This window comes from Streptomyces sp. NPDC048255 (assembly GCF_040652415.1).
Classification (GTDB): domain Bacteria; phylum Actinomycetota; class Actinomycetes; order Streptomycetales; family Streptomycetaceae; genus Streptomyces.
The window spans coordinates 281669-339339 of record NZ_JBEZMA010000002.1; the positions used below are offsets into that span (position 1 = coordinate 281669).

Sequence of the window (57671 nt, forward strand, 5' to 3'; positions counted from 1 at the left end):
GACCGTGCTCTTCACCGCTCCCACCGCCTACCGGGCCATCATGGCGGCGGGGGCGACGGACAGGCTGGCGGGCCTCCGGCGCTGCGTATCGGCCGGTGAGGCGCTTCCCGCCCAGGTGTGGGAGGAGTTCAAGGCCGCCACCGGACACCGCATCATCGACGGCATCGGCGCCACCGAGATGCTCCACGTCTTCATCTCCGCCGCCGACGAGGACATCCGGCCCGGTTCCACCGGCAGGCCCGTCCCCGGCTACCGCGCCAGGATCGTGGACGAGGACGGCGGACCCGTCCCGGACGGACTGCCCGGGCTGCTCGCCGTCACCGGCCCCACCGGCTGCCGGTACATGGAGGACCCGCGCCAGAGCGCGTACGTGCGCAACGGCTGGAACGTCACCGGCGACACCTATGTCCGCGACCGGGAGGGCTACTTCTGGTACGTGGCCCGCAGCGACGACATGATCGTCTCCTCCGGTTACAACATCGCCGGCCCCGAGGTCGAGAAGGCCCTGGCGACCCACCCCGATGTCGAGGAGTGCGGCGTCGTCGGCGTCCCCGACAGCAAGCGCGGCATGCTGGTGAAGGCGTACGTGGTCCTGCGCCCCGGAGTCGCGGCGGACGAGGTGACCGCCAAGGACCTCCAGAACCACGTCAAGCGGACCATCGCGCCCTACAAGTACCCGCGCGCCATCGAGTTCGTCACCGAACTGCCGCGCACCAGCAACGGAAAGCTCCGGCGCGGCGAACTGCGCCGGGCGCACCGCACCGACCCCCGATGAAAGGCATCGCCATGACCGCTTCCCACCCGCGGCAGGACATCGGCGCGGACAGCTGCGCCGCCGGTTGCCCCGAGGCGCTCGTACCGCGTCCGCCCAGCATCGTCATCGAGCGGCGCGTGGAATGGCAGGACACCGACGCGGCCGGCCACTACCACCATTCCACGGTGGTGCGCTGGGTCGAGGCCGCCGAGGCCGCCCTGTTGAGGCGTCTGGGGCTCGCCCACCTCTTCGGCAGTACGCCCAGGGTCCACTTCGAGGCCGACTACCGCGCCCGGCTGTGGTTCGGCGAGACGGTCCGCACCGAACTGCTGGTCACCGAGGTCGGGACGAGCTCGCTCCACTATGCCTTCACCGTCCGGGGCGCGGGCCAGGAGGTGGCGGCCACCGGACGCATGGTCATCGCCCACTCGGCCGCCCGCGCCACCGGCTCCACGGCCTGGCCCGACGAGGTGCGCGAGGTCCTGACCGGGGCGGGGCCCCAGGCCCCGGAGCTCTTCGCGTGAGCAGGGCAACATCCCATCGATATGATGAGTTCTTGACGAGCGTCAGATTCGCAGCATATTTTGATGCTCGGAACCACTAGGAGGAGCGCCGTGCGCGTAGCAGTTATCGGAGGAGGGCCCGGCGGGCTGTACTTCGCGGCCCTGGCCAAACAGCTGTCCCCGAGTTGGGAGATCACCGTCTGGGAGCGCAACGCACCCGATGACACCTTCGGGTTCGGGGTGGTGTTCTCCGACGAGACGCTCGACGGGATCGCCCAGGCGGACGCCCGCATCTTCGAGGCCATGTCCGCGGACTTCGCCCGCTGGAGCGACATCGACGTCCGCTACAAGGGCAGCGTCCTCACGTCGGGCGGCCACGGCTTCGCGGCGCTGGGACGCAAGCGCCTGCTGCAGATCCTCCAGCAGCGCTGCGCCGCCCTGGAGGTCGACGTCCGCTACCGCACGCAGGCCCCGCCGGTCGAAGAGCTCTCCGCGCGGTACGACCTGGTCGTCGCCGGGGACGGGGTCCGCTCGGCGACCCGCGCCGCCTACGCCGACACCTTCGGGCCCGACCTCGACGAGCGCAACTGCCGGTACATGTGGCTCGGCACCGACAAGGTCTTCGAAGCCTTCACGTTCATCGTCGCGGAGGGGGACTTCGGGACCCTTCAGGTCCACGCCTACCCCTTCGACGGCACCCGCTCCACCTTCATCGTCGAGATCGACGAACAGGCCTGGCGGCGAGCGGGCTTCGACAGGTTCGCGGCCCGCGACCACCCGCCGGGGACCAGCGACGAGGAGAGCATCCGGCTCTGCGAGGAGATACTCGCCGAGCACCTCGACGGCCACCGCCTGCTGCCCAACAACTCCAAGTGGATCCGCTTCACCACCGTCCGCAACAGGACGTGGCGGCACGGCAACGTCGTCCTGCTCGGGGACGCGGCCCACACCGCGCACTTCTCCATCGGCAGCGGCACCAAGCTCGCCATGGAGGACTCGCTCGCGCTGGCCGCCTGCCTCCACGAGCACGCGGACGTCACCACCGCACTCGCCGCCTACGAGGCCGAACGCAAGCCGGTCGTCGAGTCCACCCAGCGCGCCGCCCAGGCCAGCCTCGAATGGTTCGAGAACGTCGGACGCTACACCGGCCAGGACCCGCACCAGTTCGCCTTCAACCTCCTCACGCGCAGCCGGCGCGTCACGTACGACAACCTCCGGGTGCGCGACCAGGAGTTCACCGACGTCGTCGACACCTGGCACGCCGACGACACCGCCCGGGCACTGCCCCAGGCCGGCCGGCCGGGCCTGCCCCCCATGCTCCGTCCGTTCCGTCTCGGCGGCCTGCACCTGCGCAACCGGGTGGTCGCGCCCCCCACCGCGCTCTACACCGCGCGGGACGGCGTGCCCGGCGACTTCGACCTCGTACACCTGGCCACCCAGGCCATCGGCGGCTCCGGTCTGGTCCTCGCCGGGATGACCGCCGTCAGTCCCGAGGGCCGCGCCACCACCGGCTGCCCCGGCCTGTACACCGACGAGCAGGAGGCCGCCTGGAGGGGGATCGCCGCGTTCGTCCACCAGCAGTCGGACACCTGCCTGGGCATCCAGCTCACCCACGCCGGCCGCCGGGCGGCGACCGGCATTCCCCGTCCGGACGGCAGCGCCACCCCCCTCGGCGCCGGCGGCTGGCCCCTGGTGGCCGCCTCCGCGCTGGGCTGGGACGAGCACAGCACCGTGCCCCGCGCGGCCACCCGGCAGGACATGGACACCATCACCCGCGACTTCGTCGCGGCGGCCGGACGCGCGGACCGGGCGGGCTTCGACGTACTGGAACTCCAGTACGGGCACGGCCACCTGATGTCCGGATTCCTCTCACCGCTCACCAACCTCCGCACCGACGCCTACGGCGGCACCCTGGAGGGGCGCATGCGCTTCCCCCTGGAGGTGCTCCGCGCGGTCCGCGACGTCTGGCCGACGGGCAAGGCACTCGTCGTCCGCATCTCCGCCGCCGACTGGGCCGAGGGCGGCACCACCGAAGCCGAAGCCGTCGAGATCGCCCGCGCTCTCGGAGAGGCCGGAGCCGACGCGATCGACGTCTCCACCGGAGAGGTCGTCGCCCACCAGCGTCCCCGCTACGGCCGCAGCTACCAGACCCCGTACGCCGATCTGATCCGCAACGCCACCGGCCTGCCCACCATCGCGGTCGGCGCCATCTCCACGTACGACGACGTGAACTCGATCATCCTGGCCGGCCGGGCGGATCTGTGCGCCGTCGGACGGGCCCAGCTGCACGACCCGCTGTGGACCCTGCACGCCGCGGCCGCCCAGGGGTACAGCGGCCCCGCCGCCCCCTGGCCAACCGCCTGGAAGGCGGGCAGCGGCCGGCCCCCGGCCGCGCGCACCGACCGCGTACCGCCGCGCCTCCAGCTGCTACGGGAGCCCACCGCCCCCGTACACCAGCGCTGGCTTCCCCCCGCCCCCGCCGCCGCCTGCACCGCGGCCCACTGATCCGGAGGGACTCGATGGAGAACCTGCCCCGCTTCACCGCGGCGGCCGTCCAAGCGGCCCCCGTCTACCTCGACCCCGACGCCACCGTCGCCAAGGCGGTCGCCCTCATCGCCGAGGCAGCCGCGAACGGCGCCGAACTCGTCGTGTTTCCAGAGGTGTTCGTCCCCGGATACCCGTACTGGAACTGGACGATGAACCCCGTCCAGGGCTCGCCCTGGTTCGAACGCCTCTACCGCAGCTCCGTCGACGTCCCCGGGCCGCAGGTGGACGTCCTGCGCGCCGCGGCCCGCCAGTACGGCGTGGTCCTCGTCATAGGCGTCAACGAACGGGGACCCCACAGCCTCGGCGTCCTCCACAACACGCTGCTGACCATCGGCCCGGACGGCGCACTGCTCGGCGTACACCGCAAACTGGTGCCGACCTGGGCCGAGAAGCTCACCTGGACCGGTGGCGACGGAAGCTCCCTGAAGGTCCATTCCACGCCCGTCGGACCGCTGGGAGCCCTCGCCTGCGGCGAGAACACCAACACGCTGGCCCGCTTCGCCCTCCTCGCCCAGGGCGAACTCGTCCACGCGTCCTGCTACATCTCCCTCCCCGTGGCCCCCGCCGACTACGACATGGCGGACGCCATCGCCGTGCGCACCGCCGCGCACAGCTTCGAGGGCAAGGTCTTCTCCGTCGTGGCCTGCTCGACGATCTCCCCGGAGATCGTCGACACCCTGGCCGGGGACGACGAGGAACTGCGCGCCCTGTTCAGCCGCCCCCGCAGCGCCCTGTCCGGGATCTTCGGCCCCGACGGGCGGCCCGTCACCGAGCCCCTCGTCGACGACGAGGGCATCGTCTACGCCGAGATCGACCTGGCCCGGTGCATCCAGCCCAAGCAGATGCACGACATCGTCGGCCACTACAACCGCTTCGACGTCTTCCAGCTCCACGTCGACAACCGGCCCCGCACCCCGGTGACCTTCGCGACCGGTCCGGCGCACGCGACGGCACCCGCCGCACCACCTGCCGCACCGCCCGTCACCCCGGGCACCATCCCCGTCACCACCCCCGTCCCCACGCCCCTCACCGCCGACAGCACCGGCGTCACGAAGGAGGAAGTATGACCACCGGACAGGACGACAGCATGCTGGGCCGCGCCAGGGTCAGCGACACCCCCGAACTCACCGCCTACTACGGGGAACTGGCCGAACTGGAGGCCGGCGCGCTGTGGACCGTCGCCAACGACATCGAGCCCTGGTACCCGCAGCCCAGGTCCGTCCCCGTCCTCTGGCGCTACGACGAACTGCGGCCCCTGGTCCGCAAGGCCCTCGACCTGGTCAAGGCCGACGACGCGGGCCGTCGCGTGGTCATGCTCGTCAACCCCGGACGCAAGGACGTCAGCGCCGCGGCCGGCCTCCTCTACACCGGCCTGCAGATCATGGGCCCCGGAGAGGCCATGACCGCCCACCGCCACCAGGCGGCCGCGCTGAGGTTCGTCCACGAGGGCACCGGAGCGTGGACCGTCGTCGACGGACAGAAGCTACGCGTGGCCCCGGGCGACTTCGCCATCACCCCCAACGGAACCTGGCACGAGCACGGGAACGAGTCCGACGACGCCCCCGTCATCTGGCAGGACGGCCTCGACATCCCGCTCGTCAACGCCATGGACGCCGGGTTCTACGAGGTGCACCCCGACCTCCACCAGATCCCGGGGAAGGTCGTCAACTCCTCCGTGCTCACGTACAGCGCGAACCTGCTGCCCTACGGTGCGGAGAAGTGGACCCGCCCCTACTCCCCGCTGCTCGCCTTCCCGTGGGAGCCGACCTACGAGGCACTCCTCGGCCTCGCCGAGGCGACCGAGGGGTCCCCGTACGACGGTGTGATCGCCGAGTACACCAACCCCCTCACCGGCGGCCCGGTCATGCCCACCATGGGCGCCCACATGCAGCTGCTGCGGCCCGGCCAGTCCACCCTGGCCCACCGCCACACCGGCTCCGTCATCTACACGGCGGCCAAGGGGCACGGCTACTCGGTGATCGCGGGACAGCGCTTCGACTGGAAGAAGGGCGACATCTTCTGCGTGCCGTCCTGGGCCTGGCACGAGCACCACAACCTCGACCAGGGCGAGGACGCCTGCCTGTTCTCCTTCAACGACTTCCCGGTGATGAACTCCCTCGGCTTCCACCGCGAAGAGGCCTACCCCGACAACGGCGGGCACCAGCCCACCGCCTGAACCGCGGCGCCGTACCGCACGCCGCCGGCCCTGACACCGGCAGCGGTACGGCGCCGCACCCCACGGGGCCCCGCGGCCGCCACCCACCCGAGAGCACCTCCGCCCCACCCCTTCCCGCCTCACCCCTTCACCCCTTCACCCCTCACCACCTGGAGCACCGATGCGACTGGTCACCTACACCCTCGATGACGGATCGCCCGTCCTCGGCGCCCAGGTCGACGCCGACCACCTCGTCGACCTCGCCGTCCTCGCGGAACGCGCCGGCGTCGAACTGCCAGCCGACCTGCTGTCGTTCATCCGGGCGGGCGCCCCGGCCCGGGAGGCCGCGGACCGCCTGCTGGCCGCCGGCCCCGCCGGATGGCCGGCCGAGGCCGTCCGCCGGATGGCCGAGGTGTCGCTGCGGGCCCCGCTGCGCCCCGGAAAGATCATCGGAGTCGGCCTCAACTACGTGGAGCACGTGGCCGAGTCCAGCCGCAGCCTCGACACCGACAAGGAACTTCCCCCGCGGCCGGTGCTCTTCAGCAAGCCCGCCACCGCCGTCACCGGCCCCGGGCAGCCGATCCTCCACAACGCGGACCTGACCACCCAGCTCGACTGGGAGTGCGAACTCGCCGTCGTCATCGGGCGCACCGCCTTCCGCGTGAGCGAGGAGGAGGCGTACGGCCACATCTTCGGCTACAGCATCGTCAACGACATCAGCGCCCGCGACCAGCGCCGCTCCGGCCAGTGGTTCTTCTCCAAGGGCCAGGACTCCTACGCCCCCTTCGGCCCGGCCGTCGTCACCGCGGACGACGTGCCCGACCCGATGAACCTCGACCTCTCCCTGCGGGTCAACGGGGTGACCAAGCAGAAGTCGAACACGCAGCACATGCTCTTCCCCATCGCGCGCCTGATCGCCGACATCTCCTCCGGCGTCACCCTCGAACCGGGGGACGTCATCGCCACCGGCTCGCCCTCCGGCGTCGGAGCCGGCATGGTCCCCCCGGAGTTCCTCACCCCCGGCGACACGGTCGAAGCCACGGTCGAGGGCATCGGCACCCTGAGCAATCCCGTGGTCGACGCCCGCTGACCAGCATCCCCCTACCCAGAGGACCGTTCGTGTCGCACCGTACCTACCGCATCGGCCAGATCGTCCCGAGCTCCAACGTGACCATGGAAACCGAGGTACCGGCCATCCTCCGGGCCCGCGAGAGCATCGCGCCGGAACGCTTCACCTTCCACTCCAGCCGCATGCGCATGACCCACGTGACCCCGGAACAGCTCAAGGCGATGGACGCCGACTCCGACCGCTGCGCCGTCGAGCTCTCCGACGCGCACGTGGACGTACTCGGCTACGCCTGCCTCGTCGCCATCATGAGCATGGGACTCGGCTACCACCGCACCTCCGAGCAGCGCCTTCACCTGCGCACGGCGGAGAACGGCGCGCCCGCCCCCGTCGTCACGAGCGCCGGCGCCCTGGTGCACGGCCTGGGCACCCTCGGCGCGAAGAAGATCGCCCTGATCGCCCCCTACATGCGCCCGCTCACCCGGACCGTCGTGGACTACCTCACCCACGAAGGCATCGAGGTCATCGACTACACCGCACTGGAGATCCCCAACAACCTCGACGTGGCCGCCCACGACCCGGCCCGGCTCCCCGGCCTCGCCCGGGCCCTGGACCACAGTGACGCCGACGCCGTCGTCCTCTCCGCCTGCGTGCAGATGCCCTCCCTGGGGGCCATCGAGGAGGCCGAACAGCTCCTGGGCAAGCCCGTCGTCTCGGCGGCGGTCTGCACCGCCCACCAGATGCTCCGGGCCCTGGGCCTGCCCGCGGTCGCCCCCGGCGCCGGCCACCTCCTGTCCGGTGCCTACGCGGAAGCACCGCCCGTGGCCCCGTGACGCCGGGTCGGGCGGTGGCGCCGTGTCGGCGGGTCAAGGTCAGCCCGTGGTCAGCACGGCGCGGCGGGCGCCCCTGGGCGGGTCGGGGGGCCCGGCCCCGGGGCTCAGCTCCGGCCCGGGGCCAGCACCACGAAGTCTGCCTTCGACGGGTCGAGGCAGACGGCCAGCCGGCCGATGCCCTCGGCGTCCTCCGGCCCCATCTGCACGCTGCCGCCGTTCCCGGTGACCTCGGCGACCGCGGCGTCGCAGTCGGTGACGGCGAAGACCGGGTGCCAGTACGGCCGGCCGCTCGTCAGGGCGAGGTTCTCTTCGGACATCTCCATGAGGCCGCCGTGCATGCGCTCCTCGGGCAGTCCGGCGGGGGTGATGAGGGAGTACGTGCCCCCGCCGCCCGGCAGCTCCATCTCGCTGAACTGCCAGCCGAAGACGCCGCCGTAGAAGTCCTTCGCGGCCGCCGCGTCGCTCGTGTACAGCTCGGTCCAGGACAGCGAGCCGGGTTCGTCCACCAGCTCGACACCGGTGTCCTTCCCCGGCTGCCACACGGCGAACTGGCCCCCCAGCGGGTCGCTGTACTGCGCCATCCGGCCGTACTCCTCGAAGTCCCTGGGCGGGACCCGTACCGTGCCGCCCGCGCGCTCGACGGCCTGGGTCGTGGCGTCCGCGTCGGTGACGCGGTAGTAGATCATCCAGGCGGAGCGTGCCCCCTCCTCGGTGAGCTTGCCGAGCCCGGCGACGACCTTGCCGTCCTTGCGGAACATGCCGCCTTCCATGTCCTCGCCCGCATCCATGGACTCGTAGTCCCAACCGAGCACGGCGCCGTAGAAGGCCGCTGCGGCGGGGACGTCGGGAGAACCGAGGTCGAGCCAGCAGGGGGAGCCGGGGACGAAGTCAGTGGTGATCATGGTCATTCCCTTTCGCGCGTCCTGTGGGTGGCGGGCCGGCCACGCGCCGGTGTCGATCAGCGGCCTCCCCGCGCGGTGCCCGTGCTACCGGAGCTGGGACAGGTCGACCGAGTCGGCGGGGGCGGGGGGCTTGGCCACGACGGGCTCGTCGAAGGCGGAGAAGGAGGCCTCCGACCGCTCGCCGGACGCGTCGGTGCCCTGGACCCGCAGGAGGTACGGCTCGTCCTCGGTGGAGACCTGGTAGGAGTCCGTCTCGCCGTCGTGCCGGCTGCTGACCGTGATGGCCGGACGGCCGTCGACGGTGGTCCGCGCGCCCTTCTCCAACTGCTCGTTCACCGGTTTCGAGGAGAACTCCTCCTTGTAGAAGTCCATATCGCAGAACTCGGCGAAGTCGCGCAGCAGAAGGCTGTCCGTGGTGCCGTGCAGATAGCGGCCGTTGATGAGCGCGATCGCGTCGTCGGCCGCGGCGTCCGGTACTTGGGCCCGCAGCAGCTCGTCGTCGAGCCTCATCCACACGTCGTCGCCGCGTTTGATGACGTCGGCCATGCCCGAGTCGCCGGGAGGCGTGACGGTGCCGACGCAGTTGCCCCGCTCGTCGAACCGGAGGTCCAGAGCGGTGGTGCCCGAGCCGTCGGTGGCCTTGGCCACCATGCGCATGGACGTGACCCCGGTCATCGCCTCGCGGGCGGCGTCCGCGATGGCCTGGGCACTCTTGCCGGCGATCCCGTTGTCATCGGCCCTGGCAGCACCCGCGCCTACGCCCGCGACCATGAACAAGCAAGCCGTGCCGGCGACGGCGCACCGGACCGCGGCTCCCCAAGGTGCGGACATCGGCCATCACCTCCCTCTGGCCGCCTCCGTACGGCACCAGGCCTCACCCGAGCCTCCGGCGCGGCCGCTCACCCGATCAGCCTAGTTCCGCTCCCCGCCACCCGCAGTCCGGGTGACCGCCGGGTACGGGGCGACCGGCACCCGCCCTTGCCGCTCCCGGGGAGCCCGGCGGCCGCCGGCGGGCCCGCGTGAGGGCCGTGGTCTCGTGTTGGCCGGGCCGTTGCTGCAGAGTGGGCGTTCGCACCTTGTGCGTGTCCGAGAGCAGCACTGGACCTACCCGTGGAGTTCCGCTGTGGCCATGACCTCTGAGGCATCGGGGACGACGCCCGCCGACCCGGCTGCCGTCCGGACCGAGCGCGATGGCGCGGTACTTACGGTGATCCTGAGCCGTCCCGGGGTGCGCAATGCGGTCGATGGTCCGACGGCCGCCCGACTCGCCGATGCCTTCCGTGCGTTCGAGGAGGACGAGGAGGCTTCCGTCGCCGTGCTGTGGGGCGAGGGTGGTACGTTCTGCGCGGGCGCGGACCTCAAGGCCGTCGGCACCGAACGCGGCAACCAGGTGCTGGCCGAGGGCGACGGGCCGATGGGCCCCACGCGGCTGCGCCTGACCAAACCGGTGATCGCCGCGGTCAGCGGCCACGCGGTGGCCGGCGGACTCGAACTGGCCCTGTGGTGCGATCTGAGGGTGGCCGAGGAGGACGCGACGTTCGGCGTGTTCTGCCGCCGCTGGGGCGTGCCGCTCATTGACGGCGGTACGGTGCGGCTGCCGCGCCTGATCGGTGAGAGCCGCGCGATGGACCTGATCCTCACCGGCCGCCCCGTGACCGCCGCCGAGGCGTACGGGATCGGCCTCGTCAACCGTCTCGTGCCGCCCGGGGAGGCCCGCCGGGCGGCGGAGCGGCTCGCCCACGAGATCGCCGGGTTCCCGCAGCTGTGCCTGCGGCACGACCGGCTCTCCGTACGGGAGCAGCACGGTCTGGGTGAGCGGGAAGCCCTGGCCGCCGAGTACCGGCACGGCCTCGTCCCGCTCGCCGCGGGGGAGACCCAGGCCGGCGCCGACCGGTTCGCGGGTGGCGCCGGCCGCCACGGCTCCTTCACCGGCTGAGCCGCTTCGCGCGGAAGCCGCCGCGCCAAGGCGGCCCGGCCCGGCCGCCCGACAGGAGTCCAGAGGCATCATGGCCATGTGAACGCGTCCCCGACCACCGGCGGCGGAGCCGGTGTCCCAGGCTTCCCCGGGGTGGCTCCCACGCCGCGGACCGCCGTCGTATGGCTTCCTCCGCCCGGACTGTGGCCTCCCATCCAGAGCATCCGTGCCGAGCACGACCCCCAGATCCGCCGCTGGCCTCCGCACGTCAACCTGATCTTCGGCTTCGTCCCGGAGGCCGACTTCCCCGGCGCGGCCCCGCTGCTGGCCGCCGCTGCCGCCGAGATCGAGCCCTTCGCCATCCGCCTCAGCGGAGTGCACACGTTCCGGCACCGCAGCTACGCCACCGTGTGGCTGGACCCCGCCGCGGCCGGCCTGACCCCCTGGACGGCGCTCCAGGGGGCCCTGGCGGAGCCCTTCCCCTTGTGCCGCGGCCGATTCCCGTCCTTCACGCCGCACCTCTCGCTCGGACGCACCCACCATCCGCGGCGCCTGGCCGCGGAGTGCGCCGCCCGCCTGGGCAGCATGTCGGCGCAGGTCGACGACATCGTGCTGCTCTCCCGCAGCGGCGACGAGCCCATGCGACCCCGTGCCACGATCCGCCTGGGCACGGGCGAGCTGCACTGGCACGACGACTCCGCCACTCCACCGGGACCCTGAGGACTTGTCTCGTCCGTGTCGTCAGAGCCGCGTCCGGCCGGCGGGGGCCCCGCCGGCGCTTGCGGGCTACACCGGACAGGGGCGGTACTCGAGGCTGAGTTCGCGGTCCACGGCGTAACTGGTGCGCATCGACGCGTCGATGACCTGCTGCCAGGAGCCGTACTTGACGTAGAGCTGGTCGGCTGTCGGCCCGAGCGGGTTGCCGTACTTGGCCATGTTCCGCTCCTCCAGGATCCGGACCTCCTCCGGGCTCATGCCGGCACGGGTGATCTCCTTGGCCTGGTTGCGCATGTCGACCAGCTCCCATGACCCCGGACCTGTTCCGCCAGTACGCCGAACTGTGCGGCACGGCCCTGGCCCGTGCCCACGCCCGCTCCGGCGACCGCATCGCGATCGCCGGCTACCTGGGCAACGGCGACACCTTCGACCGCGCCGTCGCCGACTTCGCACTCCGCTACGCGGACCAGACCCTCCAGGACCACGCCCTGCTCACCGCCGCCATCTCCGACGGCGCCATCACCGCCACCCACGGCATCTGAGCGGAGGGGAAGGCGCGCGCCGCCGGCCCGTTCCTCCTGAACCCGGCGGGGCGCCCCGGCTGTTGTCACAGCGGGGGCGGCCCTCCGGGTCGTGGCGTCGTCATCGGGAGGAGTCCACGAGGTGGGGCTCGCGTCCCCGGTGGACGGCAGGTGCTCGGGCGTCCAGCTTCGCGCCCTCCACGTCCACGTCCGGCAGGATCCGGTCCAGCCACTTCGGCAGCCACCAGGCCGACTTGCCGAGCAGGGCGAACAGGGCCGGGACGATGGCCATGCGGACGACGAAGGCGTCGAAGAGGACGGCCGTGGCCAGGGCGAAACCGATCATCTTGATGAGGTCGTTCTGTTCGGTGATGAAGCCGGAGAACACGCTGATCATGATGATCGCGGCCGCGCTGACGACGCGTCCGCCGTAGCGGAAGCCGGTGACGACGGCCTCGCCGGGCCGCGCCCCGTGGACGTAGGCCTCCCGCATCCGGCTGACCAGGAACACCTCGTAGTCCATCGCGAGGCCGAACACCACACCGATCATGAAGATCGGCATCGTGCTCATGACGGGGCCGGCCTCCTTGACGCCGAAGACGTCGGCGAGCCAGCCCCACTGGAAGACCGCCACCACGGCTCCGAGGGCCGCGCTGACCGACAGCAGGAAGCCGAGGGCCGCCTTGAGCGGGACGAGGACCGAGCGGAAGACGAGGACCAGGAGGAGGAAGGCGAGGCCGACCACGAGTGCGAGGTACGGCAGCAGGGCGTCGTCGAGGGTCTGGGAGAAGTCGATGAACATCGCGGTCTGGCCGGTCACCAGGATCTCGTCGGCCCCCGTGGCGGTCTCGATGGCGCCCACGCCGTCGCGGATGGCGCGTACCTGTTCCTCGGTGGCGTGGTCGGCGGGTCCGGTGCTCGGTACGAGGTTCAGGATCGCGGTGTCGTTCGCCACGTTGGGTACGGCCGGCGAGACGGAGGCGACCCCGTCCAGCTCGGCCAGGGCCTTGCCGACGCCGCCGGCCGCGGTCGAGGCGTCCCCGGCGCTCACGGTGATCGTCAGCGGTCCGTTGAAGCCGGGGCCGAAGGACTCCGACAGCATGTCGTACGCCTTGCGCTGGGTGGTGTCGGCGGCCATGGTGCCCTCGCCGGGCAGCCCCAGCTCCAGGCTGGCGGCGGGCAGCGCCATCGCACCCAGTCCGAGCACCCCGACGAGCAGGACGGCCACCGGGTGGCGCAGGACGTAACTCGCCCAGCGCATCCCCAGGTTGGGCTTCTTCCGCGCAACCATCTTGGCGGCCTTGCGCTGCTGGCGGGCCGAGAGCGGCTTGCCGGTGACCGCCTTGCGGTCGGCGCGGCGCAGCACCTTGACCGGTGCGAAGCCGAGCAGTGCGGGGACGAGGGTGACGGCGATGAGGACGGCGACGGCGACGGTGCCCGCGGCGGCGGTGCCCATCTTGGTGAGCATGGGGATGTTCACCACGGCGAGGCCGGCCAGCGCGATGATGACGGTGAGCCCCGCGAAGACGACCGCCGAACCGGCGGTGCCCACGGCCCGGCCGGCGGCCTCCTGGGGCTCACGGCCCTCGGTGATCTCGGAGCGGTAGCGGGAGATGATGAACAGCGCGTAGTCGATGCCGACGGCGAGGCCGATCATCATGGCCAGCGTGGACGTGGTCGCGGACAGACCGAGGGTGCTGCCGAGCGCGGTGATGCCGCTGATGCCGACGCCGATGCCGATCAGGGCGGTGAGCAGGGGCATGCCGGCGGCGATCATCGAGCCGAACGTGATCAGCAGGACTATGGCGGAGACGAGGATGCCGATGCCCTCGGCGCCGCCCATCGCAGCGTCGATCTTGATGGCGTCACCGCCGGCTTCGACGGTCAGGCCCGTGTCGCGGGCCTTGTCGAACGCCTGCGTGAGCGCCTCGTGTTCCTTGTCGGTCAGCTCGGTGGCGGCCACCTTGTACTTCACGACCGCGTAAGCGGTGGTGGAGTCCTTGCTGATGGCTCCGGCCTGATACGGATCGGTGACCGAGACCACCTCCGGGGCCTTCGTCAGGTCGGAGACGAGCCCTGAGACCGCCGCCTTGCGCTCGGGGCCGGAGATGTCCTGGCCGCCAGGCGTACGGATGACGACCCGGGCGCTCGCGCCGTCGGCGCCGGCGGCCGGGAACTTCTCCTTGAGCAGGTCGAAGGCCTTCTGGGACTCGGTCCCCGGCATCGAGAACGTGTCGGCCGGCGGCGCCGGAGCGGAGGCGGCGGCGGCGATCACCCCGCCGAGGACCAGCACCCACAGCAGTGCGATCAAGCCCCGCCGCCGAAAGGCGAAGCGGCCCAGCTTGCAGAGGAAAGTAGCCACGACGAAACAGGCTCCTGTCGGATCAGCGGTGAAGGGGCGGACCGCCCGGCACACGGCGCACGGCGCACGGTTCAAGCGGTCGCGAAGCAGAGACAGGTCCGGGAGGCTTCCCGCCTCGGACCGTGTGGCACCACGATGGCACCATCATGGCTCCAATGCAACCGTGTGGTGCCACGGTCTCCCGACGGAGCGTCCAGGCCTGGGTGGAGGGTGGGTCGGCCGGTGCCGGAACGGCCTCGGTGGCAGTCGTCGCGCCGTCACGCGACGAGATGTACGGGGCTGGGCCACGCCGCCGTGGCCGCTACCGGCTCGGCTTTTCCGGCCGCGGCGCCATGACGACGCATGCGGGTTCGTAATTGGCTCGCGATGGCGCTAGTGCTGTGCCATTATGGCGTCACGGGGGAGCGGGTCTCTCGGCCTCACAGGCCGAGAGACCCGTTCGCGAGTGAGCCAGCAAGGGGGCCGGGTCATGGACACAGCACAGAGTCAGGAGCAGGCGGAGCCGGGCGCCGTCACCGCCTTCGCCCGCTTCGTCCTCTGCGGCGGCGGGGTGGGGCTCGCCTCCAGCTTCGGCGTCGTGGCCCTCGCCTCCTGGATTCCCTGGGTCCTGGCCAACGCCCTGATCACCGTGGTGTCCACGCTCCTCGCCACCGAGCTGCACGCGCGCTTCACCTTCGGCGCGGGCGGGCGCGCGACCTGGCGCCAGCATGCGCAGTCGGCCGGCTCCGCGGCGGCCGCGTACGCGGTGACCTGCCTGGCGATGCTCGTCCTCCACCAACTGGTGGCGGCGCCCGGTGCGGTGCTCGAGCAGGTCGTCTACCTGTCCGCCTCCGCGCTCGCCGGCGCCGCACGGTTCGCGGTGCTGCGCCTCGTCGTCTTTGCGCGGAACCGCTCGCAGGCCACGGGCACCGTCCGCCCCGCCCGCCCCGTACACGTGACCGTGGCCCGCGCCTCGGCCCCGGCCGGCCCCGCGGAACTCTGCCACGCGGCCTGACCGTTCCGCCGCGCGGCCCAGACCGGTGCGGCGACGGGGCCGGAGGGCTCCGTCAGGTGAGCGCCGATGTCGGGAGCTCCGCCGTGACGGGTGGAGTGCCGCCCGCCATGGGGAGGGTGAGGACCATGGTGAGCCCGCCGCCGGGGGTGTCCTCGGCGGTGAGGGTCCCGCCGACGGCCTCCGTGAAGCCCCGGGCGACGGCCAGGCCGAGGCCCACGCCGGCGCCTCGCGGTGCGTCGCCATGGCGCTGGAAGGGTTCGAAGATGCGGTCCTTGGCTTCGTCCGGGACGCCGGGCCCGCCGTCGACCACCCGGAGCTCCACCCGGCTCCCCAGCGCGCTGGCGGAGACGTGTACGGGCCGGCCGCCGGGGCTGTACTTGACGGCGTTCTCCACGATGTTGGCGACGGCCCGTTCCAGCAGGCCCCGGTCCACGGCGACCATCGGCAGCGTCTCGGGGATGTCGAGGTCCACGCTGTCCTCGGGTACGCCGCCCAGCGCCATCGGGACGACCTCGTCGAGGTCCGTCTCCCGGATGAGCGGGACGACGGTGCCGGTGTTGAGGCGGGACATGTCCAGCAGGTTGCCGATCAGGGCGGCGAGGCGGTCTGCTCCGTCCTCGATGCCTTCGAGGAGTTCGGCCTTGTCGTCCTCGGACCATTCGACGTCGTCGGAGCGCAAGGAGGTGACGGACGCCTTGATTCCGGCGAGCGGGGTGCGCAGGTCGTGGCTGACGGCGGCGAGCAGGGCGGTGCGGATGCGGTTGCCCTCGGCGAGTTCCTTCGCCTTCCCTGCCTCGTCGACCAGGCGCTGGCGGTCGAGTACGACGGCCGCCTGGGCGGCGAACGCGCCGAGTACCCGGCGGTCTTCGGCCGGCAGCACCCGCCCGGTCAGGGCCAGCGCCATGTTGTCGCCTATGGGCAGGTCGACGTCGGCGTCCTCGGGGCGGCCTACGGGGCCGGTGCCCACGGATGCCGCCGTGGTCCACGAGTCGACTTCGCTGGTGCGCTCCAGCAGGACCACCGACTGCATGGCGAAGGTCTCCCGGAGGCGTTCGAGGAGGGCGTCGAGGGAGTCCTCGCCCCGCAGGACGCTGCCCGCGAGGAAGGAGAGGATCTCGGACTCGGCGCGCAGCCGGGCGGCCTGGTGTGTGCGCCGGGCGGCCAGGTCGACCACGGAAGCCACCGAGACGGCCACTCCGACGAAGATCGCGATGGCGACGATGTTCTTGGGGTCGGAGATCGTGAACCGGTACAGCGGCGGCGTGTAGAAGTAGTTCAGGAGCAGGGACCCGACGGCCGCCGAGGCAAGGGCGGGCAGGAGCCCCCCGAGCATGGCCGCCGCCACCGTGCAGGCGAGGAACAGCAGCATGTCGTTCGCGAGCCCCAGGTCGGGGACGACCTCGCTCAGCAGGACGGTGAGCAGCGCGGGACCGGCGATGCCGGTCAGCCAGCCCCAGATGAGGCGGGAGCGCCCCAGACGTGTGCCGCGGGTGACCGGGAGGCGCCGGCGGCCCTTGGCGGCCTCGTCATGGGTGACGATGTGCACGTCGAGGTCGGGTCCCGATTCGCGGGCGACGGTGGCGCTGACACCGGGCCGGAAGACGGACTGCCAGGAGCGGCGTCGGCTGACGCCGAGCACGATCTGCGTGGCGTTGACGCCGCGGGCGAACTCCAGCAGCGCGTCGGGGACGTTGTCGCCTATGACGTGGTGGAAGGTGCCGCCGAGGTCCTCGACCAGGGTGCGCTGGACGGCCAGCTCCTTGGGGGAGGCGGAGGTCAGCCCGTCGCTGGCGGCGATGTAGACGGCCAGGACCTCGCCGCCCGCGCCCTTCTCGGCGAGGCGGGCCGCCCGGCGGATGAGAGTACGGCCTTCCGGGCCGCCGGTGAGGCCGACGACGATCCGCTCGCGCGCCTGCCAGGTGGAGCGGATGTTGTGCTCGCCCCGGTACTCCTGGAGGTACTCGTCGACCCGGTCGGCGACCCACAGCAGCGCCAGCTCGCGCAGGGCGGTGAGGTTGCCGGGCCTGAAGTAGTTCGAGAGGGCGGCGTCGACCTTGTCGGGCTTGTAGACGTTGCCGTGGGCCATGCGACGGCGCAACGCCTGCGGGGACATGTCGACGAGCTCGATCTGGTCCGCCCGGCGGGCGACCTCGTCGGGGACCGTCTCGCGCTGGCGCACCCCGGTGATCGTCTCGACCACGTCGCCGAGGGACTCCAGGTGCTGGATGTTGACGGTGGACACGACGTCGATGCCGGCCTGGAGGAGTTCCTCGACGTCCTGCCAGCGCTTGGCGTGGCGCGAGCCCGGGACATTGGTGTGCGCGAGCTCGTCCACCAGCGCTACGGCCGGGCGGCGCGCGAGGATCGCGTCCACGTCCATCTCGGTGAAGGTGGAGCCCCGGTACTCCAGCTCGCGCCGCTCGATGAGCTCCAGGCCGTGCAGCATCACCTCCGTGCGCGGACGGCCGTGGTGCTCGACGAAGCCGACGACGCAGTCGGTGCCCCGCTCGATCCGGCGGTGCGCCTCGGAGAGCATCGCGTACGTCTTGCCGACGCCCGGCGCTGCGCCGAGGTAGATGCGGAGCTTGCCGCGTCCCATGTTCCGACTCTTCTTCTCTGCTGATTCTCTGCTGACGACGGGGTATCTGCTGGCGATCGGGCGGTGATCAGGCTGCTCGGACGGGTGATCAGGGTCCTTTGACGGGTGATCAGGGTTCGAAGCGGTAGCCCATGCCCGGTTCGGTGATCAGGTACCGGGGGTGGGAGGGGTCCGGTTCCAGCTTGCGGCGCAGCTGGGCCATGTAGACCCGCAGGTAGTTGGTGTTCTCCCCGTAGGTCGGTCCCCAGACCTCCAGCAGGAGCCGCCCCTGTGTGATCAGTCGGCCCGGGTGGGTGATGAGGATTTCCAGCAGGTGCCACTCGGTCGGGGTCAGCCGTACGGTGCGGTCGCCCCGCCGTACCTTCTTCGCGATCAGGTCGATGGTGAACTCGTCGGTCGTGACGACCGCGACCTCGTCGGGCCGGGATGCCGCCGGGGCTTCCTGTCTCCGGGTGGCTGCCCGCAGGCGGGCGAGGAGCTCGTCCATGCTGAACGGTTTCGTCACGTAGTCGTCCGCGCCGGCGTCCAAGGCCCGGATCTTGTCCTCGGAGGTGTGGCGGGCGGAGAGGACCAGGATCGGGATCCGGCTCCAGCCGCGGACGCTCCTGATGACTTCGATGCCGTCCATGTCGGGGAGCCCGAGGTCCAGCACTATGACGTCAGGTTTGTGGGCGGCCGCGAGCCGCAGGGCCGAGCCGCCGTCGGGCGCCTCCTGGACCTCGAACTTGCGCGCCTGGAGATTGATCTTCAGTGCGCGGACGAGCTGAGGGTCGTCCTCCACCACCAGCACCCGGGTCATCGGTGTGCAGCCTTTCCCTTGTTGCGGGCACGGTACGAAGCCGGCGGGGCGCTGGGGGCCCCTCCCAGCGGTAGCTGGGGGAGCTGCGCGCCCCGCCGGTTCCTGCGCCGTGCGATGTGGACCGTCAGCTCTTGGCCAGTGCCTTGAGGGCGGTGTTGAGTTCGAGGACGTTGACGCGCGGTTCGCCCATGAAGCCGAGGGTGCGGCCGGTGGTGTGCTCCGCGACGAGCTTCTCGACCTGCTTGACGTCGAGCTTGTTCTGCTCGGCGACCCGGTGCACCTGGAGCTTGGCGTACGCGGTGGAGATGTCCGGGTCGAGGCCGGAGCCGGAGGAGGTGACGGCGTCGGCCGGCACGTCCTCGGGCTTGACGGCGTAGGAGGCCGTGGAGTTGTCCGCGACGACCGCCTCCTTGGCGGCGATCACCTGGGCACAGAGGGTGCCGTCCTCGGCGCCTGCGGTGCACTTGCCGTTGACGGCGCCGTTGTCGGCGGACCGGTTGGTGGCGCCGGAGAGGAGCAGGGAGTACCGGGTGTTGACGCTGTTGCTGCCCAGGCCGTTGGAGGGGCGCGGCTGGAACCACTTCAGGTCCGGCCGGGGCGCCTCCTCGGCGTCGTCCGGGTCGTTCTTCGGCACGTTGTAGCTCTGCCCGATGAGGGAGGAGCCGACGACCTGGCCGCTCTTGTCCTTGATCTCCGAGCCGTTGGCCTTGTCGTGGAACAGGGCCTGGGCGATGCCGGTGACGGCGAGCGGGTAGATGATCCCGCAGATGACCGTGAGGACCAGCAGGGCGCGGAGGCCTGCCCCGATCAACCGTGCGGTGTTGCCTACAGAGTTGTTCATGGGAGTCAGCACGTTCCTAGTTCAGGCGAGCCCGGGGATGAGGGAGATGAGCATGTCGATGACCTTGATGCCGATGAACGGGGCGATGAGGCCGCCCACGCCGTACAGCCCGAGGTTGCGGCGGAGCATCTTGTCGGCGCTGGTCGGCCGGTACCGGACGCCCTTCAGGGCCAGCGGGACCAGGGCGATGATGATCAGCGCGTTGAAGATGACGGCGGAGAGGATCGCGGACTCGGGTGAGCTCAGGCCCATGACGTTGAGCTTGTCCAGGCCCGGGTAGACCACGGCGAACATCGCAGGGATGATCGCGAAGTACTTCGCGACGTCGTTGGCGATGGAGAACGTCGTGAGCGCGCCGCGGGTGATGAGGAGTTGCTTGCCGATCTCCACGATCTCGATGAGCTTGGTGGGGTTGGAGTCCAGGTCCACCATGTTCCCGGCCTCCTTGGCGGCCGAGGTACCGGTGTTCATCGCGACGCCCACGTCGGCCTGGGCCAGGGCGGGGGCGTCGTTGGTGCCGTCGCCGGTCATCGCGACCAGCTTGCCACCCGCCTGCTCCCGCTTGATGAGGGCCATCTTGTCCTCGGGAGTGGCCTCCGCGAGGAAGTCGTCGACGCCGGCCTCCTCCGCGATGGCCTTGGCCGTCAGCGGGTTGTCACCCGTGATCATGATCGTCTTGATGCCCATGCGGCGCAGTTCGTCGAACCGTTCGCGCATGCCTTCCTTGACGACGTCCTTCAGGTGGATGACACCCAGGACGCGCGCGCCCTTCTCGTCCTCGACGGCGACCAGCAGCGGCGTGCCGCCGGCCTCGGAGATCTTGTTGGCGAGGAGGTCGGCGTCGTCGGAGACCTGCCCGCCCTGCTCCTTGACCCAGGTGATCACCGAACCGGCCGCGCCCTTACGGGTCTTCCTCCCGTCGACGTCGACACCGGACATACGGGTCTGGGCGGTGAAGGCGATCCAGTCGGCGTGGGCGAGCTCGCCCTGGTGGCGTTCGCGCAGCCCGTACTTCTCCTTCGCCAGGACCACGATCGAACGGCCCTCGGGGGTCTCGTCGGCCAGCGAGGACAGCTGGGCGGCGTCCGCCAGCTCGGCCTCCGCCGTTCCCCTGACCGGGACGAACTCCGATGCCTGGCGGTTGCCGAGGGTGATGGTGCCCGTCTTGTCGAGCAGCAGCGTCGACACGTCACCGGCCGCCTCGACGGCACGCCCGGACATGGCCAGGACGTTGCGCTGGACGAGCCGGTCCATGCCGGCGATGCCGATGGCGGAGAGCAGCGCGCCGATGGTGGTGGGGATCAGGCAGACCAGCAGGGCCGTCAGCACGATCATCGACTGCTCGGCGCCCGCGTAGATCGCGAACGGCTGGAGCGTGACCACAGCCAGCAGGAAGACGATGGTGAGGGACGCCAGCAGGATGTTCAGCGCGATCTCGTTCGGCGTCTTCTGCCGGGCCGCGCCCTCGACCAGGGCGATCATGCGGTCGATGAACGTCTCGCCGGGCTTCGTCGTGATCTTGACGACGATCCGGTCCGAGAGGACCTTCGTACCGCCGGTGACCGCCGAGCGGTCACCGCCCGACTCGCGGATGACCGGCGCGGACTCACCCGTGATCGCCGACTCGTCCACCGAGGCCACGCCTTCGACGACGTCGCCGTCACCCGGGATGACGTCCCCCGCCTCGCAGACCACCAGGTCGCCGATACGGAGCTCCGTGCCGGGCACCTGCTCCTCACCGGTGCCGTCCTTGGCCAGTCGGCGGGCGACGGAGTCGGTCTTGGCCTTGCGCAGGGTGTCGGCCTGGGCCTTGCCGCGGCCCTCGGCGACGGCCTCGGCGAGGTTGGCGAAGATCGTGGTCAGCCACAGCCAGACGGTGATGGCCCAGCCGAACCAGTCGGTCGGGTCCAGACACGCGAGGACGGTCGTGACCACGGAGCCGATCAGGACGACGAACATCACCGGCGACTTGATCATCACGCGCGGGTCGAGCTTGCGTACCGCGTCCGGGAGGGACTTCAGCAGCTGCTTGGGGTCGAAGAGGCCGCCGCCCACGCGCCCGCCGCCCGGCTTGTGGCCGGTGGGCACGTCCTGGTGCGGAGCCCTTGTGGGTGTGGCGGTGCTCATGATGCGAGCCCTTCGGCGAGCGGACCCAGCGCCAGGGCCGGGAAGTAGGTCAGACCGGTGATGATGAGGATCGTTCCGACGAGCAGGCCCGCGTAGAGCGGCTTGTCGGTGCGCAGCGTGCCCGCCGTCTCGGGGACGGGCTTCTGCTCGGCGAGGGAGCCGGCCAGCGCCAGGACGAACACCATGGGCAGGAAGCGGCCCAGCAGCATCGCGATGCCGATGGTCGAGTTGAACCACTGCGTGTCGGCGTTCAGGCCGGCGAAGGCGGAGCCGTTGTTGTTGGCGCCGGAGGTGTAGGCGTAGAGGATCTCCGAGAAGCCGTGCGCGCCGGCGTTCGTCATGGAGTCGGCCGGGGTGGGCAGGGCCATCGCGGCGGCGGTGAAGCACAGGACCAGGGCGGGGGTGATGAGGATGTAGCAGGCCGCGAGCTTGATCTCGCGGGTGCCGATCTTCTTGCCGAGGTATTCGGGGGTGCGGCCGACCATCAGGCCGGCGATGAACACGGCGATGATCGCCATGATCAGCATGCCGTAGAGGCCGGAGCCGACACCGCCGGGCGCGATCTCACCCAGCTGCATGCCCAGCATCGCGATGCCGCCGCCGAAGCCGGTGTAGGAGGAGTGGAAGGAGTTCACCGCCCCGGTCGACGTCAGGGTCGTGGCCACCGCGAAGATCGACGAACCGCCGATCCCGAAGCGGGTCTCCTTGCCCTCCATCGCCCCGCCGGCGACGTCGAACGCCGGACCGTGGTGCGCGAACTCGGTCCACATCATCAGCGCGGTGAAGCCGAGCCAGATGATGCCCATCGTGGCGAGGATCGCGTAGCCCTGCTTGACCGAGCCGACCATCTTGCCGAAGGTGCGGGTCATCGCGAACGGGATGACGAGGATCAGGAAGATCTCGAAGAGGTTCGAGAACGGGTTGGGGTTCTCGAAGGGGTGCGCGGAGTTGGCGTTGAAGTAGCCGCCGCCGTTCGTCCCGAGTTCCTTGATGACTTCCTGCGAGGCGACGGCGCCGCCGTTCCACTGCTGCGATCCGCCCATGAACTGGCCGACCTCGTGGATTCCGGCGAAGTTCTGGATGACGCCGCACGCGACCAGGACGATCGCGCCGATGACGGAGATCGGAAGGAGGATGCGGACGGTGCCGCGGACCAGGTCGGCCCAGAAGTTGCCGAGTTCACCGGTGCGCGAGCGGGCGAAGCCCCGTACGAGGGCCACCGCGACGGCCATGCCGACGGCCGCGGAGACGAAGTTCTGCACCGCCAGGCCGCCGGTCTGCACGACGTGGCCCATGGCCTGCTCGCCGGCGTACGACTGCCAGTTGGTGTTGGCGACGAAGGACGCGGCGGTGTTGAAGGCCTGGTCCGGGTCGATCGACACGAAGCCGAGCGAGCCCGGCAGGCTCCCCTGCACACGCTGCAGGAGGTAGAGGAAGAGGACGCTCACGGCGGAGAAGGCGAGGACGGCGCGCAGGTAGGCGGGCCAGCGCATCTCGGCCGACGGGTTGGCGCCGACGGCCTTGTAGATCCACTTCTCCGGCTCGTAGTGCTTCTCGGAGGAGTAGACCCGGGCCATGTAGTCGCCGAGGGGTCGGTAGGCCAGCGCGAGCGCGGCGATCAGCGCGAGCAGCTGGAGCACACCAGCGGTTACGGGGCTCATATCGGTGCTCAGAACCTCTCCGGGTACACGAGGGCGAGGACGAGGTAACCGAGCAGGGAGACGGCCACGACGAGGCCGACGATGTTTTCGGCGTTCACAGCTTGGTCACCCCCCGGGCGATGAGGGCCACCAGCGCGAACACCGCGACCGTGGTGACGACGAAGGCCAGATCGGCCATCGCGAGCTCCTGAGTGAAGTGGAAGAAATGAATCGGCCAGCTGGCCGATGAAAAGACAACCGTCTCTTCACCCCGGCGTTAAGCCACCTTGACAGGCTCCATACGGGCGCCTCGGAACTCTTGACGTCGCGCTAACGCGAACCGCCGTCGGCGGAGGCCGGTCCTGGTCTCAGAACTTCTCGGGCCTGATCAGCGCGGCCACGAGATAGCCCAGCAGGGCGAGGGCAACGAGCAGCCCGACCACGTTCTCAGCGTCCATCCGAACTCCCTTTGCGGCTGCCGGGCACTGTCGCGCCCCCATCAAGCCTGCCCGCCGCCGGAAGCGGAGGCACGCACCCTGATGAGGCCTTGACGCACCTCGTACGGCTTCCCGGCCCTGCCGTCAGGAGCGCGTGAAGACCGGGGCGCCGGCCGTATGGATACCGCCAAGAACACTGGCCTTCCAGCCACGCCGTTCCGACGCTGTCCTGACTTTGTCCAGCGGAGGAACCAGCGAAGATGGCCATACACATGGGAAAGCCGACCACGGCAGGACAGACCCCGGGCACGGAGGAGCCGCCTGATACCGGCGCGAGGACGCCCTCGACGGGGGACCGGCAGGACCGGCACCGGCTGACCGCCCTCCAGGGACTCGCCGCGCTGTCCCTCGACGCGATGGCGTCCGTCGCGTACGGACCCGAGTCGATCGTGCTCGTCCTGGCGGCGGCCGGTGCGCACGGCATGGGGTTCGCCCTCCCGGTCACGCTCGCCATCGCCGCGCTGCTGGCGGTGCTCGTGGCCTCGTACCGGCAGGTGATCGCCGCCTTCCCCGACGGCGGCGGCTCGTACGCGGTCGCCAGGCGGCACCTGGGCCGGCGTACGAGCCTGGTCGCCGCGGCCTCGCTGATCCTCGACTACGTGCTGAACGTCGCCGTCTCCGTCACCGCCGGCGTGGCCGCCCTGACCTCGGCCTTCCCGGAGCTGTACGGGGAGCGGGTGTGGATCTGCCTCGGTGTCCTGGTGCTCGTCACCGCCGTGAACCTGCGCGGGGTCGTGGACTCGGCGAAGGCCTTCCTCGTCCCGACGGCCGTGTTCGTGGGGTCGATCCTGGCCATGGTCGCGGTCGGCCTGTTCCGGGACGGTCCGGTGAGTACCGCCTCGGCCGCCGGACACGCCTCCGCACTCGGTGAAGGCGCCACCGCCGTCGGCGCTCTGCTCCTGCTGAAGGCCTTCGCGGCCGGCTGCTCCGCCCTGACCGGCGTCGAGGCCGTCGCCAACGCCGTGCCCTCCTTCCGCGCCCCCGCCGCGCGTCGCGCCCAGCGCACCGAAGTGGCCCTCGGCGCCCTGCTGGGTGTGATGCTGATCGGCCTGTCAGTGCTGATCGGCCGGTTCCACCTCCAGCCGGTCGAAGGCGTGACCGTACTGGCCCAGCTGGCGGACGCCTCCTTCGGCCACAACCTCGCCTTCTACGTGGTCCAGTTCGCCACGATGGTGCTGCTCGCCCTGGCCGCGAACACCTCCTTCGGCGGGTTGCCGGTGCTGATGAGCCTGCTCGCCCGCGACAACCACCTGCCGCACTTCTTCGCCCTCAAGGCCGACCGCCAGGTGCACCGCCACGGAGTGGTGTGGCTGGCGCTCGTCTCCGGCGTTCTCCTCGTCCTCTCCGGCGGCGACACCAACACCCTCGTCCCGCTCTTCGCGATCGGCGTCTTCGTCGGCTTCACCATCTGCCAGATCGGCATGGTCCGGCACTGGTACGGCGAGCGCCCCGGGGGCTGGCGGACGAAGGCGGCGCTCAACGGCTTCGGCGCCCTGCTGACCGGTGTGTCGGCGGTCGTCGTCACCGCCACCAAATTCACCGAGGGCGCCTGGCTGATCGTCCTCGCCCTGCCGCTGATCGTCCTCGCCTTCGAGAAGATCCACCGCGCCTATGCGCAGATCGGCGAGCGGCTCGAACTCGGCCGCGTTCCGCAGCCCCCGCACCGGGCCCACTCGCTCGTCGTGGTCCCCGTCTCCGGCCTCTCCCGCCTGACCTGCCAGGCCCTTACCGCCGCACGCTCCCTCGGCGACGAAGTCCTCGCGGTCACCGTCACCCACCCCACCGCCGAGGACCTGCCGGCCACCGAGGCCCTGCGCCGGGACTGGGAGCTGTGGAAGCCCGGCGTCGAACTGATCGAGCTCTCCTCGGACACCCGCTCGCTCGGCCGTCCGGTGTCCTGCTACGTGCGCGAGCTGGCGCGGGCACACCCGGGCGCCCAGGTGACCGTCCTCATCCCGGAGACCGAACCCGCGCACCTGTGGCAGCGGATGCTGCAGAACCAGCGGGGTTCCGTCGTCGCCCACGCCGTCCGCCGGGACACCGACGCGGTCATCTGCCGGCTGCGCTTCCGCATCACCGCCGACGCACGTTGACGTGCCTTTGACGGCGGCTTGACGCAGCTCGTGCGCCGCCGTCAAGACGGCGCCAATTCCCCCGCCCCTATCCGTTCTGCCTCCACAACTGGCAGTAGTTTCCCGCCTGTTGCGCCACCGGGGACCTCGCATGCTCACATGACGGCCGAGGGGGTCCATGGAGGCAGTCCCCGGCGGCGCCCGCTCTCACCCGCACTCCCACCAGAAGGTCGCTTCATGCCTCCCGCCGCCGCGCAGCACGTTCCCCCGGGTCCCGGGACCCCTCCGCGGACCCCGGTCGACCGGCCGTCCCGGAAACGCTCCGGTCAGGTGAGCATGCTGGAGCCCGAGCTCCTCGCGGCCTCGACCCGGGTGGCCGTGGCCAAGCTCCACCCACGTGAGCTGGTGAAGAAGCCGGTGCTGTTCGTCGTCGCGACCGGCTCCGTACTGACCACGCTCTCGGCCCTCGTCCACCCGTCCGTCTTCACCTGGGTGATCAGCGTCTGGCTCTGGCTGACGGTCCTGTTCGCCAACCTCGCCGAAGCGGTGGCCGAGGGCCGGGGCCGCGCCCAGGCGGCGTCGCTGCGCAAGGCACGGACCGACACGGTCGCGGTCCGCCTCGACCACTGGACGTACGGGGCGAACCTGCGCCACGCCCGGACCGAGGTGGTCACACCGGCCGAGCTCCAGCCGTTCGACTTCGTACTCGTCGAAGCGGGGGAGCCGGTCCCGGCCGACGGGGACGTGGTCGACGGAGCGGCGATGGTGGACGAGTCCGCCGTCACCGGTGAATCGGCCCCCGTCCTACGGGAGTCGGGAGGCGACCGGTCCGGTGTGACGGGCGGTACGACCGTCCTGTCCGACTCGATCGTCGTACGGGTCACCTCGCGCCCCGGGAACAGCTTCATCGACCGGATGATCGCCCTGGTCGAAGGGGCGTCCCGGCAGAAGACCCCCAACGAGATCGCGCTGAACATCCTGCTGGCCGCACTGACCGTGATCTTCATCCTGATCGTGGTGAGCCTCCAGCCGATGGCCGCGTACGCCGGAGCCGCCCAGTCGACGACCGTGCTGGTCGCCCTCCTGGTCACCCTCATTCCCACCACCATCGGAGCCCTGCTCTCCGCGATCGGCATCGCCGGCATGGACCGCCTGGTCCAGCGCAACGTCCTCGCGATGAGCGGACGCGCCGTGGAGGCGGCGGGCGACGTGAACACCCTGCTCCTCGACAAGACGGGCACCATCACCCACGGCAACCGGGAAGCCACGGCCTTCATCCCGCTGCCCGGCGTCGACCACATCAGGCTCGCGGACGCCGCGCAACTGTCCTCCCTCGCCGACGAGACCCCGGAAGGCCGGTCCGTCGTGGACCTGGCCCAGCGGTACGGGCTTCAGCCGGCCGCCGAGGAGGACCTCAGCAACCCCCGCTTCACCGAGTTCAGTGCCCGCACCCGGATGAGCGGCGTCAACCTGAGCTGGGACAACGGCGCCGGCTGCGCCATCCGTAAGGGCGCGGTGACCCAGGTCTGCGACTGGGTGGTGGCGCGCGGCGGAACCGTACCGGCCGAGGCGGCCACCTGGTCGGCGGCCGTGTCCCAGTCCGGAGGCACGCCGCTGCTGGTGGCGGTCCACGACTGGGACGGCCCGAGGGTCCTCGGCATCATCCACCTCAAGGACGTGGTCAAGGAGGGGATCCGGGAGCGCTTCGAGGAGCTGCGCCGGATGGGGATCCGTACGGTCATGGTGACCGGCGACAACGAGCTGACGGCCCGCGCCATCGCCGCCGAGGCCGGCGTGGACGAGTACCTGGCGGAGGCCACTCCCGAGGACAAGATGGCCCTCATCAAGCGGGAGCAGGCGGGTGGCAAGCTGGTCGCGATGACCGGCGACGGCACTAACGACGCCCCCGCCCTGGCCCAGGCCGACGTGGGCGTCGCGATGAACACCGGTACCTCGGCCGCCAAGGAGGCCGGGAACATGGTGGACCTGGACTCCAACCCCACCAAGCTCATCGAGATCGTGGAGATCGGCAAGCAACTCCTCATCACCCGGGGCGCCCTGACCACCTTCTCGATCACCAACGACGTGGCGAAGTACTTCGCGATCATCCCCGCCATGTTCACCGCGGCCCACCCGGGGCTCGGCGCGCTCAACATCATGGGCCTGAGCAGCCCGACCTCCGCCATCACCTCGGCGATCATCTTCAACGCCCTGATCATCGTCGCCCTCATCCCGCTCGCCCTGCGCGGCGTCCGCTACCGCCCCGCCTCCGCGCACGACCTGCTGCGCCGCAACCTCGGTGTGTACGGCCTCGGCGGCCTGATCCTGCCGTTCGTCGGCATCAAGCTCATCGACCTGGTGGTGTCCACCGTCCCCGGCCTCGGCTGAGGGGCTTCCGGCCGTCGTCCGGTACGGGGAGGAACCCACCCCCGACCAGCGAATGTTCAAGGGAAGGGCTCGCGCTACGCCACAGTGGGTCCGACCGCGTTAAGGACGCGTCAGGATTCGCCTGGCGGTGGTCCTGGTGGCGACCTACCTCGGGCTGAACGTGGTGGTCGTGGCGGTGGGCCTGTGGGAGGTGCTCAGCGAACCGCACGTCGTCACCGACTGGACGGAGGCTCTGACCACCGAGCACGGCAACCCGTTCATGATGATCGCCATCGCACTCATCGTGTTCCCGAAGCTCGCGCTGGGCCTCTCGGGTTTCGAGACCGGTGTGGCGGTCATGCCGCACGTCAAGGGCGACCCCGACGACACCGACGAGAAGCCCGCCGGCCGGATCCGCGGAGCGAAGAAGCTGCTGACGACCGCGGCCATCATCATGAGCGTCTTCCTGATCTGCTCCAGCTTCATCACCACGCTGCTGATCCCGGCCGACCAGTTCCAGCCGGGCGGCGAGGCCAACGGCCGCGCCCTGGCCTACCTGGCACACGAGTACTTGGGCTCCGCGTTCGGCACGGTCTACGACGTCTCCACGATCCTGATCCTGTGGTTCGCGGGCTCCTCGGCGATGGCGGGTCTGCTGAACCTGATGCCTCGCTACCTGCCCCGCTACGGCATGGCCCCGCACTGGGCCCGGGCCCTGCGGCCGATGGTGATCGTGTTCACCCTCGTCGCGTTCCTGGTGACGTGGATCTTCGACGCCGACGTGGACGCGCAGGGCGGCGCGTACGCCACCGGTGTCCTGGTCCTGATCACTTCGGCGGCGGTCGCCGTGACCATCGCGGCCCGCCGGGCGCGGGAGCGCGGCTGGACCATCGGCTTCGGCATCATCTCGGCCGTCTTCATCTACACCACGGCCGTCAACGTCGTGGAGCGGCCGGACGGCGTGAAGATCGGCGCCTGTTTCATCGGGGGCATCATGGCGCTCTCCCTCCTCTCCCGGCTCGCCCGGGTCTTCGAGCTGCGCGTCACGCACGTGGAGTTCGACGACATGGCGCAGCGGTTCATCCGGGACACCGCCCACCGCACCATCCGCTTCATCGCCAACGAGCCCGACAACCGGGACCTGGAGGAGTACCGGCAGAAGAAGGAGCAGATCCGCGCGGACAACGACATCCCGTCCGAGGACGACGTGATGTTCGTCGAGGTCACCGTCCTGGACGCCTCCGAGTTCGAGTCCGGCATGCGCGTACGCGGCGAGGTGCTGCACGGCCGTTACCGCGTCCTGACCCTGGAGAGCTCCAGCATCCCCAACGCGCTGGCCGCCCTCCTCCTCCACGTACGCGACGAGACCGGCCAGCGCCCGCACATCTACTTCGAGTGGACCGAGGGCAACCCGATGGCCAACTTCCTGCGGTTCTTCCTCTTCGGCCAGGGCGAGGTCGCCCCCGTCACCCGCGAGGTCATCCGCGAGGCAGAGCCGGACCGCGCCCGCCGCCCCCACGTCCACGCCGGCTGACGCCGACGGCGGACGCCGACGTCCGCCGTCTAACCGCCGATGTCCCGGTTGCGGAAGTCCTCCAGCGTCTCGCGCCGTACGAGGACCCGGGCCGCGCCCTCGTGGAGCGCGACGACCGCGGGCCGGCCGACGAGGTTGTAGCCGGAGGCCATGGACAACTGGTAGGCGCCGGCGACCGGTACGGCGAGCAGGTCGCCTGGGTGGATGTCGCCGGGCAGTTCCACGTCGGCCGCGAGGATGTCGCCGGCCTCGCAGTGCCGGCCGACGACCGTGGCCGTACGGGGTCCGGCCGCCGAGGCGCGGCCGACCAGGCGGGGTGCGTAGCGCACCCCGTACAGGGCGGGGCGGGGGTTGTCGCTCATGCCGCCGTCGACGGCGACGAACACCTTCTCGCCGGTGTGCTTGACGGCGAGCACCCGGTACAGGGCGACTCCGGCCGGACCGACCACGGCCCGCCCGGGCTCGATGAGGAGCCGGGGGACGGCCAACCGGGCGGCGGCGCAGCCCTCGACGAGCTCCGCGCGCAGCCGTCGGGCCAGCGCGGTGAGGTCGAGGGCGGCTTCGCCCGGCCGGTAGGCGATGCCGTGGCCGCCGCCCATGTCCAGTTCGGGAAGGACGATCCCGTGCGCGTCGCGGATGCGGGCCATCAGCCCGACCATGCGGCGCAGGGCCACCAGGTAGGGCTTCACTTCGGTGATCTGGGAGCCGATGTGGCAGTGCAGGCCGGTCAGTTCGAGCTGCGGCTGGCCGAGGATCCGCGTGACGGCGTGCTGTGCGCCGCCGTCCGTGAGGGAGAGGCCGAACTTCTGGTCGTCCGTACCGGTGCGGATCTTGTCGTGGCCGCCGGCCGAGACGCCCGGCACCACCCGCACCATGACCTTCTGGTGCCCCTCCGGCCCGACCGCGGCCGCGATCCGGGCGATCTCCGACGGACCGTCGATGACGATCCGCCCCACGCCGAGCCGCAGCGCCGCCCCCAGGTCGCGGGGTGACTTGGCGTTGCCGTGCAGCACGATGCGCTCGGGCGGGAACCCGGCGGTGACGGCCAGCTCCAGTTCCCCGGCCGAGCACACGTCCAGGCCCAGCCCTTCCTCCCGCACCCAGCGCACCATGGCGCGGGACAGGAACGCCTTGGCGGCGTACAGCACTTCCGCCTCGGGGAAGGCGTCCCGATAGGTCCGGCAGCGCCCGCGCACCTCACCTTCGTCGAGGACGTAGACGGGGGTGTCGAACCGCTCGGCGACCTCCGCCAGCGACACCCCGCCGACGGCCAGGCCGCCGTGCGGGAGCAGTTCCGCGGACGCGGGCCATATGGACAGGTCCTCCGCGCCGGCGGCGACCTCGGACAGAACGGCAACGGTCATCGGGACTTCCCTCTCACAGAGCGCGGACCCCGACCTCGACCGTCCGCGCCGGCACCGGGGTGACGGCGGGAGCGGTGAAGACCGGGTCGATCGTCAGCGGGCACGCGCCGAGCGGCGAAGCCAGGGCGCGCAGCGCCGGCTCGGACAGCCGGATCCAGGGCTGCTCCGCGCCGAGCGTCGCGGTCAGCACGTCTCGGCGGGTGAATCCGACGGCGGTGCGGTCGCCCAGAGGGGTGCGGAACATCCGGAGCACCACCTCCGCTGTTCCCGGCCGGACGGGCACGTAGAGAGGTCCGGCCGGGTTCCGTTCCTCAGGCTCGGGGTCGTCGTCGTACTGGAACAAACACATGGGGCCCTCCCAGAGGAACCACGAGTGGCAGTTGAGGCCCCGGATGCGGGGAGGCGGTCCGGGGCGCGACAACGAAGCTATCCCCGTTCGCCCGCACCTGAGGCCCTCCCGTAACGGGGCTTTGACGGCTACCGGCCAAGTCCATACGGATCGCTGACGGCCGGCAGCGGGGCGGGCGCACGCCCGACCCGGACCGCTCCGGTCCTCAGCCCGAGACGGCCTCGTCCCAGCCGCGGTTGACGGTCTCTCTTGCCTTCTCCCTCTGCGCCTCCGTCGGGAACGTCGGCGTGCCCTCGACCGTCGGCAGTTTCCCCGCGGCGGCCTTGTCGAGGGTGCCGTCCTTCTCCATGGCCTCCATGAGGACGGGGCGTGCGTAGGCGCCGAGCCGGAGGTTCTGGCCCTCCGGGCTGAAGAGGTACTCCTGCCACAGCCGTGCCGCCGCGGGGTGCGGGGCGTCCTTGTTCACCGCCTGCGCGTAGTACTGGGCGAAGCTGCCGTCGAAGGGGATGGCCGTCCGCCAGTCGACGTCCGTGCCCTTCTCGCGGAATTCGTCGGCGTATCCGAGGTTGAGGAAGTCCCAGTCGATGCTGATGGGGGTCTGGCCCTTCGCGATCGTGGCGGGGGTGGATTCGACCGGGATGAAGTTGCCGTTCCTGCTGAGCTCGGCGAAGAAGTCGATGCCGGGCTGGATGTCGTCGAAGGAACCCCCGTTCGCCAGGGCCGCGGCGTACACCCCGGCGACGGCGGAGCCGGACTTGGTGGGGTTGCCGTTGAGCGCGACCTTGCCCTTGTACTCGGGCTTGCGCAGGTCGGCGAAGGTCGCGGGGCAGGTCTTGACGCGCTTGGCGTCACAGCCGATCGAGATGTATCCGCCGTAGTTGTTGGACCAGCGGGCCCGGTGGTCCTTCTGTTCCTCGGGGATGTCGTCGTACGCGGCCACCTCGTACGGGGCGAGCAGGCCCTGCCGTGCCGCGGCCTGCGCGAACGAGCCCCCCACGTCGATCACATCGGGGGCGCGGCCGTCGCGCCTGTGCTCCTTCAGGGCGTTGATCTCGTCCTGGCTGGTGCCTTCCGGGTTCTCGACCGTGACCTTGATCCCGTACTTCTTCTGGAAGCCGTCGATCAGTGCGCCGTAGTTGGCCCAGTCGCCCGGGAGCGCGATCGTGTTGAGCGAGCCCTCCTTCTTCGCCGCTGCGGTCAGTGCCGCCATACCGCCGGCGTCCGCGGCGGAGGTGGCCACCGCGGGCGCTCTGGGCGTGGCGGGGGGCTTGTCCCCGCAGGCGCCGAGGGGCACCGCGAGGGCCAGGCAGGCGGCGACGGAGGCTGTCCGGAGACGGAGTACGGGCACAAAGGCTCCATAACGGGCGATCGCGTACTGATCGAGGCCAGCGTACGTTCGGCGGCCTCGGCAGCGCAGTCCCAGACGGTGGTGTCCGCCGTCTGCCCCGCGGCTGCCGTACCGGCGCGTTCTCAGAACCCCTCGTCGTCCCACCCGGCCAGGAGCCCCTCCCCGGGATCCATCGCGGGCGGCGCGGCCCCGGCGTGGAGGGCCTGCTCGCTCCAGATGATCTTGCCGCGGGCGGTGTAGCGGGTGCCCCAGCGCTCGGCGAACTGCGCGACGAGGAACAGGCCGCGGCCGCCCTCGTCGGTGGCCTCGGCCCGGCGCATGTGCGGCGAGGTGCTGGACCCGTCGGAGACCTCGCAGACCAGGCAGCGGTCGTACAGCAGCCTCACCCGGATGGGCTCGGTGCCGTAGCGGATGGCGTTGGTGATCAGCTCGCTGAGGATGAGTTCCGTGGTGAAGGCGATGTCCTCCAGGCCCCAGTCCGCCACCCGGCGCGCGCAGGCGTTGCGCACCGGGGACACCGCCGCGGGGTCGGGGTCCACGTCCCACTCGGCGATCCGCGCGGGGTCCAGCCGGCGGGTGCGGGCCACCAGCAGCGCGACGTCGTCGCTGGGCTTGGTGGGCAGCATCGCGTCGATCACCACGGTGCAGGTCTCCTCGGGGGTGCGGACGGGCCCGGCCAGGGCGGCGCGCAGCGCTGCCAGGCCCGCGTCCGGATCGCGGTCGCGGCTCTCGATCAGCCCGTCGGTGAAGAGCGCCAGCAGGGAGCCCTCGGGCAGCGTGAGCGCCGTGGTCTCCATGGGCAGCCCCGCGCCCAGGCCCAGGGGCGGGGAGACCGGTACCTCGGGGAACGACACGGTGCCGTCGGGGCGGACCAGTGCGGGGCCCGGATGGCCGGCGGTGGCGGCAGTCACCTGCCCCGAGACGGGATCGTAGAGGGCGCACAGGCAGGTGGCTCCGGTGATCCCCTGCCACTCCTGCTCGTCCGTGTCGATGTGGGTGACCAGCTCGTCCAGGTGGCTCAGGAGTTCGTCCGGGGGCAGGTCGAGGGTGGAGAAGTTGTACACGGCGGTGCGCAGGCGACCCATGGTGGCGGCGGCGTGGAGACCGTGTCCGACGACGTCGCCGACGACCAGGGCCACCCGGGCGCCGGGCAGCGGGATGACGTCGAACCAGTCGCCGCCCACCCCGGCCTGGGCGGGCAGATACCGGTGCGCGACCTCGACGGCGGACTGCTCCGCCACGCCCCGGGGCAGCAGGCTGCGCTGCAGGGTGACGGCCATGTCGTGCTCGCGGGTGTAGCGGCGGGCATTGTCGACGGACAGGGCCGCCCGGGCGGTCAGCTCCTCGGCGAAGGACACGTCCTCCTCGTCGAACGGCGGGGAGTCCTGCCCCCGCCAGTAGCCGGCCATCCCCAGCACCACGCCCCGGGCCCGCAGGGGTACGACGATCAGCGAGTGGATGCCGCGGTCCAGGATCTGCCGGGCGTTGGCCTGGTGCTGCGCCCGCCAGCGGTGGGTGGCGCGCAGGTCCGCCTCCAGGACCGCACGGCCGCCGGCCAGCCCGGCGGCCATGGGACCGGTCGGAGCGAACCGGATCAGCTCGCCGACGGGGGAGAGCGGGTGGTCGCCCTGAAGGCCGACGACGGCGGTGCGGCGCATCTCGGTGCTCGCTTCGGGCGGCTCCTCACCGCGCAGCACCGGGTCCAGCAGGTCGACCGTGACCACGTCGGCGAACCGCGGGGCCGCCACCTCGGCCAGCTCCTGCGCCGTGCGCTCCACGTTCAGCGTCGTTCCGACCTGCACCCCCGCGTCGTAGAGCAACTTCAGCCGCTCGCGCGCCACCTCGGCCCGGCCGGACAGGGCCCGCAGCTCGGTGGTGTCCCGCAGCGTGACGACCGTCCCGGCCTGCCCGTACGGGTCGGTGGGCCGGATGTTCACCGCCAGCAGCCGATCGGCCGCCATGTGCAGTTCGTCGGTCGCGGGACGGCCCGATGCGATCAGTTCGGCGATCCCCTCCGCCAGGCCCAGTTCCGTGACGGGGAGCCCTTCCGCGTCCGCCGGCAGATCCAGCAGCCGCCGCGCCTCGTCATTGGCCAGCAGCAGCAGCCGTCCGCCGTCGCCGACGATCAGTACGCCCTCCCGCACCGCGTGCAGTACCGCGTCGTGGTGCTCGTACATCCTCGTCATCTCGGCCGGTCCCAGGCCGTGGGTCCGGCGCAGCAGCCGACGGCTCACCAGAGCCGTCCCGCCCGCGGACAGGGCGAGCACCGCGGCCGCGCTGCCGAGGACGACCGGCAGCTGCCGGTTGACCATGCCCTGGACGTTCTGGACCGTGACCGGGGAGGAGACGACGGCGATGACGGAGCCGTCGGAGTCCTTGACGGGGACCACCGAGACCACGGACCGCCCCAGGGACCCCTCGAACGTCTCGGTGAAGGACTTGCCGGCCGCCGCCTCGGCGAAGGGGCCGACGACGTGTTTCCCGATCTGTTCCGGGTCGCTGTGGGTCAGGGTGAGCCCGTCGAGCGTGTACACGTTGATGCCGTCGACCCCGGCGATCTTCCGCGCCGCCTCGGCGCTCGGCTGCAGCACCGCGCTCGGATCGGGGCCGCGCAGGGCCGCGACGATCCCCGGAGATTCCGCGAACGTTCCGGCGGCGGCGAGCGTACGGTGCCGGGCGTCCAGCATGCCGGCGCTCCGGGCCTGCACCACGAGCGCCACCACCGCGGCGGCGACGAGCAGCACCACGACGGCCAGCTGCAGCAGGAACACCTCGCCGGCCACGCTGCGCACGCTCAGCAGGGAGGACAGGCGCTGCGGCGGTCGCGCCCTCGCCTCGGGCCGGGGGTGCTCCTGAGGCTCCTGGCGGCGCCCTGAGCGATGACGCCGAAGGGGAGAGCTCGTGGCCGAGCCGAGCAGACGCCTGAAATGTCCGAGGAGGTCGCTCATACTCCATTTTTCCCACCTCGATGGGCCGTCGGCAGCGGGGAGCGACGGCCGCCGAGCGGGAGCGATCCGGCGCGGGACGCCCCGGGGACCTCAGACGCGGGCGTGGGCGGTGAGCGTGTCGAGGAAGGCCGTGGTGAGCGGGTCGGGCGCGGGGCGGGTGCAGGCGCCCAGGATGCGGCGTACGGGCGGGTCGGGACAGAGGCGGCGGTCGGTTCAACCGCCGTTCGGGCCCATGGACTGCGCGGCCTCCTCGGCCCGCTTCTCCATCTCTTCCGGCGGGACGTCCTCCACGTGCGTGGAGATGTTCCAGCGGTGGCCGAAGGGGTCCTCGATCTGCCCGGAGCGGTCGCCGTAGAACTCGTTCTTGACCGGCGACAGCTGGGTGGCGCCGCGGGCGAGGGCGTCGGCGAAGACCGCGTCGACGTCTTCGACGTACACGTGCAGGGTGACGGGGGTGCCACCCACGGCCTTCGGCGAGCGGAATCCCATGTCCGGGTACTCGTCCGCGAGCATGATGATCGAGTTGCCCAGCTCCAGCTCGGCGTGGCCGATCTTGCCGCCCGGCGCCGGCATCCTCATCCGCTCGTTCGCGCCGAGCACGGAGACGTAGAAGTCGATCGCGGCCGCGGCTCCGTCGACACAGAGGTAGGGCGTGACGCGCGGATATCCTTCGGGAACGGGTTTGACGGCCACCGGGTTCCAGCCTTTCCGAAGAGTGGCGATCACCGCCGACCGCCGCCTGCGACCACTGATATCCCGATCCCGCGGGACACGCGCCGGCGCCGCGCGAGCGCCCCGCGACGGATGCCCCGAAGGGACGCGGCCGAACACGACCGGGCGGCGTGACCGGGGTGCGTCATGACCGGGGCGCGTCAGAGGAGTCAGCAATTGGTCAGTACGGCTCCTGAAAGACCTGGGGAGAGCTGACCGGAGATGCGAGTCGTTGTAGGGTGCCGGGACCGCCCTTGACCTGCATGAAGCAGGCAGGGAGCAGACATATCGGGAGTATTCGCATGCTTCGTACCATGTTCAAGTCCAAGATCCACCGGGCGACCGTCACCCAGGCCGATCTGCACTACGTCGGCTCCGTGACCGTCGATGCCGATCTGCTCGATGCCGCTGATCTGCTGCCCGGTGAGCTGGTGCACATCGTGGACATCACCAACGGGGCACGGCTCGAGACGTACGTCATCGAGGGGGAGCGCGGGTCCGGGGTCATCGGGATCAACGGCGCCGCCGCGCACCTCGTGCACCCCGGGGACCTCGTCATCCTCATCAGCTACGCGCAGATCGAGGACGCCCAGGCCCGGGTGTTCGAGCCCCGCGTCGTGCACGTCGACGGCGACAACCGGATCGTCGAGCTGGGCGCGGATCCCTCCGCCCCGGTGCCGGGTACGGATCAGGAGCGCAGCCCCCACGCGGTGGCTGGCTGAGGGGAGTCGGGGACCATGCCGCAGGACCGGAGCACGCCGATCGAGTTCCAGGACGAACGGAAGGCCGGACGGCTGCTCGCCGTCGAGGGCGAGGCAGTGGTCGGGTTCATCGCCTACTTCGTGCTCGCCGAGGCGCCCCACGCACTGGTGGCGGTGCACACCGTCGTCGAGCCGGAGCACGAGGGCCGCGGGATCGCCGGGGGGCTGGTGCGCACCTTCTACGGGATCGCCGCCGCCGAGGGCGTGCCCGTGGTCCCGCTGTGTCCCTACGCGGCGAGCTGGGCCGCCAAACATCCCGACGAGGCGCCCGGGGCGCCGGCCGCGGTGGTCGCGGCTGCCAAGGCGCAGCTCGCATCCGATGCGGACCTGTGGTGACGGGGCTGCTCCTGCTGCACACCTCGCCCGTGCACGTCCCGGTCTTCGACGCGCTGCGCGACCGGAACCACCCGGGGGCCGCACTGCGGCACCTGGTGGTGCCGGAGCTACTGGACCGGGCCCGCGCCGACGGGCCCGAGTCGGTGGCTCCGGCCCTGCTGGGGCTGCTCGCCGACGCCGGGCCGGGTCCCGTGCTGGTCACCTGCTCGACGATCGGCGCGGTGGCCGAGGCCCTCGCCCCCGCGCTGGGCGCCCCGGTGCTGCGCGTGGACCGGCCGATGGCCGCGGCGGCCGTGCGCACGGGCCGGCGGATCGCCGTACTGGCCGCCCTGGAGTCGACCCTGGCGCCGACCCGCGCGCTGCTGGCCGAGGAGGCCGCCGGAGCCCCGGTGTCGATCAGTACGCACGTGGTCGCCGGGGCCTGGGAGCGCTTCGCGGCGGGGGACACCGCCGGCTGCCTCGCCCGGGTGGCGGCGGCCGCCGAGGCCGTCACCGACGCGGACGTCATCGTCCTGGCCCAGGTCTCCATGGCCGGCGCCGCGGACCTGGCCGCGACCCGCGTCCCGGTGCTCGCCAGCCCTGCCCCGGGTCTGGCCGCCGGCCTGCGGCTGCTTTCCCCGCATCCCGCCTGATCGGGCCGTGCCGGGCGGCGTACCCGCCTCGATCGCGGGAAGGTGGGACACATGGTGCAAAAGGAAAAGCAAGAGCAAGAGCGCGAGGCGGACCAGACGCAGCCACCGGTCCCCGACCCGCAGCCGCCCGGGCCCGGGCCCGGCCCCACGCCGGGGCCGAACCCCTTCCCGGACCCCGAGCCCATGCCGCGGCCCGTACCGCCCGTCCCCGGGCCGGTGCCCGAACCGGACCCCGTACCCCCGCCGCCGGGACCCGCGCCGATTCCCCAGCCCGGGCCCCTGAGCTGAGGGCTTGCGCCCGCGTCAGTCCGTACGGACCTCGGAGCGGTCGCCGCTCCAGAGGGTGTGGAACGAGCCTTCGCGGTCGGTGCGCCGGTAGGTGTGCGCTCCGAAGAAGTCCCGCTGGCCCTGGGTGAGCGCCGCCGGGAGCCGCTCTGCGCGCAGGGCGTCGTAGTACGCCAGCGAGGCCGCGAAGGCGGGCACCGGGATGCCGTTGCCGACCGCCGCCTCGAGCACGGCCCGCCAGTCGTCCTGCGCCGCGCCGATCTCAGCGGCGAAGCTCTCGTCGGCCAGCAGGCTCGGCAGGTCCGGCCGGGCGTCGTACGCGGCGCGGATCCTGTCCAGGAAGGCCGCCCGGATGATGCAGCCGCCGCGCCACAGCGAGGCCATCGCGCCCAGGTCCACGCCCCAGCCGTACTCCTCGCTACCGGCCCGGATCTGGTGGAAGCCCTGGGTGTACGAGACGATCTTCGACGCGTAGAGCGCCTGCTCCACCTGCGCGGCGAAGGCATCCGCCGCCGCCGGGGACAGCGCGGCGGCCGTCGGGCCCGCCAGCCCGCGCGCGGCCGTCCGCAGGTCCTGGTGGCCGGAGACCGACCGGGCGAAGACGGCCTCGGCGATCCCCGACACCGGCACGCCCAGGTCCAGTGCGATCTGCACGGTCCAGCGGCCGGTGCCCTTCTGCTCCGCGGCGTCGGCCACGACGTCGACGAACGGGCGGCCCGTCGCGGCGTCCGTGTGCGCGAGCACCTCCGCCGTGATCTCGATCAGGTACGAGTCCAGGCGCCCGCGGTTCCACTCCCGGAAGGTCGCCGCGATCTTCTCGGGGGAGTAGCCGGCCACGTCGCGCAGCAGGTGGTAGGCCTCGCCGATGAGCTGCATGTCGGCGTACTCGATGCCGTTGTGCACCATCTTGACGAAGTGCCCGGCGCCGTCGGGGCCCACGTGCGAGGTGCACGGGGTGCCGTCCTCGGCCTTGGCGGCGATCTTCTCCAGCAGCGGGCCCAGCGACCGCCACGACTCCTCCGAGCCGCCTGGCATGATGCTCGGGCCCAGCAGCGCACCCTCCTCGCCGCCCGAAATGCCCACGCCCACGAAGTGGATGCCCTGCTCGCGCAGTTCCTTCTCGCGGCGCCGCGTGTCCTCGAAGTGAGCGTTGCCGCCGTCGATGACGACGTCGCCCTCCTCCAGCAGCGGGGCGAACTCCCGGATGACGGCGTCGGTGGGCTCGCCGGCCTTCACCATGATGACGAGGCGCCGGGGGCGCTCCAGCGCGTCGACGAACTCCTTCGCCGACCCGGCCGCCACGAAGACGCCCTCGTGCCCGAACTCCTCCACCAGGGCCGTGGTCTTCGCGGTGGTCCGGTTGTGCACGGCGACGGTGAACCCGTTCCGGGCGAAGTTCCGGGCGAGGTTGCTGCCCATCACCGCGAGCCCGGTGACGCCGATCTGGGCTGTGCTGGTGCTCATTGCGTGCGCTCCTGCGTGCTTCGATGTGCGGGGAGTGCCGACGCTACCCCGCCACCCCGTGCCGCCGGTCTCCCACACGTCGACAGAGCGTCAATTTCGGCTTGAGCGCGCCCTGTTGCGCCCCTTGTCAAGCCCTGTGCGTGGCGTTAGGTTGTGCGGTTCCTGATGTCTTCGATGGGGGCTCCCATGGGTGTACGGGGCCGGCACCGCCGGTATCAGCCGAGCAGCATCAACCGGGCCTCGCTCGCTCTCACCGCCGGCGGCGCCGGGATAGCGCTCCCGCTCATCGGTGCCGGAGCCGCCCACGCCGCCTCGGTGGACACCTGGAACAAGGTCGCCGCCTGCGAGTCCACCAACAACTGGCGCATCAACACCGGGAACGGCTACTACGGCGGCCTCCAGTTCAGCCAGAGCACCTGGCGGGCCTTCGGCGGCACCGTCTACGCCCCGCGCGCGGACCTGGCCACCAAGGACCAGCAGATAGCCGTCGCCGAGAAGGTCCTCAAGGGGCAGGGGCCGCAGGCCTGGCCCGCCTGCGGCAAGCAGGCCGGACTCTCCCGCAGCGGCCCGGCCCCGGCCCTCGCCCCACAGATACCGGGGCAGGCGGCGAAGCCCCAGGCGCAGCAGGCCCGCGCGGCCGCGCCCCAGCAGAGCGTCGCACCCCGGCCGACCGGCACCCCCGTCCTGCCGAGCCCCTACGTCGTCGCGCCCGGCGACTCCCTCTCGGCGATCGCCACCCGGCAGCACGTCGAGGGCGGCTGGCAGGCCCTGTACGAGACCAACCGGGCCACCGTGGGCGCCGACCCGAACCTGATCTTCCCCGGCCAGCGGCTCACCCTGCGGATCACCGCCGCACCGCCCGCCCAGAACCCGGAGAAGCCGCCGCGCACCGCGGAGCCCGTGCCGGCCCCCGCCACAGGCGCTCCACCGGCGGCGCAGAAGCCCGCCGCCCAGCCGCCGGCTGAGAAGCCCGCCGCCAAGCAGGCCGAGAAGCCCGCGGCCAAGTCCGTGGAGAAGCCCGCCGAGAAGCCCGCGGCAAAGCCCGCCGAGAAGCCCGCGCCCGCCTCAGCGCAGCAGAAGCCGGCCGCGGGCAGCTACTCGGCCCCCGTCGACGCAGCCCTGGGAACCGCCTACCGCGTCTCCGGCTCCTCCTGGTCCAGCGGCTACCACACGGGCGTCGACTTCCCGGTGGCGACGGGGACCTCCGTCAAGTCGGTGGGCCCCGGTCAGGTCGTCTCGGCGGGCTGGGCCGGATCGTACGGATACCAGGTCGTCATCCGGCACACCGACGGGCGCTACTCCCAGTACGCGCACCTGTCGGCGCTGGGGGTCAAGGCCGGGCAGCAGGTCTCGGGCGGCCAGCGGATCGGCCGCTCCGGCTCGACCGGCAACACCACCGGACCGCACCTGCACTTCGAGATGCGCACGGGACCCGGCTACGGCTCCGACATCGACCCGCTGAAGTACCTCCGCGGACATGGGGTCACCATCTGACCCGCGCACGTGCGCGGGCACGGCGGTGAGGAGGATCAGGCCGGACGCCGCCAGCACGGCACTCGCCAGCGCCGCCGCCGTGCCCGCGGCCCCGTACCGGAAGCCCTCGTCGAACAGGGAGATGCCGACCACCGCCGCGACCACCGGATTGACCACGGTCACCGTGGCCAGCGGCGCGGTCAGCCCGGCCCCCCGGTACGCCGCCTGGGACAGCAGCAGCCCGCCCGCGGCCAGTACGGCGATGGCCGCGAGGTCGGGCCCGAGGGCGCCCGGGGAGTCGGCGGTGAAGCTCTCGGCCACCGACTTGGTGAACACCGAGGCCATGCCGAAGGACAGGCCGGCCGCGGAGGCCAGCAGCACGCTGTGCAGCACCGGCCGGTGCATCCGGTGCGCCGCCAGGAACAACGCGGCCGCCCCGGCCCCGGTCGCGATCAGCAGCAGGCTCCGCTCGGAGCCCGCCAGCGCCTGCTCCGCCCGGCCGTCCCCGCCGGTCAGGGCCAGCAGCCCGGCCAGGCCCACCGTGGCCAGCAGCGCCCCGCGCCAGGCCGCCGTACCCGCACGGCGCCCCACGAAGAACGCCGCCATCGGCAGTGCGAAGACGATGGTGAGCGCGCCGAGCGGCTGCACCAGGCTCAGCGGTCCGTAGGCCAGCGCCACCACGTGCAGCAGGGCGCCGAGGCCGTTCAGCCCGACCGCCACCCACCACCCGGCCCGGCGCAGCGGAGCGTACGTCCGGTCCGGCGTGCTCGCCGCGACCCGTTCCTGGACGATCGCACCACCGGCGTACGCGAGGGCGGACACCAGGCAGAGAACGACCGACAGCGCTAGGGCACTCATAAGTTCCACAATGCCCCACCAGGACGATCTGTTCCTCCTCCCGGAGGAGGTCACGAGTCATCCTCCAGGCATAGTCCAGACGGAGTACGCGATCACTGCAGAGGTAGTGCGGGCGCAGTACAGAGGCAGTACAGATCCCCGCCGGCGCGCTCCCGCCGCGCGCGGTCACCGCTCCGTGAGGTGACACCGGGTTCGCGGAGCGTGAGGGGTACGTGATCGGGTTTGGTTCCGGGCGCGGGGAATCCGTACAGTTTCCCTTTTGGGGACTTCCGCAGCAGGCGGATGCGGACCAGTGAACAAGGAACGGCAGCGGCCATGACGGTGACCGAGGAAAGCCACGACTACGGACCGGGCATCGACCCCGAGCGGCTGGAGCTCTGCCTCAGCGTGCTCGACGAGCTGGACAAGCTCGACGTCGACCACCCCGACGCTGTCACGGTACGCCGCGCCACCGCCGGGCTCTACCGCACGGTCAAGCAGCGCCGCCGCCAGGAGCGCCGCGCCGCCAAGACCGCCAACGACAAGGCCGTCACCGAGGCGACCGCGACCGGCTCCGCCGAGCGCATCGACGACGAGACCGAGGGCCTCCTGCCCTCCTCGGTCACGGAGTCCGGCCGGATCGCCGGGATACTCCAGCGCCCGCGCTCCTGCTACATCTGCAAGACGCGGTACGTCGAGGTCGACTACTTCTACCACCAGCTCTGCCCGAAGTGCGCCGTCGAGAACCGGGCCAGGCGCGAGGCCCGTGCCGACCTCACCGGCAAGCGCGCGCTGCTCACCGGCGGCCGGGCCAAGATCGGCATGTACATCGCGCTGCGGCTGCTGCGCGACGGCGCCCACACCACGATCACCACGCGCTTCCCCAAGGACGCCATCCGCCGCTTCAAGGCGATGGAGGACTCCGGGGACTGGATGCACCGCCTGGAGGTCGTCGGCATCGACCTGCGCGACCCGGCCCAGGCCGTGGCCCTCGCCGACCAGGTGGCGGCGGCCGGTCCGCTCGACATCCTGATCAACAACGCGACGCAGACCGTGCGCCGCCTGCCCACCGCCTACGCGGCGCTGGTGGAGGGGGAGTCCGCCCCGCTGCCCGCCGGTGAGCTCCCCGCCCACCACGTCATCGGCGCCTTCAACTCCGGCGCGGTCGACGGCCTGGCGGCGCTGCCCGTCGGGGTGAGCGGGCTCGAGGCACAGAAGGTCGCCGACCTCGCCCTGGTCGCCGGCAACGCCAGCCTGGAGCGGCACCTCGCCGGCACCGCCATCGACGCGGGCGGCCTGCTGCCCGACGTCGTCGACAGCAACACCTGGGTGCAGACCATCGACCAGATCTCCCCGGTGGAGCTGCTCGAGACCCAGCTGTGCAACTACACGTCGCCGTTCATCCTGATCAGCGCGCTCCGGCCGGCCATGGCCGATGCCGCCCGCAAGTCGTCCAGCGGCCGGGCGTACGTCGTCAACGTCTCGGCGATGGAGGGCGTCTTCAGCCGCGGCTACAAGGGCGCGGGCCACCCGAACACCAATGCCGCCAAGGCCGCGATGAACATGGTGACGCGGACCAGCGGCCAGGAGATGTTCCAGACCGACCGCATCCTGATGACCTCGGTCGACACCGGCTGGATCACCGACGAGCGCCCGCACTTCGACAAGCTGCGCCTCGCCGAGGAGGGCTTCCACGCCCCCCTCGACCTGATCGACGGCGCGGCCCGGGTCTACGACCCCGTCGTCCGCGGCGAGGCGGGCGAAGACCTGTTCGGAGTCTTCCTCAAGGACTACGCCCCCGCCAACTGGTAGGAACCCCGGGGCCCGGCGGCCGCAGCACGCACCTGCGGACCGGGCCCTCAGGAGGAACAGGAAGAAGAGGACGCGGCCACCAGTTCCAGGACCGGCCGCCAGTCCTCCATCGACCCCGCGTCCAGGCCCGGCACCTTGCCCGCGTCGTCCGCCTGGCGCAGGGTCACGGCGGCCTCCGCGTCCGGGTCGGCCGCGAAGGCGCGGATCTCCGCCTCGCCTATCACCCCGCCCTGGGCCCGCAGGGTCAGCGCGCTCTGCGGGGACAGCGCCCGCTCCGGCTCCACCGCGGCCAGGTAGCGCTTGGCCGGCACGTGCAGCCGTACCAGCCGGGCCACCCGCTCGCCCAGCAGCGGGCGCAGGGCCGCCGCCGCGTGGTCGGCGTGGCCGGCGTCGTCACCCGGACGGAGCAAATGGCCGAGGTCGTGGACCAGGCCCGCGACCTGGAGTTCCTTGTCTGCGGGGTGTGAGCGGCGCAACAGGGCCGCCGTCTGGAGCCCGTGGTCGTGCAGGTCGACCGGGTCCCCGCTGCGGTCGGGCGTGTCCCAGGCACCGCGGCAGGCGAGCAGCATCTCCATCAGCTCCTCGACACAACTGACCGCCACCACACCGGACTTCGTCACCGGCCGCTCCCTCCGTCGCGTATGCCGGCGTCGAGCAGACCATCCGTCATGGACACCGCGGCCCACGACTTGCTGAACTCGCGGCGAAAACAAGCGGGCGGTGTGGATTTTGCCTTTCCATCGAGCGGGGGTGCGCTCATATGTGTACTCTGAGGGGCATCAAGACGGCCCCAACCGGGCCAAGCTCCACCATGGCGCCACCGCGTCCGGTATCCCTTTCTCCCTTGCCCGGCGCGGTTCGCCTGCCGGGTTACGCGACACAAAGGAGTGCGCGGTGACAGATACGAAGAAGCCCGACCAGGTGCTGCTGGAAGCTACGGTGCGGAAGAACAACCCCCGCTCGGATGAGCTCGGCAGTCTCGAGGTCTGGGCCCGGTCCGCCCCGATCAGGCTGGCGGGATACGAGGACGACCTGGCGGAGTCGCACATCCTGCCCGGCATCGACTGACCCCGGGCCGCGAGCCCGAGCGCCCCCGCCCGACCGGTGCCGGGGGCGCTGCCCTGCCCGGCCGGGGCAGGGCGCCGGGGGTTCCCGCATCCCGTACGCCGTGAGCGTCATCGCTGAGGGCGATCAAGGCTTCCGCGGGCCCCGCCGCACCGGCAGGGTGATCCGCATGAAGCTGCTGATGCTGGGTGGTACCGAATTCGTCGGACGCGCGATCACCGAGGACGCCCTCGCCCGGGGCTGGGAGGTGACCGTCTTCCACCGGGGCCACCACGCGCCCCCGCCGGGCACCTCGGCCCTGCACGGGGACCGCACCGCCCCCGGTGGTCTGGACGCCCTCGCCACGGGGGAGTGGGACCTCGTCGTCGACACCTGGAGCGGCGCCCCCACCGCCGTCCGTGACAGCGCCCGCCTGCTGCGCGGCCGGGTCGGAGGTTACGCGTACATCTCCAGCCGCTCGGTGTACGCGTACCCGGCCCCGGCCGGCCTCGCCGAGGACGGCCCGATCGTCGAAGGCTCGCCCGACGCCGGGTCCGTCGCCTACGCCGAGGACAAGCGGGGCGGCGAACTCGCGGCCCTGGACGCCTTCGGCGACCGCGCCCTGCTGGTCCGCGCCGGGCTGATCATCGGCCCGTACGAGAACGTGGGCCGCCTGCCCTGGTGGCTGAACCGGCTGGCCCGGGGCGGCCCCTTCCTCGCGCCCGGACGCCCCGGCCTGCCGCTCCAGTACGTCGACGTGCGCGACCTCGCGCGCTGGACCCTGGACGCGGCGGCCGCCGGACGCGGAGGTGCGTACAACCTGGTCTCCCCGCCCGGCCACGCCACCATGGGCAGCTTCCTGGACGCCTGCGCCGCCGCCACCGGAGCCGTGGCCGAGGCGCGCTGGACCGACGCCTCCGTCATCGAGGCGGCCGGGATCGAGCCCTGGACCGAGCTTCCCGTCTGGCTCCCGGAAGGCGAGCTGCACGACTACATGTTCGGCGCCGACGTCACCAAGGCCCTGGAGGCGGGCCTGGTGTGCCGGCCCGTGGAGGAGACGGTGGCCGACACCTGGGCCTGGCTGAGGTCGCTCGGCGGCGTGGCCCCCCACCGGCCCGACCGGCCGCAGAAGGGCATCTCCGCGGAGCGGGAGGCCGAGCTACTCGGGCTCTGACCGGGCGGCGTCCGCGAGACGGGTCGGCGGCAGGTACTCGCGCAGCAGCGTGCGGTGCCACCAGGCGCCCGTCTCGCGCAGCTCCCGCCAGGTGGTGAACCGGTAGCGGTACAGACGGGCCCGGACGTAGCGGGGCGGGGCGTCGGGGAAGGGGTTGTGGCGCAGCAGCCGCAGCGTGTCGCGGTCGCCCGCCAGCAGCCGCTCCACGAACGGCCCGAACCAGTCGCGCGCGTAGCCGGGGGAGAGCGCGGCGAACCACATCAGCCAGTCGAGGCGCAGGTGGTACGGGGCGAACTGGCGCGGAATCCTGCGCGGTCCGCCCGGTTTGCCCTTGAAGCCGTACTCCCGCCAGTCCCCGTCGGCGAGCGGCATCCGGTCGGCGGTGCCCTCGACCACCACCTCGTCGCGGATCCGGCCCACCGTGCCGAAGGCCCCGTAGGTGTTGACGAGGTGGAGCGAGTCGAAGGAGCGGTTCATCACCTGGCGCCGCGAGACCATGTTGAGCACCGGATGCCGGCTCAGCACCAGCACCAGGACGGTCACGGCGCAGACCAGGACCACGAACCACACCGGCGCCGCGCGCGAGGCGGCGGCCGGGGGAGCGCCCGCGAGCCCGGTGAAGTCGACGGCCGACAGGGCCAGCGTGATCGTCAGCCAGTTCAGCCAGGCGAAGTTCCCCGACAGCACGAGCCACAGCTGGGTGGCCACGATGGTCCCGGCGGCGTACGAGGCCACCGGCTGCGGGGTGAACAGCAGGACCGGCACCAGCAGTTGGGTGACGTGGTTGGCGGCGCACTCCACCCGGTGCAGGGGTCTGGGCAGATGGTGGAAGAACCAGCTCAGCGGCCCCGGCATCGGCTGCGTCTCGTGGTGGAAGTACAGGCAGGTGAGCTTGCGCCAGCAGGGGTCCCCGCGCATCTTGATCAGCCCCGCGCCGAACTCCACCCGGAAGAGCACCCAGCGCAGCAGCCACAGCACCAGCACCGGCGGCCCGGTCCGGGCGTTGCCGAGGAAGACGGCGAGGAAGCCCACCTCCAGCAGCAGGGACTCCCAGCCGAAGGAGTACCAGGTCTGCCCCACGTTCACGATGGAGAGGTAGAGCAGCCACAGCAGGGCCCACATGGCCATGGCCACGGCCAGCGGCACCTCGTCCCCGGCCCCCGCGGCCAGTGCGGCGGCCAGCGCCGCACCGGCCCAGGCGCAGCCTGCGAAGAGCCGGTCCGAGTAGCGCAGTTGGAACAGGCTCGGGGCGCGCCTGAAGGGCACGTACCGCACGTAGCGCGGCACGGGCAGCATGCCGTGCGCCCCGATCAGGGCCCGGAACTGCAGGGCGGCCCCGATGAAGGCGAGGAGGTAGACACCGGCCAGGGCCCGCTGGAAGACCAGCCGGCCCAGCCAGTACCCGGGCGCCGTGAACCAGTCCATCGTCTCCAGTATCGGGCCGGTCAGGCAGCGGTGGCCAGCCTGCGCAGGGTGTGGCCCAGCCGGCGCGCGTACCGCAGCTGGAGGAAGGGGACCGCGGGGCCCGCGAGCCGGGTGTACCAGCGGCCGGGGCGGCTGAAGGCGGTCACCGTGAACCACACCGTGCCGTCGGCGTCCATGTCCACGACGAAGGACTCCTCCCCGCTCTCGGGGTGGCCCTCCAGGGTTCCGTAGGCGAAGCCGATGCGGGCGGGCTCGTACGCCGTCCAGATCACCTCGCACGGAGCGGTGATCCGCAGCGCGCCCAGGCCGATGCCGACCTCCACGCGGCTGCCTGGCCGGACGGCGCCGGCATCGGCCCGGATCCGCATGCCCGAGGTCCGGTGGGCGTGGAAGGTGGTGACCGCGATTCCGGCGCTCTCGAAGACGGCCCGTCCCTGCCCTATCCGGGTGCGGTGGCGCAGGTGGTTGTATCCGGCGGGCAGGGGGCTGTGGGCGGTCGCACCCCGGTCGGGGTAGCTGAACATGCTGCGGCCGGCGCCGATGAGTCGGGTCATGGGGTGGTCTCCTCCGGACGGTTGGGTGCGTCTTCGGTCAGCCGGCGCCAGGCCAGCACCGAGCACAGGGCGAAGCCGAGCGCGTTGCCGAGGCCGTGGGTCGCGGCCATCCAGGTCAGGGTGGGGTGCGTGATGCCGGTGGCCTCGCCGGCCGCCCACCACAGGGCGAGCAGCATGGTGGCGACGAGGACGGCCGCCGAGACCGCCAGCAGGGCCCGGGTGGTCCGGTCGCGGGCCGGGGGCCGGATCTCCCGCCAGGTCAGCAGGGCCACGGCCCACATCCCGCCGGTCAGGACCACCGCGCCCGCCAGCTCGGCCCAGTCGTCGACGAAGTAGCCGAGGAGCACGAGCACGGTGCCGGCGGGGACGCTGTACGCAGCCCCGGCGGCCCAGGCACCAGGCGCCGCCGCCCGGCAGACCAGCCCGGCGACCAGGGCGGCCGCGAACCCGGCGTAGTGGAAGTGCGGCACGGTCAGCGCCAGGATGTCGAGGTCGAAGCCGAAGAGCCGGTGTCCGGCCCGTTCGGCGACCAGGGCCACTCCGGCGACCGACGGCGAGGCCAGGGCCGTGAGCACGGCGACCTCGGGCGGGGAGAGCGCCCGGGGTCCGCCGGCGGCGGCCCGGCGGAGGTTGCGCAGCAGCCGGGCCGGGGCCCGCGCCGCAAGGGCCAGCGTGGCCGCCGCGTACAGTGCCGCGAGCGAGGTGGCGAGGGCCCCGCGCGGCAGCCAGAGGCACACGGCCCCGGGGGCGGCGAGCAGGGGCCAGAGCCGGGCGGTGCAGCGCAGCCCGGCCGGGTCGATCAGGTGCAGGCCGGCGGGCAGGACGTAGAGCATGCCCAGGGTGACGATCAGGTTCACCAGTACCGTCACGCGGACTCCCCCGAAGTGCGGATCAACGCTTTGAACGCGTTCAACTCACATGGGTGACTCTACGAGGTTCCTTGAACATGTTCAAGACGCTCTTCCGGTTGCGGCGGTCGCGAGGATGCGGCAGACAAGAGGAAGCAACCGGGGCGAAAGGGAGAATCGCGTGCACGCACTGACACCTCCGACACCTCGTCAGGCGCCGCGCCGTCACGGACCCGCGGGAGCCGCCCTCCTGGCAGTCCTCGGCCTGCTCGCCGCGGGCTGCGGCGGCTCCGACGAGACCGTGAGCACGGCAGGATCCGAGAGCCAGGAGGTCTACCTCGAACCCGTGGCCGCCGCCGGCCCCGCACCCTTCACGGCCTCCTCCGCCACCCGCGAGTCCGCCCCCGTACAGCCCCCGCTGCCCAACCCGACCGGACGGGGCATCCGCACCGTGAACGCGGCCACCCCGGGCCTGTACGGCGGCACCCAGCGGCTCGGCAGCTGCGACGTGGAGCAGCAGGTCCGCTACCTCACCGCCGACGAGCCCAAGGCCCGCGCCTTCGCCGCGGTCTCCGGCATCGAACAGGCGAAGATCCCCGACTTCCTGCGCGGCCTCACCCCCGTCGTGCTCCGCGCCGACACCCGGGTCACCAGCCACGGCTTCCTCGACGGCCGGGCCGACAGCTTCCAGTCCGTCCTCCAGGCGGGCACGGCCGTCCTCGTCGACGACCACGGCATGCCGCGGGTGCGCTGCGCGTGCGGCAATCCGCTCCAGTCCCCGCTCGCGGCCAAGGGCTCCCCGGTGCACAAGGGCGAGCCGTGGAGCGGCTACCAGCCCAACCAGGTCGTCGTGATCGAACCGACCCCCCACGTGATCAACAACCTGGTGATCGTCAACATCGCCGACAACACCTGGATCGAGCGCAAGACCGGCGACGACGGGGCCCAGGACCGGACCCCGCAGGTGGTCCCCCCGTACGACCCGGCGGACGGCATCCCGAACGGGCCCGCCAACCCCCGCGGAACCACACCGTCCGACCCCTGCCCGACCAACGGCCTGGCCCGCACGGCTCCGCCGACGGAGCCCGGCCGTCCCAGCGCCCCGGGCACCCCCGCGGCGCCCACCCCGCTCCCGCCCCCCCGGGCGACGGAGATCGCCCCGCCCGCCCGGGCGACGGAGAAGGCTCCGCCGACGGAGCCCGGCCGTCCCAGTGCGCCGGGCACCCCCGCGGCGCCCGCCCCGCTCCCCCGGGCGACGGACTGCCCGCCGGACCGGGGCACCAGCCAGGAGGCGCGTCCGGACACCCGTCCGGACCTGCCGTCGAACCAGCCGGGCGAGCTTCCGTCGGACGGCATGTCCGACCTGCCGTCCGACGGGATGTCCGGCCTGCCGTACGACCCGACGTCGCCCTTCCCGGACGTCCCGGAGGTCCCGCTGGAATCCGATGGCACGATCCCTTCGCCGGACGAGGAGCACGATCCGGGCGCCGTCCCCGACCCGTCACTGGACCCGTCACTGGACCCGTCACTGGATCCGTCACTGGACCCCTCGGACCCCGGCTACTCCCTGGAGAGCGCCTGACCGGCCCGTGTGTCATGGTGGACCGGTGCCGAGCACCGTTTCCCTCCCGGACGACTGGCCCGCACATCCGGACCGGTCGCTGGCACTGAACCGGATGGGCAGCTTCGACTGGGACCTGGTCACCGGCCTCATGCACCTGGACTCGGCGGCCCTGGACGTCTTCGACACGGCCGCCGGGGAGTACGACGGGCGGCCGGAATCCCTCTCGCCGCGCGTCCCGGCCGCTGAGGCCACCCGGCTCGACGCCCTCGTCTCCAGCGCCCTCAAGAGCAGCGAGGACACCTACGGCGCCTACTTCCGCATCCGGTGCCGCGACGGCCGGCTGCGCTGGACCCACACCCAGGGCCGCGTCATGCGCGGCCCGGACGGGCGCCCGTACCGGATCATCGGCATCGTCCGCGACGCGACCGAGGAGCTCAGTCATTCGGCCGAGCGGCTCGGTCTCGACGAGGAAAGACGCCGCCAGACGTCCGTCGTCGAGAGCACCACCGCCGCCCTCGCGCACGCCCGCACCGTCCAGGACGTCATCGACGCGCTCGGCGACGCCCACGGCCTGGAGCGGCTCGGCTCGATGGGCATGGTGATGGGTCTCGTCGAGGCCGGCCGCATCCACCTCGTCGCCGAGGGACCGCAGGGCAGCTTCGTCCCCGGCACCCGCTACACGCGCATCGACGAGCCGTACCCGATGAGCGAGGTCGTCCGCTCGCTCCAGCCGCGCTTCCTCGACTCGGCGCAGGAGTTCGCCCAGGGCTATCCCGGGCTCTGGGCGAAGATCTCGTACATGGACATCTCGGCGGCCGCCTATCTGCCGCTGATCGCCCAGGCCCGCCCGATCGGCGCGATCGGGCTGCTGTACCAGGACAAGGACGGCTTCACCCAGGACGAGCGGAACCTGCTGGTCGCGCTGGGCAGCAGCATCGCGCAGAGCCTCCAGCGGGCGATGCTGCTGGAGCAGGAACACGATCTGGCCGAAGGCCTCCAGCAGGCCATGCTGCCGCGGCGGATCCCCTCGGTGCCGGGCGGGCAGATCGCCGTGCGGTACCGCTCCGCCCGGATGGGCCAGGACATCGGCGGCGACTGGTACGACGTCATCCCGCTGCCCGGCGTCTCCCAGGCCGGAGCCCGCAGCGGCGGCCGGGTCGGGGCGGTCATCGGCGACGTGCAGGGCCACGACACCCACGCGGCGGCGGTCATGGGCCAGCTGCGCATCGTGCTGCGCGCCTACGCCGCCGAAGGGCACTCGCCGGCCACCGTCATGGCCCGGGCGTCGGTCTTCCTGCACGAGCTCGACACCGACCGCTTCGCGACCTGCACGTACGTGGAGGCGGACCTGTCGACGGGCGTGCTCCAGCTGGTCCGGGCCGGTCACATCGACCCCCTGCTGCGCACCCGCGACGGGGACTGCCGCAGGCTCCCGGTGCGCGGCGGGATGCCGCTCGGCCTGTCGGCGGAGTTCGGCCGCCTCGAATACCCGGTGACCACGGTGGAACTGGACCCGGGGGAAACGATCCTGCTGTGCACGGACGGCCTGGTGGAACAGCCCGGAGCCGACCTCGACGACGGAATCCAGCTGCTCACCGCGCTGATCCGCAGCGGCCCCGCGGACCTGCAACTGCTGGCGGACCGGCTGTGCGGGGTCGTCGACGACCGCGGCGGGGACGACGACATGGCCCTGCTCCTGCTGCGCCGCGACATCGAGGACCTCCCGCCGGGCGGCGGCCGCCTCCAGCAGCACGTGGCGCCGGGCGACCCGGAGGCCCTGGTCGCGGCCCGCCACATGATCGGAGCGGCCGTCCGCGCCTGGGGCGCGCGGGAACGGGCCGACGAGATCGAGCTGGTCGCGGACGAGCTCATCGTGAACGCCCTGATGCACACCGACGGCCCGGCGATCGTCACCCTGCGCGTCCTGACCGGCCCCGAACGGCGGCTGCGGGTCGAGGTCGAGGACCGCTCCAGCGCGCTGCCGCGGCGCCGCGAAGCAGGGGATTCGGGCGTCTCGGGACGGGGCCTGATGCTCGTGGACCGCCTGGCGGACGACTGGGGCGTGGAACCGCGGGGCAGCGGCAAGTGCGTGTGGTGCGAGTTCCTCATGACCTGAGGCCCTGCCCCCGGTCCGGGACCGCGGAAAGTCCGTTGCGGGGTGCGCCCGCGGTCCCCGAGGATCGAGGGCGATGACCAACGCCATGGAAGACGTGCGCCGACTGCTGAAGAACGGCGATCTGCCCGGAGCCGTACGGTCCTTGCGGCCGCACGCCGAGACGATGTCCCTCCCCGAACTCGCCGAGGCCACCCGCGCCCTGGCCGGTGCCGCCGGGTTCGAGGACCTGGCCGCAGCCGCCGCGGCCGCCGCCGAGCGGCCGCAGGACCCCCAGGCCCTCTACGACCTCGGCTACGGCTGCGTCGAACGCGGCATCGCCTTCCTCGCCGTCGCTCCGCTGCGCGAGGCACTGAGGACGCTCCCCGACTCCCGGCCGCTGCTCGCCGAACTGGTCTCCGCGCTGGAGGACGAACACCGGCACGCCGAGGCCGCCGGCCTCCTCGCCGCCCGCGGCGCGCAGTTGCCCGCCTGGCCCGAGACGTACCTCCTGGTCCACCACACCCTGCTCGCCGGGGACCTGGACACCGCGGAGGGGCTGCTCCTCGGCCTCCCCGCTCCCGAGGACCCCCAGTGGTCGGGCGCCCGCGAGCGCCAGGCGCGCCAGGTACTGCGCAGCAGCCAGTCCCGCCGGGCCCAGCGCACGGCGGGGCACCCCGACCCGCTCGGCGCGGCCGACCTGCGCGGCTGGCACTACGGCCTCACCGGCGGCCTGCTCGGCACCCTCTCCCCGTACGGCTGGGACGCCGGCATGACGGGCCGGTACGCCTACCTCGGCGACAGCCCCGAGCAGTGCCGCCGCGGCCTGGCCCGGCTCGTGATCGCGCTGGAGGCCGCCGGACGCGCCCCCGGCACGGTCTCGCTGCTGCCCGGCCGGTCCGACCGGATCCTCGGGCTCGCCGCCGCGCAGGTGCTCGGGCTGCCCGTGGTGCCGTACGAGCCCACCCGTACGGACACCCTCGTCGTCGCGCACGACCTCAACGCCGTCGACCAGGACCTCGTCCGTACGCTGCACGCGCGCGCCGACGGCCAGATCCTCTACGAGCACGCCACCTGCTGGACCGACCCGCCCGCGGTGAGCGCGGACTTCAGCGCCCTGCTGTGCCAGTACGTCGCCCCGCGCCGGCAGGACGAGGACCGGGCCGAGGAGGCCGTCGCCCGCGAGATCGCGGCGGCGGACACCGAGCCGGACGAGGGCGACGGCGCGACCCCGCACGACGCGGACGAGGGCTTCCGGGCGTTCGTGACAGGGATCAGCACCGGCTGGCTCTCGGCGCCCCGCGACCGCGTCGCGTCACCGGGCCCCGTGCCCAGCTCGCGTTTCGCCTGAGGCGGCGGCAGGCTGGGAGCATGCCGGAGCTGCCGGAGGTCGAGGCCCTGCGCGAGTACCTCGACGAGCACCTCACCGGGCGGGTGGTGGAGCGCGTCCACCCGCTCGCGGTGAGCGTGCTCAAGACGTACGACCCGCCCGTGACCGCCCTCGAAGGCAAGCCGGCCGGGACCACGGCCCGGTACGGCAAGTTCCTGGCCATGGCCGTCGGCGAGCTCCACCTCGTCACCCACCTGGCCCGGGCCGGCTGGCTGCGCTGGCAGGACACCCTGCCCGCGCAGCCGCCGCGCCCCGGCAAGGGCCCGCTCGCCCTGCGCGTCGCCCTGGAGGGCGGCGGCGGCTTCGACCTCACCGAGGCCGGGACCCAGAAGCGGCTCGCCGTGTACGTGGTGCACGACCCCCAGGAGGTGCCCGGCATCGCCCGGCTCGGGCCGGACCCGCTGGCCGAGGCCTTCGGCCGGGACGCCTTCGCGGCCCTGCTCGCGGGGGAGCGGCGCCAGATCAAGGGAGTCCTGCGCGACCAGAGCGTCGTCGCCGGCATCGGCAACGCGTACAGCGACGAGATCCTGCACCGGGCCAAGGTCTCCCCGTTCAAACTGGCTGCCGCCTTCGACGAGGAGCAGATCACGCTCCTGTACGAGGCCGTTCAGGACACCCTGCGCGAGGCCGTCGGCCGGGCGCACGGCGTGGCCGCCGGGCAGCTCAAGGCCGAGAAGAAGAGCGGGCTGCGGGTGCACGGCCGGGACGGCGAGCCGTGCCCGGTGTGCGGGGACACCGTCCGCTCGGTGTCCTTCGCGGACTCCTCGCTCCAGTACTGCCCCACCTGCCAGACCGGCGGGAAGCCGCTCGCCGACCGGAGGCTCTCGCGTCTCCTCAAATGACCCGGCGCTGCGTAGACTCCTGCGCCATGGCCGAGGAGCAGCAGTCGCCGCCCCGGCGCGAGATCGTCACCGGGGTCCCCCGGGGCACCCGCCGCCGGGCGCCCGCGCACACCCCGGCCCGCTCGGAGATCTCCGAGCAGACCACCCTCGGCGCGACCTACGTACGGGCTCTCATGCGCAGCCAGCTGCGCGCCGCCCTGTGGGCGCTGGGCGCGCTCGCCCTGTTCGTCGGGGCGCTGCCGCTGGTGTTCGTCGTGCCGGGGACCGGGTCGGGGCCGCTGGTCTGGGCGGCGCTGGGGCTTCTGGTGTACCCGGTGATGTGGCTCATCGCCCGGTGGTACGTCACCCGGGCCGAGCGCAACGAGGCCGACTTCACCGGCCTGGTGACGGACCCGGCCGAGGCCCCGGGCGCCAGTGCCCGGACGGGGTCCGGGCTTTAGAACAGGTGCATGGCCAAGTGGCCCAGAGGTAGGCCGAGTTGCCAGGCCGGGGTCCAGACCCGGGCGTTCTCGTCCAGTTCCGGCGGGGTGTCGGCGTGGCCGTGCCGTCCGGGGTCCAGGTTGGTGGCGAACAGCTCGGTGCGGTCCAGCCAGCGCCACGCCGCCCGGGCCAGTTCCAGGTCCGGCTCCTCGGCCTCGCCCCGTTCCACGGCCTCCTCGCCCAGCGCGAGGAACCGGGTGCGCACCCAGTCGCGCCAGGGGTGCCCGTACGCCGTCAGCGACAGCCATTCGTCGAGCTGCGAGACCACCCGGATCCCGGAGAGCTCACCGGCCGCGTCCGAGAGGTAGATCGTGAGCGCGAGCGTGTCGCGTCCGGCCCGGAACTCCAGGGTGCTGACCGGGATCAGCCGGCCCGTGCGCAGCAGTTCGTCCGCGATGTACTCGGCGTAGAGCCATGCCATGGGCACCGCGAGCCCGCCGTCACTGGTGCCGTTCATACCCTCGGGCTGCACCGTTCCACCTTCTCCCGCGCGTTGAGCCGTCCCGCCGTCAAGTCCTGAGCCTTCCCCCAGCGGCTCCCGCAGCGGGGGATGTTTACTCAACTTGCACGGTCTGGTGCCGATTTTCTTGCGCAATGTGTCGGTTCCGTGCACGTTCGGGACGGTACTTGCACCCTCCCCTGCGGCTCCCCGCGTCCTCCCCTGCGCCGCCTCAGGCGCCGAGGCCGTACCCGTACCCCTGGAGGCCCTTCCGCAGGGCGCGCAGGGCGTAGTACGTACGGGACTTGACCGTTCCGGCCGGAATGCCGAGCTCCGCCGCGGCCTCGGCGACGGACCGGTCCTGGAAGTAGACCTGCATCAGCACCTCCCGGTGCTCCGGGCCGAGCGAGCCGACGGCGCGCCGGACGTCGATCGCGGTGACCGATCCGGCCACCTCGTCCACCGGCGCCGGGGCCTGCTCCAGCCCTTCGGGGTCCACCTCCTGCGGCCGGGACAGCCGGGCCCGGCGGGCGTCGATCGCGAGCCGCCGGGCCACCGTGAACAGCCACGGCCGCATGGACTCGTGCGCGCTGGCCAGCACCTCGGGATGCTGCCAGGCGCGCACCAGGGTCTCCTGCACGAGGTCTTCCGCCCGCTGCGCGTCGCCGGCCGTGAGGCCGAGCAGGAATCCGAACAGGGCCCGCCCGTGGTCGCGCTGGAGTTCGGCCAGCGCCTCGGGGTCCGTGCGCAGGAGGGTGGGGGAGAGCGGCACGAGGGGCTCCTTCCGAGGTGCGGGCCTTCCGTTGGGGAGGGCGACGGATCCACCCTCACCTGCACGGAGCGGCCCGGGAACCGTCCGGCCCCGGCATTGCGCCCAAGCCCCCGGGTCGTCCGGTGGGCGGCCGCACCGGTCGGTGAACGGTCGAACGGCACGGCGAACGGCAGGGCGGGTCGGCCGTCACCGCGGCGGCGGGGGAGTGGGGGCGCGCGCACGTCGTCGGCGCCGCCATCGGAGTGAGCGGGCACGGAGCGGACGGAGCCGTTCCTTGACTTGCCGCGTCTCGTTCTATGGATTGCAGCTAATCCAATAATCCTATTAAGGGGAGCCGCGGCAGATGATCAAGCGCACCCGGCATACCGCCGCCGTCCTCGCGGCCCTCCTGCTGTCGGCCGCCGTCGGCTGCTCTGCCGCCGGGGAATCCGCACCGGCCCGCCTCGCCGGTTCCGGCGCCCCGCCGTCCACCGCCGCCGGAGCCCCCGCGGCCAAAGGGTTCACCCTCGTCGCGAGCGGCGACGTCCTTCCCCACACCTCGATCATCCGGCAGGGCGCAGCCGACGCGGACGGGGACGGCTACGACTTCAGACCCATGTTCTCCGGCGTCGGACCCGTCGTCTCCGCGGCCGACCTGGCCCTCTGCCACATGGAGACCATCTACGGCGAGGACGGCGGCCCCTACTCCGGCTACCCGGCCTTCGTCTCCCCGCCCGAGATCGCCGACGCGCTCAAGGCCACCGGCTACGACGGCTGCTCCACGGCCTCGAACCACACCCTGGACGACGGGGCCGACGGGCTGCGACGCACGCTGGACCGGTTCGACAAGGTCGGGCTCGGGCACGCCGGTTCGGCCCGTACGGCCGCCGAGGCCGCCGCGGTGACCACGTACACGGCGGGCTCCGCCAAGGTCGCGCACCTCGCGTACACCTACGGCACCAACGGCTACCCGATGCCCGAAGGACAGCCGTGGGCGGTCAAC

Annotated in this window: 47 protein-coding genes and 4 pseudogenes (2 of these 51 running past the window's edge); 27 read left to right on the forward strand and 24 right to left on the reverse strand. The window is 72.1% G+C overall.

The features are described from left to right. The 7 genes from AB0D94_RS03685 to AB0D94_RS03715 form a co-directional block, all read left to right on the forward strand. Positions 1 to 775 carry the 3' end of an AMP-binding protein gene (locus tag AB0D94_RS03685; RefSeq protein ID WP_362044949.1) on the forward strand. The gene continues 851 nt to the left of window position 1, outside the view, so only the last 775 of its 1626 coding nucleotides appear in the window; the start codon falls outside the window, past its left edge; the stop codon is at positions 773 to 775. 11 nt (positions 776 to 786) lie between these two features. Then, positions 787 to 1278 (forward strand): thioesterase family protein, encoded by a 492-nt coding sequence (locus AB0D94_RS03690; protein ID WP_362044951.1) that lies wholly within the window; start codon positions 787 to 789, stop codon positions 1276 to 1278. A gap of 90 nt (positions 1279 to 1368) precedes the next feature. After that, complete coding sequence (locus AB0D94_RS03695; protein ID WP_362044953.1) at positions 1369 to 3762, forward strand: bifunctional salicylyl-CoA 5-hydroxylase/oxidoreductase; 2394 nt, start codon at positions 1369 to 1371, stop codon at positions 3760 to 3762. Positions 3763 to 3776: 14 nt separating this feature from the next. Continuing rightward, complete coding sequence (locus AB0D94_RS03700) at positions 3777 to 4871, forward strand: carbon-nitrogen hydrolase family protein (protein ID WP_362044955.1); 1095 nt, start codon at positions 3777 to 3779, stop codon at positions 4869 to 4871. Further along, a complete protein-coding gene (locus AB0D94_RS03705; protein WP_362044957.1) occupies positions 4868 to 5980 on the forward strand; it encodes a cupin domain-containing protein in 1113 nt (370 codons plus the stop codon). The genes AB0D94_RS03700 and AB0D94_RS03705 overlap by 4 nt, the downstream gene beginning before the upstream one ends. Positions 5981 to 6140: 160 nt before the next feature. Beyond that, positions 6141 to 7049, forward strand: coding sequence for a fumarylacetoacetate hydrolase family protein (locus tag AB0D94_RS03710; protein ID WP_362044959.1), 909 nt, complete (start codon positions 6141 to 6143; stop codon positions 7047 to 7049). Between the two features lie 83 nt (positions 7050 to 7132). Continuing rightward, on the forward strand, positions 7133 to 7858 hold the full coding sequence (locus tag AB0D94_RS03715; protein WP_362045049.1) for an Asp/Glu racemase: 726 nt from the start codon (positions 7133 to 7135) through the stop codon (positions 7856 to 7858). A 104-nt stretch (positions 7859 to 7962) separates the two neighbouring features. On the opposite strand, the gene AB0D94_RS03720 is transcribed toward AB0D94_RS03715, so the two are convergent. Together AB0D94_RS03720 and AB0D94_RS03725 are read right to left on the reverse strand one after the other, a co-directional pair. Continuing rightward, entirely contained in the window at positions 7963 to 8760 is a 798-nt protein-coding gene (locus AB0D94_RS03720; RefSeq protein ID WP_362044961.1) for a VOC family protein, read from the reverse strand. Between the two features lie 84 nt (positions 8761 to 8844). After that, positions 8845 to 9591, reverse strand: coding sequence for a hypothetical protein (locus tag AB0D94_RS03725; protein WP_362044963.1), 747 nt, complete (start codon positions 9589 to 9591; stop codon positions 8845 to 8847). 298 nt (positions 9592 to 9889) lie between these two features. Between AB0D94_RS03725 and AB0D94_RS03730 the strand changes: the two genes are divergently transcribed. Further along, positions 9890 to 10696 (forward strand): crotonase/enoyl-CoA hydratase family protein, encoded by an 807-nt coding sequence (locus tag AB0D94_RS03730; protein ID WP_362044965.1) that lies wholly within the window; start codon positions 9890 to 9892, stop codon positions 10694 to 10696. 78 nt (positions 10697 to 10774) lie between these two features. After that, positions 10775 to 11395: a 2'-5' RNA ligase family protein gene (locus AB0D94_RS03735; protein ID WP_362044967.1), complete on the forward strand. Its 621-nt coding sequence runs from the start codon at positions 10775 to 10777 to the stop codon at positions 11393 to 11395. Positions 11396 to 11461: 66 nt separating this feature from the next. Here AB0D94_RS03735 and AB0D94_RS03740 read toward each other — a convergent pair. Continuing rightward, a pseudogene (locus AB0D94_RS03740) lies at positions 11462 to 11695 on the reverse strand (hypothetical protein); the annotation flags it as partial. 26 nt (positions 11696 to 11721) lie between these two features. Between AB0D94_RS03740 and AB0D94_RS03745 the strand changes: the two are divergent. After that, a pseudogene (locus tag AB0D94_RS03745) lies at positions 11722 to 11934 on the forward strand (DUF2252 family protein); the annotation flags it as partial. A gap of 100 nt (positions 11935 to 12034) precedes the next feature. Here the strand turns inward: AB0D94_RS03745 and AB0D94_RS03750 are convergent. Continuing rightward, positions 12035 to 14275, reverse strand: a complete 2241-nt coding sequence (locus AB0D94_RS03750) for an MMPL family transporter (protein WP_362044969.1) — start codon at positions 14273 to 14275, stop codon at positions 12035 to 12037. 469 nt (positions 14276 to 14744) lie between these two features. Between AB0D94_RS03750 and AB0D94_RS03755 the strand changes: the two genes are divergently transcribed. Next, the gene (locus tag AB0D94_RS03755; protein ID WP_362044971.1) at positions 14745 to 15269 is read left to right on the forward strand and encodes a GtrA family protein; all 525 of its coding nucleotides are present in this window, start codon (positions 14745 to 14747) and stop codon (positions 15267 to 15269) included. Positions 15270 to 15321: 52 nt separating this feature from the next. On the opposite strand, the gene AB0D94_RS03760 is transcribed toward AB0D94_RS03755, so the two are convergent. From AB0D94_RS03760 to kdpF (AB0D94_RS03790), 7 genes are all read right to left on the reverse strand, one after another. After that, on the reverse strand, positions 15322 to 17868 hold the full coding sequence (locus AB0D94_RS03760) for a sensor histidine kinase KdpD (protein ID WP_362044973.1): 2547 nt from the start codon (positions 17866 to 17868) through the stop codon (positions 15322 to 15324). 109 nt (positions 17869 to 17977) lie between these two features. Next, positions 17978 to 18667 carry a response regulator gene (locus AB0D94_RS03765; RefSeq protein ID WP_362044975.1) on the reverse strand — a complete coding sequence of 230 codons (690 nt, stop codon included), beginning with the start codon at positions 18665 to 18667 and terminating at the stop codon, positions 17978 to 17980. 124 nt (positions 18668 to 18791) lie between these two features. Next, on the reverse strand, positions 18792 to 19508 hold the full coding sequence (locus AB0D94_RS03770; RefSeq protein WP_362044977.1) for a potassium-transporting ATPase subunit C: 717 nt from the start codon (positions 19506 to 19508) through the stop codon (positions 18792 to 18794). A 21-nt stretch (positions 19509 to 19529) separates the two neighbouring features. After that, positions 19530 to 21635 carry a potassium-transporting ATPase subunit KdpB gene (gene kdpB, locus AB0D94_RS03775; protein WP_362044979.1) on the reverse strand — a complete coding sequence of 702 codons (2106 nt, stop codon included), beginning with the start codon at positions 21633 to 21635 and terminating at the stop codon, positions 19530 to 19532. Continuing rightward, a complete protein-coding gene (kdpA, locus tag AB0D94_RS03780; protein WP_362044981.1) occupies positions 21632 to 23296 on the reverse strand; it encodes a potassium-transporting ATPase subunit KdpA in 1665 nt (554 codons plus the stop codon). The genes kdpB (AB0D94_RS03775) and kdpA overlap by 4 nt, the downstream gene beginning before the upstream one ends. 8 nt (positions 23297 to 23304) lie before the next feature. Continuing rightward, on the reverse strand, positions 23305 to 23394 hold the full coding sequence (gene kdpF / locus AB0D94_RS03785; RefSeq protein WP_037789535.1) for a K(+)-transporting ATPase subunit F: 90 nt from the start codon (positions 23392 to 23394) through the stop codon (positions 23305 to 23307). 249 nt (positions 23395 to 23643) lie between these two features. Further along, the gene (gene kdpF, locus AB0D94_RS03790; RefSeq protein WP_362044984.1) at positions 23644 to 23733 is read right to left on the reverse strand and encodes a K(+)-transporting ATPase subunit F; all 90 of its coding nucleotides are present in this window, start codon (positions 23731 to 23733) and stop codon (positions 23644 to 23646) included. Between the two features lie 239 nt (positions 23734 to 23972). On the opposite strand from kdpF (AB0D94_RS03790), the gene AB0D94_RS03795 reads away from it, so the two are divergent. The 3 genes and pseudogenes from AB0D94_RS03795 to AB0D94_RS03805 form a co-directional block, all read left to right on the forward strand. Further along, entirely contained in the window at positions 23973 to 25865 is a 1893-nt protein-coding gene (locus AB0D94_RS03795; RefSeq protein ID WP_362044986.1) for an APC family permease, read from the forward strand. A gap of 315 nt (positions 25866 to 26180) precedes the next feature. Continuing rightward, a complete protein-coding gene (gene kdpB / locus AB0D94_RS03800; protein ID WP_362045051.1) occupies positions 26181 to 28232 on the forward strand; it encodes a potassium-transporting ATPase subunit KdpB in 2052 nt (683 codons plus the stop codon). Between the two features lie 115 nt (positions 28233 to 28347). Beyond that, positions 28348 to 29745, forward strand: a pseudogene (locus AB0D94_RS03805) (amino acid transporter); the annotation flags it as partial. 29 nt (positions 29746 to 29774) lie between these two features. Here the strand turns inward: AB0D94_RS03805 and lysA are convergent. The 5 genes from lysA to AB0D94_RS03830 form a co-directional block, all read right to left on the reverse strand. Continuing rightward, complete coding sequence (gene lysA / locus AB0D94_RS03810) at positions 29775 to 31109, reverse strand: diaminopimelate decarboxylase (RefSeq protein WP_362044988.1); 1335 nt, start codon at positions 31107 to 31109, stop codon at positions 29775 to 29777. A gap of 13 nt (positions 31110 to 31122) precedes the next feature. After that, positions 31123 to 31458: an SAV_915 family protein gene (locus tag AB0D94_RS03815; protein ID WP_362044990.1), complete on the reverse strand. Its 336-nt coding sequence runs from the start codon at positions 31456 to 31458 to the stop codon at positions 31123 to 31125. A 205-nt stretch (positions 31459 to 31663) separates the two neighbouring features. Continuing rightward, positions 31664 to 32806 carry an extracellular solute-binding protein gene (locus AB0D94_RS03820; RefSeq protein WP_362044992.1) on the reverse strand — a complete coding sequence of 381 codons (1143 nt, stop codon included), beginning with the start codon at positions 32804 to 32806 and terminating at the stop codon, positions 31664 to 31666. 122 nt (positions 32807 to 32928) lie between these two features. Beyond that, on the reverse strand, positions 32929 to 35598 hold the full coding sequence (locus tag AB0D94_RS03825; RefSeq protein ID WP_362044994.1) for a SpoIIE family protein phosphatase: 2670 nt from the start codon (positions 35596 to 35598) through the stop codon (positions 32929 to 32931). Between the two features lie 369 nt (positions 35599 to 35967). Continuing rightward, complete coding sequence (locus tag AB0D94_RS03830) at positions 35968 to 36447, reverse strand: VOC family protein (protein ID WP_362044996.1); 480 nt, start codon at positions 36445 to 36447, stop codon at positions 35968 to 35970. A gap of 320 nt (positions 36448 to 36767) precedes the next feature. Between AB0D94_RS03830 and panD the strand changes: the two genes are divergently transcribed. From panD to AB0D94_RS03845, 3 genes are read left to right on the forward strand one after another with little or no spacing between them, the layout of a single operon-like run. Further along, complete coding sequence (gene panD / locus AB0D94_RS03835; RefSeq protein WP_362044998.1) at positions 36768 to 37187, forward strand: aspartate 1-decarboxylase; 420 nt, start codon at positions 36768 to 36770, stop codon at positions 37185 to 37187. Positions 37188 to 37202: 15 nt separating this feature from the next. Then, positions 37203 to 37562 carry a GNAT family N-acetyltransferase gene (locus tag AB0D94_RS03840; RefSeq protein WP_362045000.1) on the forward strand — a complete coding sequence of 120 codons (360 nt, stop codon included), beginning with the start codon at positions 37203 to 37205 and terminating at the stop codon, positions 37560 to 37562. Further along, positions 37556 to 38194, forward strand: a complete 639-nt coding sequence (locus AB0D94_RS03845; RefSeq protein ID WP_362045002.1) for an aspartate/glutamate racemase family protein — start codon at positions 37556 to 37558, stop codon at positions 38192 to 38194. The genes AB0D94_RS03840 and AB0D94_RS03845 overlap by 7 nt, the downstream gene beginning before the upstream one ends. A gap of 303 nt (positions 38195 to 38497) precedes the next feature. On the opposite strand, the gene gndA is transcribed toward AB0D94_RS03845, so the two are convergent. Continuing rightward, positions 38498 to 39943, reverse strand: a complete 1446-nt coding sequence (gene gndA, locus AB0D94_RS03850) for an NADP-dependent phosphogluconate dehydrogenase (RefSeq protein ID WP_362045004.1) — start codon at positions 39941 to 39943, stop codon at positions 38498 to 38500. Positions 39944 to 40129: 186 nt separating this feature from the next. Here gndA and AB0D94_RS03855 point away from each other — a divergent pair, with 186 nt between their 5' ends. After that, a complete protein-coding gene (locus AB0D94_RS03855; RefSeq protein WP_362045006.1) occupies positions 40130 to 41437 on the forward strand; it encodes a transglycosylase family protein in 1308 nt (435 codons plus the stop codon). A 24-nt stretch (positions 41438 to 41461) separates the two neighbouring features. On the opposite strand, the pseudogene AB0D94_RS03860 reads toward AB0D94_RS03855, so the two are convergent. Beyond that, positions 41462 to 42274 (reverse strand): annotated as a pseudogene (locus AB0D94_RS03860) (DMT family transporter); the annotation flags it as partial. 315 nt (positions 42275 to 42589) lie between these two features. Here AB0D94_RS03860 and AB0D94_RS03865 point away from each other — a divergent pair. Further along, positions 42590 to 44065 carry an SDR family NAD(P)-dependent oxidoreductase gene (locus tag AB0D94_RS03865; protein WP_362045008.1) on the forward strand — a complete coding sequence of 492 codons (1476 nt, stop codon included), beginning with the start codon at positions 42590 to 42592 and terminating at the stop codon, positions 44063 to 44065. A gap of 47 nt (positions 44066 to 44112) precedes the next feature. On the opposite strand, the gene AB0D94_RS03870 is transcribed toward AB0D94_RS03865, so the two are convergent. Then, positions 44113 to 44667 (reverse strand): HD domain-containing protein, encoded by a 555-nt coding sequence (locus AB0D94_RS03870; protein WP_362045053.1) that lies wholly within the window; start codon positions 44665 to 44667, stop codon positions 44113 to 44115. 292 nt (positions 44668 to 44959) lie between these two features. Here AB0D94_RS03870 and AB0D94_RS03875 point away from each other — a divergent pair, with 292 nt between their 5' ends. Together AB0D94_RS03875 and AB0D94_RS03880 are read left to right on the forward strand one after the other, a co-directional pair. After that, positions 44960 to 45133 (forward strand): hypothetical protein, encoded by a 174-nt coding sequence (locus tag AB0D94_RS03875; protein WP_362045055.1) that lies wholly within the window; start codon positions 44960 to 44962, stop codon positions 45131 to 45133. Positions 45134 to 45299: 166 nt separating this feature from the next. Beyond that, the gene (locus AB0D94_RS03880) at positions 45300 to 46283 is read left to right on the forward strand and encodes an NAD-dependent epimerase/dehydratase family protein (RefSeq protein ID WP_362045010.1); all 984 of its coding nucleotides are present in this window, start codon (positions 45300 to 45302) and stop codon (positions 46281 to 46283) included. On the opposite strand, the gene AB0D94_RS03885 is transcribed toward AB0D94_RS03880, so the two are convergent. From AB0D94_RS03885 to AB0D94_RS03895, 3 genes are read right to left on the reverse strand one after another with little or no spacing between them, the layout of a single operon-like run. Further along, entirely contained in the window at positions 46269 to 47708 is a 1440-nt protein-coding gene (locus tag AB0D94_RS03885) for a lipase maturation factor family protein (RefSeq protein ID WP_362045012.1), read from the reverse strand. The two genes, AB0D94_RS03880 and AB0D94_RS03885, sit on opposite strands and share 15 nt — an antisense overlap. Before the next feature lie 20 nt (positions 47709 to 47728). Beyond that, positions 47729 to 48262 carry a DUF1990 domain-containing protein gene (locus tag AB0D94_RS03890; protein WP_362045014.1) on the reverse strand — a complete coding sequence of 178 codons (534 nt, stop codon included), beginning with the start codon at positions 48260 to 48262 and terminating at the stop codon, positions 47729 to 47731. Continuing rightward, a complete protein-coding gene (locus tag AB0D94_RS03895; protein ID WP_362045016.1) occupies positions 48259 to 49131 on the reverse strand; it encodes a YndJ family protein in 873 nt (290 codons plus the stop codon). The genes AB0D94_RS03890 and AB0D94_RS03895 overlap by 4 nt, the downstream gene beginning before the upstream one ends. 160 nt (positions 49132 to 49291) lie before the next feature. Between AB0D94_RS03895 and AB0D94_RS03900 the strand changes: the two genes are divergently transcribed. From AB0D94_RS03900 to AB0D94_RS03920, 5 genes are all read left to right on the forward strand, one after another. Next, positions 49292 to 50692 (forward strand): DUF6777 domain-containing protein, encoded by a 1401-nt coding sequence (locus AB0D94_RS03900; RefSeq protein ID WP_362045018.1) that lies wholly within the window; start codon positions 49292 to 49294, stop codon positions 50690 to 50692. A gap of 7 nt (positions 50693 to 50699) precedes the next feature. Further along, positions 50700 to 52790, forward strand: a complete 2091-nt coding sequence (locus tag AB0D94_RS03905; RefSeq protein ID WP_362045020.1) for a SpoIIE family protein phosphatase — start codon at positions 50700 to 50702, stop codon at positions 52788 to 52790. A gap of 73 nt (positions 52791 to 52863) precedes the next feature. Then, positions 52864 to 54117 carry a hypothetical protein gene (locus AB0D94_RS03910; RefSeq protein ID WP_362045022.1) on the forward strand — a complete coding sequence of 418 codons (1254 nt, stop codon included), beginning with the start codon at positions 52864 to 52866 and terminating at the stop codon, positions 54115 to 54117. A gap of 20 nt (positions 54118 to 54137) precedes the next feature. Further along, on the forward strand, positions 54138 to 54998 hold the full coding sequence (locus tag AB0D94_RS03915) for a DNA-formamidopyrimidine glycosylase family protein (protein WP_362045024.1): 861 nt from the start codon (positions 54138 to 54140) through the stop codon (positions 54996 to 54998). 26 nt (positions 54999 to 55024) lie between these two features. Next, positions 55025 to 55438 (forward strand): hypothetical protein, encoded by a 414-nt coding sequence (locus AB0D94_RS03920; RefSeq protein WP_362045026.1) that lies wholly within the window; start codon positions 55025 to 55027, stop codon positions 55436 to 55438. Here the strand turns inward: AB0D94_RS03920 and AB0D94_RS03925 are convergent. Then, a complete protein-coding gene (locus AB0D94_RS03925; RefSeq protein ID WP_362045028.1) occupies positions 55435 to 55935 on the reverse strand; it encodes a hypothetical protein in 501 nt (166 codons plus the stop codon). The genes AB0D94_RS03920 and AB0D94_RS03925 overlap by 4 nt on opposite strands. Positions 55936 to 56149: 214 nt before the next feature. Further along, positions 56150 to 56689: a sigma-70 family RNA polymerase sigma factor gene (locus AB0D94_RS03930; RefSeq protein ID WP_362045030.1), complete on the reverse strand. Its 540-nt coding sequence runs from the start codon at positions 56687 to 56689 to the stop codon at positions 56150 to 56152. Between the two features lie 343 nt (positions 56690 to 57032). On the opposite strand from AB0D94_RS03930, the gene AB0D94_RS03935 reads away from it, so the two are divergent. Then, positions 57033 to 57671 carry the 5' portion of a CapA family protein gene (locus AB0D94_RS03935; protein WP_362045032.1) on the forward strand. It continues 552 nt past the right edge of the window, so 639 of the gene's 1191 nt are visible here — the first part of the coding sequence; the start codon lies at positions 57033 to 57035; its stop codon lies off the right edge, out of view.

Excerpts from the sequence above, each read along its gene's own strand:
- AB0D94_RS03690 (WP_362044951.1), top strand. The coding sequence starts at position 787 with ATGACCGCTTCCCACCCGCGGCAGGACATCGGCGCGGACAGCTGCGCC.
- AB0D94_RS03700 (WP_362044955.1), top strand. The coding sequence starts at position 3,777 with ATGGAGAACCTGCCCCGCTTCACCGCGGCGGCCGTCCAAGCGGCCCCC.
- AB0D94_RS03705 (WP_362044957.1), top strand. The coding sequence starts at position 4,868 with ATGACCACCGGACAGGACGACAGCATGCTGGGCCGCGCCAGGGTCAGC.
- AB0D94_RS03710 (WP_362044959.1), top strand. The coding sequence starts at position 6,141 with ATGCGACTGGTCACCTACACCCTCGATGACGGATCGCCCGTCCTCGGC.
- AB0D94_RS03715 (WP_362045049.1), top strand. The coding sequence starts at position 7,133 with ATGGAAACCGAGGTACCGGCCATCCTCCGGGCCCGCGAGAGCATCGCG.
- AB0D94_RS03720 (WP_362044961.1), bottom strand. The coding sequence starts at position 8,760 with ATGATCACCACTGACTTCGTCCCCGGCTCCCCCTGCTGGCTCGACCTC.
- AB0D94_RS03725 (WP_362044963.1), bottom strand. The coding sequence starts at position 9,591 with ATGTCCGCACCTTGGGGAGCCGCGGTCCGGTGCGCCGTCGCCGGCACG.
- AB0D94_RS03730 (WP_362044965.1), top strand. The coding sequence starts at position 9,890 with ATGACCTCTGAGGCATCGGGGACGACGCCCGCCGACCCGGCTGCCGTC.
- AB0D94_RS03755 (WP_362044971.1), top strand. The coding sequence starts at position 14,745 with ATGGACACAGCACAGAGTCAGGAGCAGGCGGAGCCGGGCGCCGTCACC.
- AB0D94_RS03760 (WP_362044973.1), bottom strand. The coding sequence starts at position 17,868 with ATGGGACGCGGCAAGCTCCGCATCTACCTCGGCGCAGCGCCGGGCGTC.
- AB0D94_RS03765 (WP_362044975.1), bottom strand. The coding sequence starts at position 18,667 with ATGACCCGGGTGCTGGTGGTGGAGGACGACCCTCAGCTCGTCCGCGCA.
- AB0D94_RS03770 (WP_362044977.1), bottom strand. The coding sequence starts at position 19,508 with ATGAACAACTCTGTAGGCAACACCGCACGGTTGATCGGGGCAGGCCTC.
- kdpB (WP_362044979.1), bottom strand. The coding sequence starts at position 21,635 with ATGAGCACCGCCACACCCACAAGGGCTCCGCACCAGGACGTGCCCACC.
- kdpA (WP_362044981.1), bottom strand. The coding sequence starts at position 23,296 with ATGAGCCCCGTAACCGCTGGTGTGCTCCAGCTGCTCGCGCTGATCGCC.
- kdpF (WP_362044984.1), bottom strand. The coding sequence starts at position 23,733 with ATGGACGCTGAGAACGTGGTCGGGCTGCTCGTTGCCCTCGCCCTGCTG.
- AB0D94_RS03795 (WP_362044986.1), top strand. The coding sequence starts at position 23,973 with ATGGCCATACACATGGGAAAGCCGACCACGGCAGGACAGACCCCGGGC.
- kdpB (WP_362045051.1), top strand. The coding sequence starts at position 26,181 with ATGCTGGAGCCCGAGCTCCTCGCGGCCTCGACCCGGGTGGCCGTGGCC.
- lysA (WP_362044988.1), bottom strand. The coding sequence starts at position 31,109 with ATGACCGTTGCCGTTCTGTCCGAGGTCGCCGCCGGCGCGGAGGACCTG.
- AB0D94_RS03815 (WP_362044990.1), bottom strand. The coding sequence starts at position 31,458 with ATGTGTTTGTTCCAGTACGACGACGACCCCGAGCCTGAGGAACGGAAC.
- panD (WP_362044998.1), top strand. The coding sequence starts at position 36,768 with ATGCTTCGTACCATGTTCAAGTCCAAGATCCACCGGGCGACCGTCACC.
- AB0D94_RS03840 (WP_362045000.1), top strand. The coding sequence starts at position 37,203 with ATGCCGCAGGACCGGAGCACGCCGATCGAGTTCCAGGACGAACGGAAG.
- gndA (WP_362045004.1), bottom strand. The coding sequence starts at position 39,943 with ATGAGCACCAGCACAGCCCAGATCGGCGTCACCGGGCTCGCGGTGATG.
- AB0D94_RS03855 (WP_362045006.1), top strand. The coding sequence starts at position 40,130 with ATGGGTGTACGGGGCCGGCACCGCCGGTATCAGCCGAGCAGCATCAAC.
- AB0D94_RS03865 (WP_362045008.1), top strand. The coding sequence starts at position 42,590 with ATGACGGTGACCGAGGAAAGCCACGACTACGGACCGGGCATCGACCCC.
- AB0D94_RS03880 (WP_362045010.1), top strand. The coding sequence starts at position 45,300 with ATGAAGCTGCTGATGCTGGGTGGTACCGAATTCGTCGGACGCGCGATC.
- AB0D94_RS03885 (WP_362045012.1), bottom strand. The coding sequence starts at position 47,708 with ATGGACTGGTTCACGGCGCCCGGGTACTGGCTGGGCCGGCTGGTCTTC.
- AB0D94_RS03890 (WP_362045014.1), bottom strand. The coding sequence starts at position 48,262 with ATGACCCGACTCATCGGCGCCGGCCGCAGCATGTTCAGCTACCCCGAC.
- AB0D94_RS03910 (WP_362045022.1), top strand. The coding sequence starts at position 52,864 with ATGACCAACGCCATGGAAGACGTGCGCCGACTGCTGAAGAACGGCGAT.
- AB0D94_RS03915 (WP_362045024.1), top strand. The coding sequence starts at position 54,138 with ATGCCGGAGCTGCCGGAGGTCGAGGCCCTGCGCGAGTACCTCGACGAG.
- AB0D94_RS03920 (WP_362045026.1), top strand. The coding sequence starts at position 55,025 with ATGGCCGAGGAGCAGCAGTCGCCGCCCCGGCGCGAGATCGTCACCGGG.
- AB0D94_RS03925 (WP_362045028.1), bottom strand. The coding sequence starts at position 55,935 with ATGAACGGCACCAGTGACGGCGGGCTCGCGGTGCCCATGGCATGGCTC.